Below are 56,085 nucleotides of genomic sequence, written 5' to 3'. Positions count from 1 at the left end.
CGCCAGAGTAGATAACAATTCTGGTGCAGCAATTTGTAACGCTGTCCCTAACTGCAACAACGTACTTATTTTCAGATCTTCTATCTTACCTTGACGGATGCACCGCAATTGTTTCATCGACACTCCTGAAGCCTGACTCAAGGCAGTCCAAGAGTTTAAGCCCACCTTTTCCATCAAAGGTTGGAGAATAGAATTTAACGGAAATTTTGCATCTAATTGGGTCATTTTTTAAAAGTTTACAGCCCTTTTTCCTGTAACAGAGTAGACTATTATTACTATCATTCATTGCCTTATCGGGAGAGAGAGGAGTTATTCAAACTCGGTTGAATTCAAAATTGCCCCTCGTAAATAGGCATCCTCGAACCGAGCGCCCATTAAATTAGCTCGGCTTAAATTTGTCCATCTCAAATCCGCTTGATACAAATCAGCATCCCTCAAATTTGCGCCCCATAAATAGGCTCCTGCTAAATGGGCTTGACTTAAATTCGCTGCTCTTAAATCCACTCGATAGAGATGGGCATTAATCAACTCCGTGTGATGCAAAACCGCATTCATGAGAACCGCTCCACTCAGGTTAGCTTGTAGACAATTGGCATAACTTAAATTACAGCGCCTTAAATTAGTATCGCTTAAATCCGCATCCTTAAGATTCGCCCTCATCAGATTTGCGCCACTCAAAGAAGCCCCTCGTAGATTTGCCCCCTCTAAATTAGCTTCGGTTAAATCTGCACCCATCAAATTCGCCCCACTTAAATCAGCTCTGCTTAAATCCGCTTGCTTAAACTCTGTGCCGATCGCTTGACTTTCCCTTAAGCAAGCAGTAGTCAATAGGGTATGAGAGGCGATCGCCCCACTCAAATTCACTTGATAGAGATTCGCCCCTTCCAATTCCATGCGCGATAGATTCGCCCGTCTTAAATCTACCCCTGCTAAATCCACTCCTGGGAGTCGATAACCCCCCAAATCCGTCTCGCTCAAATCCGGGGTAATGTCTGGATAAGCCATTTTCCACTTATGCCAGATAGGAATACCTCGATAAAACAATGCTAAATGTTCAGAATTCGCCATAACACCTTATAGAGTAGCATCAGGAGCAGGATTTTCTCGTCCAGAGATATTTTCGATCGCCGCCAAAGCTGCTTGAGAAGCTGCAATAATATCCCGTTCTTCACCTCCCAAATAGAGGCGACCAAAAATCCCCACCGCTTGGATTTGCAAAATATTAATCAGCGCCGCCTTTTCCGACTCATTCGCCGCCAAAGCTGCATAAGCTGCCGGTTGAACCTCCAACACATAGAGGGTTTGCCCCGCTAAAATCATCTGTCCCCGACGGTTACGGTTAATCAATTGGGTTTGATGGGGGTCAATATTGCGGATAACTTGGCTAGAAACCACACGCGGTTTCAGGCGATCGCGCTCCGTTACCCCCAAAGCATCTAAAATGGCTTGCCCTGCTGCCCGCGTTTCCCCCTGGCTACTCGAATGAATCTCTAACAGTCCATAGAGCCTCTCCACAAACTGAACCGCTGGGCGCACCCGCGTCGCCTTCAGCGCCACATCCGTAATCCGATTAATTTCAACACCTGGGGCAACCTCAACCCACAGCGATGTATCTCCCGGTAGGGGAAGAAAGCCTAAAGCCACCGTACCAATATAGGCAGCGTGCTGCGGTTGAAGGTTATCAATAAAAACATAGCTTCGTAATTCCGTAGCCAAAATCCAGAATACTCCCAATCTGTCTCCCTAGACATTCAATCATATCTTGGTAGAGGCCCCTATTTGGGGATAGGGGGATGGGGAGACGCGAAAACACTGAGATGGGTAAGATGTCCCTATTCCCTCTTCTCTACTACCCATCTATGAAAAAGCCAACCAATAAATACAGCCATCTCACGGCTATTGACCGCACATTCTTATCCTTTCCCGCCCGGTTTTTATTAGAAAGAAACCTATTACAAGGCCAGATCCTAGACTTTGGTTGTGGGTTAGGTAATGATGTTAAACACCTCTCTGAACAAGGACTTCAAATTCAAGGCTACGATCCTCACTATTTTCCTCACTATCCCCAACAGAAATTTGATACCATTGTTTGCTTTTATGTTCTCAATGTGTTATTCCCTGAAGAACAGGCAACTGTAATGATGGAAGTTTCTCATCTCTTGAAACCCGGTGGAAAAGCCTATTATGCTGTTAGGCGAGATATTAAAAGAGAGGGCTTTAGACAACATTATGTCCATCAAAAGCAGACCTATCAATGTATGGTTAAGCTGCCCTTTCAGTCCATTCACTTAGATGACTCTTGCCAAATCTATGAGTATATTCACTACAATCATCAAAAACATTCAGACAAACGCTGCATTTTTTGCAATCCCCGCAAAAGTTTAAGATTACTCACAGAATCAGCAACAGCCTATGCTATGTTTGACGGTTACCCAGTGAGTAAGGGTCATGTTTTAATTGTTCCCAAACGCCATATTGCCAACTATTTTGAATTGCCCTTTAAAGAACAATCCGCTTGCTGGTTTATGGCGAATAAAGTGCAAGAGCTGTTAACTCAAGAATTTCATCCGGATGGCTTTAATGTAGGCATTAATGTTAATCATGCCGCCGGTCAAAAAATGGATCATGTGACTATTCACATTATTCCTCGCTACAGAAATGATGCGGGAGGAAATCGAGGCGGAATCCGCCATGTATTGCCTAAATCCATTAAAAATTAATACTTCATCGCAGTTGAAACTCAATCTGGTCTTGGCGAATAATCAGGTCATAATCACCCTACAGCGAAGCCATCATATTGCCGCATAAACGGCGCATGATATGCTAAGACAATCTCTTCCTTGGGTATCCCTAACTCAACCAACTGATTGGCAATACCGATTTCTGTACCATCATATTGAATCCAAATTTTATGATTGAGAATATCAATATGAATTAGGGGGCCAAAAATACGCATATGGCGATTCCATCCAGCATGAAATACTTGATAATGATCCTGTTGTCGATCGAAAAAGGTATACACCTCAATATCACCGTTGGCCGGTTTTGCTGCACCATAGTGATTGAGAATTTTCTCGATCATCTGGCGATAATAGTTTAATTTTTTCTCTATTTCTTCCATTGTACAATCACCTCTTGATTCGGATCGAACACCAAAATATTTAATTTTGCTTCTTCAGCCTGATTATAACTTAATCTTTTTATCGCGGTTGAAACTCAATCTGGTCTTGGCGAATAATCAGGTCATAATCTCCAAAGAAATCATGGCCGAGTAAGCCAATTTCCAATTGGGAACCAGCAATAATGACGGGTAAATTCTGCACCACTAAACCTTGAACGGCAATAGATTCAACTAAACCAATGGGGACAGTTATACCTTTGGCGCTGGCAGTATCCATTTGGGCCGATCCAATGATGGGAAGATCTAGGGATTGGGCCATGCTTTGGGTAATGACAACTCCTGTGGCTCCGGTATCGACGATCATTTCAAAGGTTCGGGCTTGATTAAAGACAACATCGATGACTGGAGTTCCGGCTTCTCGGCGCTTAATGGGGGTTTGAATGACTCCTGGTTGGACAGTAGAGGAGCGCGGTTGCATGGGGGTAATGGGTTTGACCGCAATGATTTTGGGAGTAGGGGAAGGGGCTGGGGAAGCGATTTGAGTTTGGGTTTGGGCGTATGTCAGGTTTTGCTGATATTCCTTGATTTTTTGTTGGGCTAGGGTGTGGTGAGGACTTTGGGGGGGAATTTGTTGCAGAAGTCCAATCGCCTGTTGCCATTGCCGAACGACTAATTGCCAATCCCCCGAAGATTGGGCAGACTGGGCAATACTGGCTGCACCATAGGCTTTATCGAGGGCCCGTTGGAGGGTTTGTTGATGGGATACCCCTGGGGAAGGTTGAGCCGAAGGAGAAGGGGATGGGGAGGCGATCGCCGGTGACACTTCTGGAGTCGGCCGAACTACCGGATCTCCTGGCGATCGCTCACAAGCCACCATCAAGAGACCTACCCCAAATAAAATCAACCCTTTCACCCCTTTTTTCCCGATCTGAGAATTCATTGGCAAAAACAATCTAAAAATACCATTGCTTCCTTTTCCCCTGTGCGATAATAACCAACGTTCTTAATCCTGCTTGATGCCTATGCCACTCAAAGATGCTAAACCCGCCCTTCTCGTCCTTGGTGATGGCACAGCCTATCGCGGTTGGTCTTTCGGTGCGACGGGAACCACCCTCGGAGAAGTTGTGTTCAATACGGGAATGACAGGCTATCAAGAAGTTCTCACCGATCCCAGTTACTGCGGTCAAATTGTAACATTTACTTATCCTGAACTGGGTAATACAGGGGTTAACTTAGATGACGAAGAATCCGATCACCCTTATGTAAAAGGAGCGATCGCCCGCAATATTTGCACCATTCCCAGCAATTGGCGCTCCACCGAATCCCTCCCCGACTATCTCAAACGCCATAATATTATCGGCATTTACGGCATCGATACCCGTGCCCTAACCCGTAAGATCCGGGGTGTGGGAGCCATGAATGGAGGCATTTCTACCGAAATCCTCGATGAAAATCAACTGCTCGAACAAGTCAAACAAGCCCCGGACATGAACGGCTTGAACCTGGTAGGGGAAGTGACCACAGCCTCTACTTACGAATGGTCAGACACCACCCCAGAAATCTGGGAATTCAACCCCGAAGGCGTTAAACCCCATACTCCCATCTATACCGTAGTAGCGATCGATTTTGGAGTCAAACGCAATATCTTACGGCGGTTAGCCAGCTACGGTTGCCGAGTCATTGTCGTTCCTGCCAACACTCCCGCCGAAGAAATCCTCAGCTATAACCCCGATGGTATTTTCCTCTCCAATGGGCCAGGAGATCCCTCTGCCGTCACCGAAGGCGTTGAAACCGTGAAAAAGCTAGTGAATGCCGGAAAACCCATGTTTGGCATCTGTATGGGTCACCAAATTCTGGGACTCTCCCTCGGAGCCGAAACCTATAAACTCAAATTCGGGCATCGAGGTCTCAATCAACCGGCTGGCTTGTCCCAAAAAGTAGAGATTACCAGTCAAAACCATGGATTTGCCATTAGTGGAGATTCCCTGAATTCCCAAGTGGAGGTCACTCACCTGAACTTAAACGACAAAACCATTGCCGGACTGCGCCATAAAGAGCTACCCATCTTCTCCGTTCAGTATCACCCAGAAGCCAGTCCCGGCCCCCATGATGCCGATTATCTCTTTGAAAACTTTATTAAAGCCATGGAAAGGGCTAGTGCCGCCTAACATCTAGGCAAATTGAGTCCGTGGGGGATCTGGTACAAAACCAGCCAAAAATGTTAATCTAGATCTCCAGCCATCGAATCCTGATGGTCTTTTGATGGGGTTTAACCCAGAAATGTTCAATGTCGATTTGATCTGAAATCAAAGGAGGGTAGAATTAATCCTGAAACACTCACCCTGACCGTTAGTTTAAGAGGCACGCGGGAGGTCAGGGATAATGCACAAATTTTTCGCCTCACGGGTTTATTAGATGCATTTTCTGAACCCACGTTTCGTAAGACGGTTAGTTCTTACATCGACCAAGGGCCGAAACACATTATTCTAGACCTATCTAAGATTGATTTTGTGGATAGTTCTGGGCTAGGAGCTTTAGTTCAATTGGTGAAAAAAGCTACCGAAGATCAGGAGAAAAAAGGAAGTCTACAAGTGGTTGCTAATGCTCGTGTATTGCAAACTGTGAAACTGGTGCGCCTAGAAAGTTTCCTATCGGTGTGTGAGACCCTAGAGGTAGCTCTCGAAAATCTGAAACCGTCATGACCAAGATAGGTCTTCACCGAGCTATCCAGTCCTTCCACTGGATAGCTTCCTATTTGAGTGATAAGGGGGGTTAGTGGTACTCGATCCAAGAGAGCTGATTCCTAATGGGGTGGATCGGGAGCGATTATCGCCAACGGCCTTAGCCTATGTGGGGGATGCTGTATATGAGTTGTACATGCGAGTGTATTACCTGATGCCTCCTAAGCGATCGCAACTCTATCATCAAGCGGTCGTCCAACAGGTTCGTGCAGAACGCCAAGCTCAACATCTAAAAACCCTAATCCCCCATTTAAATGCCCAAGAGTTAGAAATAGTTAGACGCGGGCGCAATAGTGTCCATCGTTCCCCTCGACGCTTAGATCCCCAAACTTATCAAGAAGCCACGAGCCTAGAAACCCTCATTGGCTATCTCTATATAAGCGATCCCTCTCGACTGCATGAGTTGTTAGGGACGCTTAATCTCGATGAATAATTAGAAATGTGTCTTGTTCGACAGACTTGGCTCAAACCTATCCGGCAAACTACACCTTAAGATCCGATTAATCCTATGGCAGCTTTTCAGAAACCCCGTCCTCAACAAAAGTCTGAGGCGAAAAGGTTTTCACATCCCCAACTGAAAGGGAAATCTAAACCCATTCTCAAGTCCCGTCCCTCATCGGCCAAAATAGAGTCTCTAAAAGAAGACTCCCAAGAGCAACCTACCGAAATAGTCCAGGACTCCAATCCCGACTTAATCTATGGTCTCCATCCGGTGCTGGCCGTCCTTAAAGGCGAACGGCATATTAATCGCGTCTGGATTACTGCGAAAATGAGATATGATTCTCGCTTTCATACCCTCCTCAACCAGGCAAAGGCTAACGGAACTGTGATTGATGAGGTGGACTATCGACGACTTGATCAAATTACCGATCGCGGTAATCATCAAGGGGTTGCCGTTCAGGTGGCTCCTTATCAATATATAGAGTTGTCGGAGCTGATTACCAGAGCAAAGGAAAAAAACCCTAATCCGGTCTTAGTTATTGCTGATGGGATTACCGATCCCCATAACCTAGGGGCAATGATTCGCACGGCTGAAGCGGTGGGATCTCAGGGACTCGTGATCCCCCAACGACGAGCAGTGGGGATCACCTCGACTGTGGTTAAGGTGGCAGCCGGTTCTTTAGAATCTTTTCCGGTTTCTAGGGTTGTCAATTTGGCTAGGGCCTTGGAAGAATTGAAAGCATCAGGGTTTTGGATTTATGGTACGGTGGCCGAATCGGGAGAACTTCTCCATAAGGTCAAGTTTTCGGGAGCAATCGCCCTGGTCATTGGTTCAGAAGGCAGTGGTTTGAACTTACTCACCCAACGCCATTGTGATTTTCTCGTTTCGATTCCTCTGCAAGGCAATACCCCTAGTCTTAATGCTTCCGTCGCTGCGGGTATGAGCCTTTATGAAATCTACCGGCAACGGTGGACTGCCCCTTTAGATATTTCTGGTCATTAGAGGAATTGCCAAAATAAATTTCACCATGTATAACAAAATGTAAAGAAATCCGATCATAGCTTAATAGCGTCCGTTTAACCTTATCGTCCATCGGCAGAGTCAATAGGCAGGCTAGTCATGAATAACTTCAAAGATTTGTTAGTGAATACCCAGAACTTCTTCGGTTTCGCCTACTGGATTGAAATCAAAACTCAAGCTCCGGCTTGTACTTACTACTTCGGGCCCTTTCAGAGCCAAGAAGAAGCTCAACAAGCCCAACAAGGCTATGAAGAGGATCTCAAAGCTGAAGCGGCTGAGGGGATCAGTAGCACAATCAAACAATGTAAGCCGGAGGCTCTGACAATCTCCGAAGACTTGGGGGAGATTAATGGTCAGCAGACTCCTGCCTATAGTGGTTAACCAGATAACCCAGAGAAATAGGGGTGGCTCCTGTTTCTCTTCAGATGCTGACCTTAATTTTTTGCTAGAGCTACGGGGTTGAGCCGACCTGGGTTAATCCCTGAGAGGCCAACCAATCATCAATATCGGCTAAAACGAGGTTAGGGACTTCCCAAGGGAATAAATGGGCGGTTCCCGGATAGCAGTGCCATTGGCTTTTGGGTAGAGCTTGCGCGGTTTCCCAACTGGCATCGGCGGTAATATGACAATCTTGGGCCCCGGCTAAGACTAAGGTGGGGCATTGGATCTGAGGGAGGGCTTCTCGGCGATCGTAGCGCTCTCTCAGGGCCCGATTTAGGGCGCGGTTAGCCGCCCCAGAGGTGGTCAGATAGGCTCTTGTGCCTGCTTGCGCTAAATAGCGGTAGGCTTGGGGAGTATGTTGGTGGATCAAATAGCGAAAGAGCGATCGCCTGCCAAATTGCTCGATATTCCATTGCCATCCCGGTTTGATCCCATTCAACAGGGCCGCTATCCCCGTATACAGGTAATCCAGCCAACCCACAGGCGGATGGTTTCCACGGGGTCTAGCTGCCGTCGCAACCAGAATTAACCCCTTCACCCGTTGCGGATGCCTCAGAGCCAATTCTAGGGCGAGAATGCCTCCTAAAGACCATCCCAAGAGCAAAAAGGGGCCAATCTCGAACCGCTCCAATAGGGCCTCTAGATCGGTTAAATGATCGACTAATTCAAATTCTTCTCGCACCTGAGAGCGACCATACCCGCGCAAATCTGGGGCCAACGTCCAAAACTGTCTAGAGAGGCGATCGGTAAACACGGACATGGAGCTACCCGTACCCGGATGGCCATGTAAACACAGCACCGGGAACCCTTCCCCCTTCAACTCCACAAACAAATCCTTGCTCATGGTACAATCTCAAACTCCCTCAATGCGGGGAGAAAATTATGATTTTCATGGCTGGGACGACTGAGTTTAATTAAGGCAAAACGCTGGGCTGGACTCAATCTAGCCCATTGTTGTAGGGTCAAATCAACCTCTACACTCTCAGCCTTCTGTGCGACCAGGGTGGGGATCGTGGTTGCATCCATCCAGGGGCGATCGGGATCGATGTCGAGATCCTGGGGAAAGTTTCCCGTTTTGGCCAATACCAACTCTCGCAACCGTTGCCGATAGGCCTGCTGTTCCTCCAGGGTCTCACAAGATAAAGCCATCAGTCCTTCTCTCTCCTCTACCGTGAACTGATGCCAATGGGTTAATTTCAGTTTCACTCCACAATTATCGAGTTTCATCCGCACCTGCATGGGAATACAGCGCAGGTCTTGTACAAAATCCGTTTCAAACTGAAAGAAAGATCGGTTGTCGCCCTGATTATTGCTCATGAAGGATCTGTTGATGAGGGATTTTACAGAGTGTAGCAACTCATGAGGTTGTGCGATCGAATGTCATCACAGAAGTTGCATAAAAGTTGGTGTCATTTTTTAGGGTTAGAAGGAGATGAATATGAACTCATGCTCAATCGAGAGTTGATCTTAGCCATCGCAAAAAATAAAGTTATGTCTCGATCGCAAGAAGCATTATAGAACTTTTTTTGATTTTCATGCATTTACACTTAGATTCACACCATTTTCAACCAGCTAAAGACTTGATTTACCGTTAGAGTCAGGTTGATATCCCTGAGAACCGGAAGAACGACATCGCCTTGACAGATAACAGGCTGTTGCTGAGGCATTAAACATAAGATACTGAGATCGTCTGGATCGATAAACCAGCCCAGATTGCTGCCCTGATTTAAACAATACAGAATATTGCTTAATACCTTATTGGGACGCTGTTCAGGGGAAAGAATCTCAACGATCCAATCTGGGGGGATATTAAAGTTATCGGGAACTTCACCCTCGGAGGTAAAGGGTATACGATCCCAGCGAAAAACCGATACATCAGGCACAATAGATCGCGTGCCAAAACTACATCTTAATTCTGGGAAAGCGTAAGCAATTTTTCCCTCTTCTGAAACTTGATTAATCGTAGCGCAGAGTTTTCCCTGCAAACGGCTGTGTCTACCTTTAGGCATCGGCTTCTGAACAATTTCCCCATTAATATACTCATTCGCTGGTTTGGTTTCTGGTTGCTGCAAAAATTGTGGCAGTGTCAGGGTTGGGGTAAGGAGTTCTGCCATATTGACGACTGGAACAAGTGAGTTTTCAGCTTCTATTGTAGCAAAGTTGAGAGCCGCGATCGCCTGCTTCACTGGATTTAGTCGCTTGTATAGGTTCTTCGAGTCATTCTACATTCATGGCGTTCGCTTTCCAGGTGAGATCGAATAAATCGCCTAAAATGGGGACAATTCCGGGTTGAAGCACCCAGAGATGATTTAACATAAAAACATAAACCCAATTCACCCACTATTCCATGACCAAAACAGCAATCATTACAGGAGTTACAGGTCAAGACGGTTATTACTTGAGTCAGCTACTCTTAGGAAAAGGATATCATGTGGTCGGATTAGTCTCTCCTCAACGACAAAAAAATGTTTCTAAACTGGGAGAGTTAGGGGAACAGATCGAGATTTATCCTGTGGAGTTAACGGATAGTCAAGCTCTGATTGAGATGGTTGAAGCCAAGCATCCCGATGAAATTTATAATCTCGCTGCCCCTAGTTTTGTTCCGGCTTCTTGGGATGACCCGTTAGGGACATTAGACTTGGTGACGGGAACAGCAACACGCCTGTTAGATGCAGTACGTCAAGCGAATTTAAACACCCGATTTTATCAGGCCAGCAGTTCGGAAATGTTTGGGGATGTGCGCTGTTCTCCCCAGGATGAAGAAACCGCATTTCGACCAAAAAATCCCTATGCAGCCGCTAAACTTCATGCCCATTGGACAATGGTTCATCACCGAGAAAGGTATGGGTTGTTTGCTTGTAGTGGAATTTTATATAATCATGAATCTCCGCGACGACCGCAAAATTTTGTTACTCGTAAAGTGTCTTTAGCGGCCGCTTCAATTAAGTTGGGTGTGAGAGAAAGTTTAGAGATGGGAAGTTTAGAAGCGAAACGAGATTGGGGCTATGCAGGGGATCATGTGGAGGCGATGTGGCGAATGCTGCAAGCTGATGAGCCGGAAGAGTATGTGATTGGCACAGGAAAACTCCACAGTGTGCAAGATTTAGTGGCTACAGCGTTTGCTTGTGTGGATTTAAATTGGGAAGATTATGTAACGATTAATCCGAAGTTTTTACGGCAAGATGAGCATTTTCAATTGGTGGCGAATCCGACTAAGGCGAAGACGAAATTGGGGTGGAATCCCCAGGTGAGTTTTGAGCAATTAATTGAGAAAATGGTACAGCATGATTTAGAGTTGTTAGAACGTGGGGAGATAGGGGGATAGGGAGATGGGGGTATGGGGAGATCGTCTATTACCTATTACTTATTAACTATTACTATGGATATATTTGTGTTTTTGGAGATCTTTAGCTTGGAAGGGGGTATCCAATCCTATGTTAAAGATATTCTTAGGAGTTATGTTGAATTGTCTAGTGAACACCCGGATCGACGGGCTGAAGTGTATCTGTTGCGGGATGAAGCGGGATGTGATAATCCGTTTGAGGGTAAACCGGGTCTGAAGTTTTATTACTTCAAAAAAGATCAAGCTTGGTTGGGTCGCACCTATTTAGCGAGTACCTTATTTTTACGTTTGCTGCAAGAAAGGCCTCGTCGGGTGTTTTGCGGCCATGTGTACTTAGCGCCCTTGATCCAAATTTTATGTCAGCCTTTGGGCATTCCTTATACGGTTTTGACCTATGGTAAGGAAGCGTGGGAACCTTTAGCGCCTAAATATCGCGATGCATTGGCTAAGGCGGAATGGATTTGGACAATTAGCCGCTATAGTCGGGATCGGACGAGTGCGAATAATAACCTCGATCGCCAAAAATTTGAATTGCTTCCCTGTGCGATCGATGGGAAGGTGTTTACTCCAGGGCCGAAAAATCAGGAGTTGGTACAAGCTTACCAGTTGGAGAATGCTAAGGTGCTGATGACGGTGGCCCGGTTGTGGAGTGGGGATATTTATAAGGGGGTGGATGTGACGATCAGAGCGCTGCCAAAAATTGCCCATGCGATCCCGAATGTGAAGTATTTGGCGATCGGTCGGGGAGACGATCGCCCCCGGTTGGAGAAGTTGGCCGCGGATCTGGGCGTGAGCGATCGCGTTATATTTGCTGGTTTTGTCCCCAATGAGGCCTTGGTGGATCATTATCGTCTGGCGGATGCTTATATTATGCCGTCCCAAGAAGGGTTTGGGATTGTATATCTTGAAGCCATGGCCTGTGGTGTTCCCGTATTATCGGGCGATAATGATGGTTCTGCCGATCCCTTGCAAGATGGGCGTTTGGGGTGGCAAGTGCCCTACCGAGACCCGGAAGCGGTAGCAATTGCCTGTATTGAAATTCTGCAAGGGGGCGATCGCCGTTGTCAGGGTTCTTGGTTACGGGAACAAGCTCTCTCTGGGTTTGGAAAACCGGCCTTTACCCAACGGTTAGCTCAACTGCTTTATGACTGACAATTGGGCAACTGAGCCATTATTCTAGAAGAAGACAGACCCCAGAAGGAGGCGATCGTGAACTTAGACGGCTGGAAAAAACTTCAGATTAACCTATCCGGTATTGGCTTTTGGTTGGCTATTTTCGGGGGAGTTTGGCTGTTAGGATCGGTAGGTTTGGGTTGGATCGTCCATTCGATCGTCATCTTGATTCTCTTGTTGGCGATCGCCCCTGTAATTCTTCTGATTGGTTTACGCTGGTGGTTGCAACGAAACCTGATTGAGTCATCCTGTCCCGTCTGTCAGACCTCATTTCCCGCCTTGAATAAGACTCAAGTGCGCTGTCCCGGTTGTGGGGAACCCCTACAAGTGGCTTCTGGCAAGTTTACCCGACTGACTCCCGATGGCACTATTGACGTAGAGGCGATCGATGTCTCTGTGCAGCAAATCGAAGACCGAGGAAGTTAGTCGGGGCGAAAAATTTTTCGCCCCTACATATACCGTCATTGTAGATATCTCATGGTGTCTCATTCGTATTCAAATCGACTATATCTTTCTCGATCTCCAGATTTTAGCTGAAAGGGCCAACGGATGTTCACTTATAACCCATAGATAAAGGTAATCAACAAGGGAACCGTAAACATCATTAGTAAACTCAAGGGTGCGCCCACTTTAGTAAAGTCAAAAAACTTATACCCTCCCGGACTATAGACCATAGCATTGGTTTGATATCCAATCGGAGTCATAAAACTATTAGAGGCGGCAAATGTGACGGCATACATGAAGGCATAGGGGTTTAAGCCTAGGGTTTTAGCCACTTCTACTGCGATGGGTAACATCAGAATGACGGAGGCATTATTGGAAAGAATTTCGGTAAGGAGAGAAGTAATGACAAAGAAGAATAAAAGTATCCAATAACCGGATAAATGCCCTCCTAAACTGATTAAATTTTCAGCTAACCATTGAGTTGCCCCCGATTTAGTCATGGCTATACCGAGGGGAATTAAACCGGCTAAGAGGAAAATAACATCCCAGCGCACCGCTCCATAAATTTCTCCTGGTTTTAAGCATCCCGTTATAATCATTAATACTACGCCGATTAAAGAACTCAGTAAGATCGGCATAATATCAAAAGCGGATAGCAAGATGACTCCCATGGTAATGCCCAGAGCTATTTTCGCTTTTTTACGCCTTAAACTATCTGCTGGTTTTTCTTCTAGAACCAGCAGTTCGCGAGTTGTTTGTAAACCTACAAAGCTCTGTTTTGGCCCTTGAACCAAGAGCAAGTCACCAAATTTAAGAGAAATTTTTCCCAGCCGTCCTTGGACTAATTCGGAACCTCTTCTAATGGCTAAAACTGTAGCATTGTAGCGTTGTCTAAATCTCAGGTCTTTTAAGGTAGTTCCAATTAATCTAGAATTGGATAAAATCAGAACTTCAGCAATTTTTTCTTCTCCGGAAGCGAGGACTTTTTCTAGGGGTTGTTCTTGAAATTTGACATCGGCTAAAATTTCGAGTCCCTTAGATTCACGAATTTTGAGTAATTCCTCGCGGCTGCTGCGAATTACGAGAATATCGCCAGCATTCAAGACTTTATCAGCTAGAGGTTGGGAAAAGCGCTGTTTATCACGAATAATTTCCAGAACATCTAAGTCAAATTTACGCTGAATTTTGGTTTGTTGTAAAGTCTTACCAATTAAGCTTGAACGAGGACTAATAACGACTTCACTTACATAGTCATTGAGGTTATAGTCTTCTCCTGCAAGGTTGTTTTCATGATTGGGAAGTAATTTAGGAGCGACTAAGGACAGATAGGTTAACCCGATAATAAAGACCATTAAGCCCAATTGGGTAAACTGAAAGACTGAAAACTCACCATAGCCGAGTTGGGCAGATACACCACTGGCGAGAATATTGGTTGATGTGCCAATTAGGGTGATTAATCCGCCTAAAATAGTCGAATAGGATAGGGGAATAAGAAGTTTACTGGGGGATATTTTTTTGCGTTTGCTCCACTCTTCGATAATGGGGAGAAAAATAGCGACAATGGCCGTATTGTTGATGAAGGCTGAGATGGGGCCGACAATTGAACCCATGACAAAAATTTGCTGTGAGGGATGATTTCCGCCCCAACGGAGCATCCAGTTCCGGACGACTTGAATTACGCCAGTTTTGGTGATTCCTGCACTGAGGATAAACATGGCCATGACGGTGATGGTGGCAGAGTTACTAAAGCCAGAAACTCCTTCTTCGGGGGTGACTAAACCCAGTAACATTAAGGTGATGGCAATGGAGAGGGCAGTAATATCGGCAGGAAGCCATTCTGTAATGAAAGAAATTAAACCAAGAATAACAACGGTCAGGGTGAGAATGATGGGCATAGTTGGGGATGGCTAGTTGAGAACAGAATACAGAATAATAATGTAGATGCTGTTCCCTGACGATTGTTGATTATGGGGTGGGGAGTTGTAGCTGTTGTAGTTGGGTGGTATGTTGGGGGCAAAGGGTGGCAACGGCGGCCACAATTACTTTACTACTGAATAATCCGATCGCCTGTGCTTGTGCTGTGGTGATGCCGCCAGCAGCGAGTTGTTGTGCGACAGTATTAATCTGCTCTTCTAGGGTTTGTCCGGAGTTGAGGGCGCTGCATGTTTGTTGGGCTAAGGCGATCGCCTGTTTTTCGCCTATCGCCTGGTAAACTTGGGCTTCCAGGGGAGTTAAGAGGGTGGGAAGGAAGTCTTCAAAACGGACAGATTCGGGAATGGGAAGTTGGGCGCTGACAGGGGAGATGAGGCTGAGGAACAGGGGGGTTAAGCTCATCCAGGAAAGCTTGGAGATTAAGGACATAAGAAGAGATACCAGGTTGCAGTTTAGAGTCTTTCCTAGTTTAGCAAGAGGATCTGGAATTGCCCTAGTCGAGTTCCTCAAAGGTGACTTCGGGTAAGTTGGGGGGAATGATGAGGCGGCGGAAACTGGTTTTATGGCTTTCCCGTTGGGTGAGGAGTTCGACGGCGATCGCCTCAAATTGGATTTCCATGGCTCCTTTGGGCACGGTAAAGTTAAAGATGATACTGCGAGAGCCATGGCTGTCAGGAACCAGATCGACGATCCAGTGGGGTTCATCTAAGAGGGTGCGGGTTTGGGCATCGACTAACCAGTATTTAATATGGAGATGGGGCGATCGCGTGGCTAAAGAGACTTTGATGGGAATCATTTCTTCGGCGATCCAGTCTCGCTCTGGCGCTTCCAGGATGGGAATAGGCAAGGGGGTTAGAAATGAGGGGGGTTCTGACTCAGATGGTGCTTCTGGAGTCTTAGGGAGATCCAACTGGCGATCGCCGCGATCTAAGACAATTTCTTGGGACTCGGCTGCTGGTGCGAGGAGCAAGGGAAAACTGGCCGTTCCTTCTAAGCTATAGGTAGAGTCATCGTCTACGAGTTCTCCCTCAATCACCCGATCATTCTCCTGATCGTCAAATTCTTCCTCAATTACCCGATCCTCTTCTTCGGTATTATCTTCAACCCAATCTTCTGCATCTTTGGCTAGATCGTTGAGTCGCTCGTTAAATTTATCTTGTAGGTGCAGGGAGTGGAAGGCTTCATCCACGGGGGAAGGAGGAGATGGTGCAGGAGGGGGGGAAGTCCCTTCCTGGGGTTGGCGGTTGAGATTTAGGGGCGGTAAGCTAAGGTTGAGCTTGGGTTTGGGGGGTTCAGAGGAGGGCGGAAGTTGGGGTAAATCTTGCTCAGGTGGGGGTTGGGTTCCGTTGAGTGAGGGTAATTGCAGATATTTGACTTTGGAAGAGTCAGAAGGAGGAAAAAGTTGGGGTGGCAGGGAGGAGGAAGGGGTACTTTCCCAGGATGCTTCTATCTCTGCTGGAGATGCTTTAGCGATGTTAAATAGATCGAGGTTGACGGAGGGGGGTTTGACGGGGGGAGGCTGGGGGATGGGATCGCCGGTGAGGGGGAAGGGAAGAATGGGAGGGTGAGGCGTTTCTTCGGTATCGCGGCGATCGGTGATGGCTGCCATGAGTTGTTGCAAACCGATGGTAATACTAAATTGGGTTTCTGTGAGGGCAGTTGGGGGGGTAGGTGTTCCTTGAGCGGGAAGAGCGGGAGTTGCCCAGGAGTCAAAGAGTTGAGCTTGTCCGAGGATAAAGCATAGGGAGGTTAAGGGGGGGAGGTTAAAGCTGTATTCAAAGGGAACGGGAAGGCTTTGGAGAATAAGCTGGTGTTTGAGTTCTTGTAGGGTTTCGAGGTTTTGGGGGTTTTTGAGGGCGATCGCCAGTTGTAAACCGATGGGTTGGGGGAAGGTTTGGGGGCGATTTCCCCGTAGTTGTCCGGTGAGGGTAATGGGGGTGTTGCTGGTTTGCACATACATGGTGCGATCGAGGATCAGTTCTAGGGAGGACAGATCGACGTTTTCCCAGGATGATGAAGTTTCTAAGACTGGGCTAGGTTTGGGTTTAGGTCGCTCTGGGGGGGGAGGAACATCAAAGAAGCTACTATCATACTCTTCTGGCTTTTGTAGCACATCCGCTTCTGTTTCTGCCTCTATTGCGTCGGGTTCTGGATCTAAATATAAGGATTCGAGGGACACCTGATAGGTTTGGGGGGGTTGCTGATCGGGATGGGCAATACAGGCAATTTCCCACACTCCCGGTTTGAGGTAAGTGTAGGGAAAGACGACCATGAGGCCTTCTTTGTTGGTTTGGTGCTGACGGGTTTGAATTTGGGGAGGGGATGAGGGTTGGAGTTGGTAGCTGAGGTGAATGGCGATCGCTGTTTGTGGATAGGGAGAGCGAAGCACCAAGCGATATTGTCCCTCTAAGACTTCTGAGCTAGGGGGTTCTAGGGGTAACCAGGCGCGATCGCCCTCTTTTTGAATCAGAAATTCCCAGGCTTTCATGGTTGCTGGCTTGGAGGAGTACCCATCACGGTTTGCAAATTACGTCCGATCCTAACTTAATTAGGGTCTTCTTGGGCTAGGGAGTTGGTAGATCGGGTTTCTGGATTAGGAAGAGCGCCTTAAGTCTTGAGAAATTTCACATGATTAATCGTACCATCTTCCTTGAGCGATTTAATTTCTACGGTTACTTTGCCACTGTCAGGAATATCATTAAAGTTTTTCGGTTCTTTTTCTTCATAAAAAAATTCGGCAATTTCGTACTTGACTTTGTTGCCCTTTTTCTTTTCAACAACACGAGCCTCTATTGGCTTACCCACCTCTGGTTTAATCCGATCTCGGAACTGTTCTAACTTTTCTTGACGTACCTGTTGTTTATCAGAAGGAATATCATGGGGACTGGGATCTTTTTCGCCAATTGGAGTTGCTTTGTAATACGGCATCAATCGAGCCGCCCAGCCTAAAATATTCAGCATGACGGCTACATCATCCTGATAATCTTTGAGAGACTTTTGGCAAGTTTGAGCAATACTTTTAAGATATTGTTGGGTTTTTCCACTACGGGCAATCGTATTGCCATGACGATCCAATGTCTTCAAATAGTCGAAGAATTTTTTACCAGCATCTGCGCGATCGCTGTAGGCGCGAAGATAGGAGAGGGTTTTACGAAATTCATTATGATCAGTACCATCACGTACCAGTTGAGCGGCGATCGCCTCAGCCACTTGCCATTGAGTCGGGGTTAAATCTGTTGTTTCCATCAGTACATCCCCTCTGGTGCATGGTAATCTGTTGGCCATTTCAGGATCTGAGCCAGTTTTTCAAGTTGTGGTTTTTCAATCAAGCTCTCATGAGCCGCTTTTAATGCCTGATTCACTAAATCCTGTCGCGCTTGATCGGTGAGGCGATCGCTGTCCGAAATAGTATACTGATGGTATCGCTGTTGCCAATCAGGCCGTTCTAGCGCCTCAATTTCAACCCTCATTGTACCCATGCCAACGGGTTTACCGCCACCGACTTTAAGGGCGATCGCATAGTTGGGATCTTGACCAAGAGAAATCAGTAGCGTCCCCAATTGAGCCAGGGATAAATTCTTAAATTGGAGAGTTGTTTTAAACTGATACTCAGTTCCTGCCTGCTGGACTGAAACACCGCCTTTACTCACAGCCTCCACTGCATTATAGTAAAATTTTCGTCCAATAGCTTTCCCATTTTTCAAGTAAGCTTGTCGCTTATTAGAAGGAGGATAAAGCGACCGCATAGAACCCGTAACTGGCTTCAGTTGTTCGCAGATAGCATCAGTAAAGTGAATTAAGCCTTGCCAATTCAATGCACCAAAAACAAGACTAGCTGGACAAAGTTGATCTTTGTTTTGGCAAGGTAGCCGATCTAGAGGCATCTTATCTTTATTGCTAACTACTGCAAGGGTACTGTTAGTAATTGCTTCATAAATAGAGCGCATAACCCCTTTAAAAGAACTGCCAGGAATAATCAGTTTTTGTTGCTGTCCTTGAGTCATGGTTTGAATCAGTGGCGCACGCTCGCCGATATCTGTTCCCATCACTAAAATTCCAGTGGATACATGCACAGGAGTTTTCACGGCCAGCCTTAAAGTGAGCTTACCATGCAGAAGATCTTTGCGGTAGCGATCGTGTCCCACAGGAGGCTTAAGATCCGGTTTTTTTGCGGGAAATGGCACTAGATCGTAAGGTTTTGATCCAGAATTTTGAGGATCTGTTTTTTTAGGTGGGATGGGTCGATTAGGTGGGTTAGGCATAACTTCTTAAAGAACAGTAAGGGAGACAAAGTGAACCGTAGAAGTTTCTACATCAATAAAGTAACGCTGACCTAAATTAATGGGTTGATGGTGATTTTTTTTAGGAAAGCGGGTTTCATTTTTGCGGTAGAGATGGGCAGGTTTAATCTTGGTTAACCAAGTTTTACCGAGAGGATGAAAATCTTCATGTATCCCTTCTTCATTTAATAATAGTAGGCTAAAATTATCTCCTTTTTTTTGCCAGCGAAGTTCTTTTTGGTCATCAAATATTTGACCCTCTGGGCTAGGAAAATCTATAGGTAAACTCTGGGAAAAGCCACTGACTTGGTGAGGCCACCTGAGAAAAAAATAAGACTTTTCTATTTTGAGCGATTCTAGGAGCGATCGCAATTTCTCTGCTGAATCAACAGTACAAGTTCCCACAAATGCGCTCATGCTGTCACCCCCAAAACCTTACTCCATGCCTTCACTGACCGTATAAATAAATCTTTGACCTGTTCTGCTCCTGACCAGGTAAGTTTTACGCCAAACCCAAACTCCATCAGCGATCCAGCTACAGGCGTTTGCTGGCAATCGGGCTGAGAAAATCCGTATTGATTGGCTTCATCAGCGTCTAAAAACTCTCCAGCCCCCAATAACATCGTTTTATGCCATTGCCGATTTGAACCCATCGCTTTAATTTGGTCATTGTCTAAAATACAGCCAGGATATTGAACAACTGCCTGATTAAAAGCCACTTTAACTAATCCCATCCCGCGAGACTTAGCATAACCCAAACCAAACCACCCATCATCGAGATCTCGCAATACCAAAGCGATCAATCCTAATTGTGCCAAAGTGAAGTTTTTGAGGTGAATTTTCGTGCGAAATTCCCCAGCAGTACAGACTTCATAATTAAATGGCCCAACAGCCACAGAGCCAAATACTCGGTCAATTGCAACCCCATTCCGTTCTTCAATTTTGAGTTGCTGGCAATCGACGGGATAAGCATCTTCAATCCGAACTCGACTGGCAATTTCTGTGCTGCCAAACATTTGATCGGTAAAACAGGATAACTTGTAAATTTCTGGTGCTGATTTTTTACTGAGATATTCATGGTTATCTTTAATCGGATCGTTCGCCCAGATTCCCTGACCATTACTTTTATGACCTCCCACTGTCCGCACAATCCGCTCTGCGTGGGCACGAATGGCCCCTTTAAGCGAACTACCCGGCAGATAAATGGATCGTCTTCCCTGATAATAAGTATCCACAAATTCCATATCTGGTTTTGTGGGATCGGCTCCCTGTTTTCCTGACTTAATCAGGAGCGGGCCACAGGGAGAAATATTCAGGTCAAGAATGCAGTGATTGACATAGCGCTGGTGCATCATTTTCTCCTTATGAATTGACTGGAGTGGAGGAAGATATTTTACTTTTTAAGTGATTGATAAGCGCTTCAGTCCAAGTATTTTTGTACTCTTGAAAGCGTTCGGGACTCAGCTTGTAGTCATTATCTTTTTCATCATTGATCAATCGTTGGAGATAGGTTAGCAATTCCTGTGGATTATCTTGAGGATCGATCCAGCAAACCTCTGAAATTTCTAATCGTACAACGCCTAACCCTCGCGATCGCCCGCCCCCCAGGGGAATTTGCTCCGTTTCCAACTGATGTAAGCCAATGATGAGTAAGCCTAATTCCAAATCTTCAGCATTTTCAACCACAGCTTTAAATTCAAAAGGCGTTCCGGCAGGGACAACTTGAAAATCATAAAGTTTGCCCTCAGCCGCAGTTTCTGTATCCCGATCTAGGCAAACACCATCCCGTTCTTGATATTGCCCGAACCAGGCATCAGGAATGACTGTTAAATCGCGAACTTGTAGTTTTCCTGCTATCCAAGGCGCACCAAATAGACGAGAAACTAGATCGGTTTGATCGAGTAATGCTGCTGTTAAATCGGCATCATTAGCCGCCGTTTGCTTTTGATCTTTTATCCACCGTGTCCAAGTCGATCCGGTAAGTTCGCTAGGCTCAATGGCTAGTTGAGGATCAATGGCACGTAAAAAGCTTTCTAGGCGCGATCGCAATGCTCCTTTAAAGCTTGAACCCGGAATAAAAGGTCTTCCGAGGGCATCTTTAATCACGGGCAAATCAGAACCGATGGGTTCACTCGATCTCCCTTTAGAAATTCGCAAAGCGGTGACAGTTGTCAGAGTTCCGGTAATTTCTAGCCGGTTTTTGAAGACATCAAACATAATGGGTTACCTCAGTCATTTTTTTGCTTGCTTATTAAGGTATACTAAGCGGCGAGAACCATAGCCAAGATAGCGCCGAATGAGTTCAATATGGATCACTTTTTCATAGCTACTTCCTGCTTTTTTCTTGATGTCTTCTGCTTTAGATTTCAACTGACCATCAATATCAGTAATAATGCGTTCAGCCAATGAACCTGCTCCGCGCCCCCATTTTTTGTCTCTACCTACCTGATAGCGGAGAAAATTCTTAATCACTTCTGAACTGGTCGTTGTTTCTGATACTCGGAGCAAGTTACGAAATTGAGCCTCTTCTAGTTGACCCTCTCTCGTTCCTTTATCTAAAGCATCTTCAATCCAACGAACCAATTCATCCTCAGCTTCACGGATACCTTTTTGTACTTGTAGTTCAATCTTTTGTTCTGGGTCAACATTCATACTGCATTCTCCCGAAAGATATGATGAAATGTGTTACAAACTTGTACTTGACCAAAGCCTTCTAGAGTGCGATCGCCCACACCCTGATATTCTAATTCCTTTAAAGCATCGATCCATACCTCTATTTTAGGCGTACTGAACAAAAAAACCGATCCTTTTTTAGTAATAAGCTCAACATCTTTCATCAGTCCCCATGCAGAATTCCAGCCTGACCAATAATCATAACTGCTGTAGGTTCCATGAAGCCGTAAATCAGGATCTTCAACTCTCGTCATAGCACAGAGCATCGCTGGTGAAATTACCATTGTCCGCCGCCATTGCTCAGTGAGAATGGCATCAGACTGTAAATCAAGAGTAAAAAACTGATGGTCTTGAATCAATGAATCTTGAGACTTCTCAAAAACCTCATTCCAAACTTCCCAGCGCTGTTTGAAAACCGTATTAAATTGATTAACTCTGGCTTCAGTTTCAGATTCATAATCTGTAACTTCTGCTTGAATTTCCACCTTACCCAATCCCCGCGATGTCGATCCCCCCAATCGCAAGTGACTTGAAATAAGATAATTCCTTAAATCTTCAGAAAGCTCTCTATCTTTCAAATAAACATGACTCTCAAAATATTTATCTTTTTGATTTTCGCTAATCACTTCAATGCTGTAGAGTATCTCCTCTTCTGCCGTAGATCTGCGACGATTAATTCCGACTCTAGTTAATAATCGCTTTTCAGCATTATGGGATGTATACTGACCATTTTTAACACTATAAAAACCACTAAACGGTTCTACTCTCCCCCTATTTTTTGGACAATTTGGATCGTACAATTGACCATGAAAGTCTGCACAAACTCGGTCAATTAATGTATCAAAAACACCAGCATTTTTCGATTTTTCTGATTGGAAACCAGGGTCAGATTTAGAACTGACTGCCGTTGCTGGTAAAACATAAACTTCTTCTCCTTCTACAGTTGGGTAGGCATTAGTAAAAATTGCTGCTTCTTGATCGACAAAAAGCGTCTGAAAATCGCCACCAGGACGATCTGGATCAACACCAGGTTGGCGGAGGATATGAGCAGCAACTGCACCGCGAATCACCGATCCAGGGATATAGTCTTGAGCTTCACTGATTGAACCTCCCGGTTTTTGGCGGCTAATTGCCAATGGTGAAAGAGCTTTAATTTTAAGTTTAATTTCTTTCATTAGGGACTCTCTTGCGCTAAAAAACTCCAAGCTGTTTGATCGATATTTTCCTTTTTACCAACCTCCCATGTCAGCCAACCCAATCCGGCTGACTTACTTCCCCCTAATGCATGAATATGCTTAATGGCTGATAAGAGGAGAATACTGGCATAACTGGGACAATTTGGCTCTAGATAAATACAGCCTTTGAAGGGTAGTTTTAAATTCATTGCTGAAGTTTCCAGAAAAAATAATTTTTTCTCTTCTGCGGTTTGGCGGCGACGATTAATTGTGACACCAGGACGTAGGGCTTCAGGTAAATTTTGGGGATCTTCTTGACAAATTAAATCATCCACAAGAATCCGCGATCGCAGAGTTGGATTACCAAAAATTTGGCAAACTAAACAGTGGTAAGATTCATCATCATAAACTTTAACCTTATATTCTTCTCGATGAAAATCATCTTCATCACCAAAATTTGCTCTTTGTGGACACATGGTTTGCGGATTAGGGGATTCACAAATGGGCCATTTTAGTCCACGTAATAACTTTTCACATTCGTGGCGCAAGCGACCTTTTAAATGAGATCCAGGAATCAACAATTTACCCTCAGCAGTGCGAACAATTGGCTTATCTGCTAAAGAACCCGATGAACCACCTGCGCCAACACATAGAGCGGTATCAATGGAAGCAGTTAGCTCAATGGTATGGTAAGAATTTGGCATTAATGTACTTAATTGAACCATTAGGAAACCTCCGCTTCACTTTCGATAGATTGTTCAGATGTTTTGTCTGGCTCTTCTACAAATGGATAGAGATCAACCAGTTCACGCCAAATTGTTTCATAGGTGGTGCTAGAATCTTCTTTTAATGACATCCAAGGGGCTAAATTACCCCCATTATTCGGATCTTTAGGTGGACACCAAGCTTTTTCAAATTTTTCGAGTAGAGGCTGTTGTTTTTCTTCCTTTAACCGCACTCGAAAATAGCGGTAGTTCAAGATAGCAGTATTCTTGCCTTGTTCTAGTAAACTCCGAACCTGGTAAAGTTGCGATCGCGGAAATTCAGAATCTTTCAGGGCCTTAACTGTTTCGAGTAATCCACCTATTTCATGCAAAGTATAGGGTGCAGCATAAAGCTTGAGCTTAGGCTTACCTTCAATCACTAATCCCTTTTCACGAAATTTTACAATACTAGAAGATAGCATCGTGACCGATTTCATTACTAAAAAGTCAATCGTCCCCCCATAATAACTCAAATCTTTCTTAGCTTCTTTTGCTTTTTTCTTAGCAGACTTGAGGAGTTGATTGGCCAAGTTTTCCGCATAGTAAATGGGAGTATCGAGCGCTGTAATTAATACGCCAATAGACATGCTTAGTTGACATTGAAAACTGGGAGGTTCACCAAGTTTACAGCGATGAATTGTGCTTTCTGGTTTCTGTACTTTTTCAGGAGATACCGCTAAAGAAGGATCGAGAGTTAGTAAAATCTTTTCAAACTCTTCACCAATAGTTTTAGCGATTTCCAAGGCTTTTTCTGCCGGGACAATTAGCATTACATCATCGCCGCCAATCGTCAAAATCTCAAAAGGATGAATCCATTTTCCATTCCGGTTTTCATTGTCCGAATCATTCAAACCTTCGAGCTTGCGTGGCTTGAGATGCCGTTCTAATGCTTTGTAAACCGATTTTTCTGTAGCTCTAGATACATTTTCACTAAATTTCTGATATTCTTGTGGTGTTTTGATTTTCTGAATATAACCTCCCATGTTATTACCATCAGCATAAAGATAAGCAACAAAACCTTGAGGCTCACTTATATTACCCAATTCACGGAGCGATCGCGCTTCTTTGTGAGAGTCTTCTAAATGTTGATACTCAGGACAATTACGGTATGGTGAATTAGGTGAATCAGAGGTTAGATAACCTTCAAATTTGCTCACCCAACTGTTAAATTCACCTGGCTCCCAATTAAGCCATTCTGATGACTTATACCAGCCTATATTTTGACTATCACGCTTGGATTTTTGACCCGCAATTCGTTTACGGGCTAGGGAATCAGATAACCAAGGCTTACTAGGTAAACGTTGAGCTTGACGCACAGCAGAACGGTGTTCAGTTTCGTCTCGTCGCACATAGGGATGGGTTTCAAACATAGGTGGATAACGACGACTTGGGCGGTTTTCTTGAGGCTGTTCATAGCCACTGCGACGCTGATTAAAGCAAGTAGCTAATTGGCCGACCAGTTCATTAAAACTCTTACGATCTTTAAAGTTTTTAGAAGGATCGGAATCCGATTGGCCATAATAGGCTTCAACTAAAGGATGTGAGCTATTGCGTTGATACCATTCTAGCCAATTAGTCTCTTCAATAGGTTTTTTGAGTAGACCAAAACGGAGTTCTAGAAATCGAAATGTATCACCTACAGCACAAGAATTAGCCGTTAAAGTTTCTTCAGTGTATCGCTTTTCAATGGCATTAGCCAGTTGATCAATATATGCGGCTGGACAAAAGGCAAGAATATTACCCCCTGTGGAATAAATAATTAACTCAGGAATGAGAGCCTGATGTAATCCTGGGAAATTTTCTGGTTGCTCTAACCACTGTTTAATTAACGTCGATTCACCTTGACCAAAGAAAGCAGGAATATCTATAAGATTAATGCGGTCTAGAAGCGCAGAAGCGCCCCGAATATCTTGTAGATTTGAGGCTTCAAAAACATACTGTTTAATTTTTGTTGCTCCTCCATAAACCAACCCAATCTTGGTATTCCATAAATTGGGGTTTTCCTCACTCAGTTTTTGCAATTGCTCCACAGTCTCAGGATAAGGCAATTCTGCCAACTTTTGAGCCTGCTCAACAAAAGGCTTGACTTCTGCTGGTAAATCTCCTTGAGCTAGAAGAACATTTCTCATCTGCTGTAGATGTTCAATACCGATCTGGGGCTGCTGCTCTTCACCCCAAGCGAGACACCAAGCAATGCCAATTAAAAGAAGATTTATTGGTTTCCGCATAGGTTTTTGGTGCATTGGATTTTCAGGATGTTTGCTGGCTGATTTTGTTTTTGGCATTTGCATAAGTTGTGATAGGCAAAGTTGGGATTTGATTGGTTTTAATGTCATGAATTTTTATTCCCAAGGTATTTCAATAATTAAAAAATACGTCCGAGACGCTCCCGTAGTTCAGCCGCAGCCGCTTGTAAATGTTCTGGTGTATAACCTGTGGTTTCAATGGCAACTGCAATGCGTTTTTGCTCATTTTCGTAAAGGTGTAACCAAAGAACTTTACGCCCATCCTCTAAATCATGCGGTGAACCTTTTACACCATTTTGAGCCGCAGAAAAAGCCTTATAATCAAACCGTACTAAATCAACCCAAGGTAAATCTTGAAGAATTTTTTCGACTTTTTTCCAATTTTTAGGGCGATGATGTCCTTGTTTTTCGGCTTGGATTTGCAGGACAGTATTTCGGTCTCTTCCTGATTTTGGTAAATTGGCTGGAATCGGTTTGTTTTCCGGTTGACCACTGGTGTTAATATAGGGTAAATAAACTAATGTTTTGTAGGCTTCATGGATGTAACAAACTGGGATACCTAATGCATTTCCCACTAATCCCATGACCATTGTTTGCGCTTTAAACCCTCCTGTCGCTGCCAGGGTGACCGATCCATTAGTCTGAGCTTTCTGAATATGTTGCCGCAATAGATTAGCCATTTGGTCTAAAGCAGAACCGGATTCATCTAAGTCGTAGTTAATGTCGGGTATTGACTCAATATCAACATGATTTTGACTTAGGTATGTTTTAAGGTAGGTTTGTAGGACTTCAGCACATTCTTGGCCGGAGTCGGTAGCGGAATGGAGGAGAAGGATGCGATCGCTTGGAGTAGGATCGAGTCGCCAGAAGGTATTGGTTTCTGCGCTGATCAATTCTAATTCTGCCGTCTTCATCCACTGTAAAGGTTCATCAAAATTCTGAAAAATTCGTCCATCTTCAAACCGATTTTTGTTGTTTGCCCAAGGGCGTTTTTTATCATTGGGTAAATCGCGATCGGTATTAGTGCGTAGAGATGTACCAACGGTCATAATGATAGTGTGCATGATCTTAGTTCCTTTTTTGGGCAATTTTTTATGAAAAAGTTTGGACGATCACCTCTAACAGAACATCTGGAACACTGGGCATAGTATCCCGATGCCAGGGGCCAGCGATGAGTTCTAGATAGGGTTGGGTATGCAATACTTCGACTTTCTCCTCTAAAACACTGTGAATGACGGCGACTGGGGTTAAACCGTGGCAGAGCTTGTGCCAAATCGGGATTTGATCCGGTTGACTGCTGATGATGATGTAGTGGGTACATTGCTCAATGGTGGGTCGCTTTACTGGATCGGGTTTGCCTCCTACATCCACAAGGGCTAAATCGACTACGTTGCGAATATGGCGAGTATTCTTAGCTTGATCCTCAAAATACTGTATTAAAAGTTTTTCTGCATCAGGATGTTTACAAATTGGAACTTTATTTTTTTGCTTCAAACGCTTGGATAGCTCTCTGTCTGGGGTTTCGTAGGTGTGATTGCCTTCACCGTCCCAGTTGGCTCGATGTAAGTAACTGCTCACATAAGGTAAAGTTTGGGACAAGTGTACCCGAAGTGTATTAGATAGGACACTTTTGCCGCTATTGGGCGGGCCGACAATTAGGAGTGCAGGAGATAAATTGTTACTAAACTCAAGAGGAATGGTATCTCCTATGGTGATGTCAGAAGAGTGACTGATGACGACGATCGCCGCTTGTTCTTGAATGTTAAAAAAAGCTACCCAAGGAAAGGAGGAAAATTTTTCTCCCAAATAGGTATATAACCAGACAGGAGCGCGACCAAATAGAAGTAGGGGTTGATGGGGGTCTAAATCTGAAGGAAATTGGAGGTTGAGTAAGGCTTGAGTGGAGATGAGTTCTGAGGGTTTGAGCAGGTTGATGGCTAAAGTTTGAATTAAGCCATTAACGGGTGCTTTTGCCTTCAGAAAAATGCGCTGTAATTCGACTTCCATGATGATTAGGAGAAGGTGGGTAAGTCTAAAGGCAATACTTGACTGACGTTGATGGTTGGGGAATGGGTGGCGACGACAACACCGCCTAAACGAGTGTCGTAGCAAGCAACCCAGGCTGCCGGATGGCATTCATGAACGAGATAGCCATAGAGCCAAATGGGAGCTTTGCCTTCAAGAATTACGCCTTGGGAATAGTCGAGTTTGGGTAGTTTTAATTCTTTGAGATCTTGGGGGATAATGACACCGTTTTCGGTGAGAATTTCGATGTGAAGATGTTGATAGTTAAGTCCCGATCGCGTTTGATGGGGAATGACGGTTAGTTCTACTGAACTCATAACTGGCTCCTCAAGGTTGATTTACAGGTATTATAGTCCTAGCTGGAAATAGATGCTTCCAATACTCCGGTAACCTTATGGATATTGACTTCAGTTCCCTTCCCACCGTGATCTTGCTCAAATATTTAGCTAGGGCTGCTTTGCGGCAAAAATCAGCATTCCTACAGGCGATTCGTCTCTGGGTGATCTTGCGGGTTTTATATGAAGAGTCTTCTATCAAAGATCCCTTTACCTTTCCCGAATGGCGAGAGTTTTGGTTTACTGCTTCTCACCCGAAAAACGATCGCCTCCCAGATAACCACGATCCCACCTGTCCTTGTAGCAAAACGACCCAATACTGGTTATTACAAGCCTTGAGACCATCGGAAATTACCCCATGGTGCGAGCAATTCGTCCAACAGGAACAATGCTCTTTAAGCCAGATCCAAGACTATTTACAACAGCGTCCTTTTCAGGTCACCCGCCGATCCTTGCAAAGTGACTTTTATCGCCTCCGGGATCTGGGGTGGCTCACTGGTCGCGTTCGCGCAGCGACTCCGCAGGAATATCGCCACTACTCCCGCGTTAGCCAACCTCCCCCCGGCTATCCCATCGGCAAAAACTCCCCTTTTCACACCCTCCCCCTGCTCAATCCTGACCTAGAACTCACCGTGCAAACCCTCTTACAACCCTTGGGAGGTCATCAACGATTTTTCCTCTATCTCGATTATGTCGTCCATCAGAGTCAGCAAGACCGCGTAGAAGACTGGCAAGATTTACTCAAAGAAGCCTGGGCACAAACCCCCATCCCTCCCCTAGAACTGAGCTATAACAGCGCCAAATTGGGAAAAATTTGCACGGTCATCATTTACCCCGTCAGTATCTACTATGTGCGTCGCGCTCTCTACTTGTGCGGTTTTGGAGCAACCCCCCAGGGGACTGGAGAATGGTATAATTATCGCCTAGAACGGATAGAAAAGATGACCGTGCGATCTTGGGAAGATGCAGATATTCCGACTCTATTGGGCGATCGCCATCAGCAGCAAACCTTACCCACACCAGAATATATTGAAACCGAACTCGATCGCGTTTGGGGCTTTGACTTCTGGGAGCCTCAGCAACTCCTTTTATACCGATTTGACCGCCCGTTTCATGACCGCTACATTCAAGGAACCCATCGTCATGCCACCTTTAAACCCATCCCTTATGAAACCGTGCGATCGCATCTTCAAAAACACCATTACTTATCCATCCTCAACCACAAATCCCCCCAAGATGCCTATTATCAAGCCGACTATCGAGACAACGATATTAACGTCATTCAAAGACTCAGAGCTTGGCGACCCTTTGGCGAAGTCCTCTGGCCTTTATCCTTGCGAGAGCGCATGAGAGCAGAAGTGAATCAAGAACAACACCTGTATCAATCCCTGGAAGAGTCAGTATAATAACCAAAAAAATTCATTAAGATGACTGCCGAAACCGATTCTAAAACCCCATTTGTACCCTTTACTGCACGAGTCATGGCCGCCATTCGTGCCGCAGAAAGCGATCGCCGAGATCGCCTCTTTTATGACCCCTGGGCGCAACAATTCGTCACTCCAGAGGCGATCGCATTTAAAAACGAACAACTGCAACCCACAGATCATGAATATGTAGCCGTCCGCGCTCGATTTCTCGACGATCTGATCGCCTCCTCTGTCCCTCCCCTGTATCAAATCGTGATATTAGGTGCAGGAATGGATGCGCGGGCTTTTCGTCTGTCTTGGCCCAAAGAGGCTACTCTTTATGAACTCGATCAACCTGAAGTCATTGAAGCCAAACAGAGTTATTTTCAGGATATTGAACCTCAGATTAACCGTAAGGCAATCGGCGCAGACCTCACCCAACCCTGGAAACCCCTATTATTAGAACAAGGATATCAACCCGAAACGCCTACCCTCCCACCCTAGGTCGTCCCCCCCTCTATCCTCCAGTGGATATGCCTTTTGAAGGTCGAGCCAGATTTTTTACTGCTACCCAACTTCCTTAAACCCATGGATAATCGTCAGCGAATTCAAGAGATGGCTTATCAGGCCATTGATAATAATACCCCCTATGCCTGGTTTGAAACCCTGTATCAATCTGCCAATCAGGAAGAAGACAAGATTCCCTGGGCGAAATTAAAACCCCATCCCCTGCTGGCAAGCTGGTTACAAAAACATCATAGGGTAGAATCGGGAAAAACCGCTCTGGTGGTCGGTTGTGGTTTAGGTGATGATGCCGAAGCCTTAGCTCATCAGGGATTTAAGGTCACAGCCTTTGATGTAGCTGAGACGGCGATCGCCTGGTGCAAACAGCGATTTCCCCAATCTCAGGTCACCTATCAAGTCGCCGATATATTCGCTCCCCCCGAAGATTGGCATCAGGGTTTTGATGGGGTCTTTGAATGTTATACCATTCAATCTCTACCCTTAAAGGTGCGATCGCAAACTATGGAGGCGATCGCCAATTTAGTCGCTCCAGGCGGTACATTGCTCGTCATTACCCGGCTTCGAGCCACCGAAACCGAACCCGATGGCCCCCCTTGGCCCCTCTCCCTGTCAGAATTAGCACACTTTCAAAACATTGGCCTGCAAGAAATCCAGCGAGAATCCCTAGAACAGGAACCCAACAGTTTGCTGGCGATCGAGTATCGTCGCCGATCTCATTAAAATGTAGGGAGCAAGATGCTCCCACTCTAGTAATATCAATCGATTGAGGGAGTGCGGGCATCTTGCCCGCTAGTTTAACCCATTTTCATGTCCGCTTGCGGAAACCGGATTTGATATTAATTACTCATTACTTATGCCTCAACCCTACCTAATTATTAACAACAAAACCCTCTTTCTCAAAGATACTTCTCCCAACTGCACCCTATTGGAATATCTGCGCCAAAATAGATGGGTGGGAACCAAAGAAGGCTGTGGGGATGGGGACTGCGGCGCTTGTACGGTTGCCATTATTGCCAAAAATCAGGAGGGAAAACCCTGCTACCAAGCCATTAATAGTTGTATTGTGCCCTTGGGTGCAGTCCTTGGGCGAGAAATCATCACCGTAGAAGGTGTTGCTGGGGATACTCTGCATCCGGTGCAACAAGCCATGGTTGAAACCGGTGGCTCTCAATGTGGCTATTGCACCCCAGGCTTTATTATGAGTATGTTTTGTGCCTATTACCAGGGAACCGTCAATGATGTCTGCATTGAAGGTAATCTTTGTCGCTGTACCGGTTATCTACCCATCCGTCGCGCCGCTCAACAAGTGACGGGAGCTACCGGTATTCAGGATCGATTTACCCAAAAACTAGAGACTGCCTCTACGGTAATGATAGGGTGCGAATATGGGGAAGAGGGCGATCGCTTCCATCGTCCCAGCAGCCTACCCCAACTCCTCCACCTCCTCCAACAACACCCTAACGCCACCCTCATCGCTGGCGCAACCGACATCGGACTCCATCTTAGTCACCATACCCAACACTTTCCCCTCCTCATCTCCCTCGAAGCCATCCCCGAACTCCAAAATCTGCACATCACCCCCGAAAACGTCCAAATAGGTGCAGCCCTTCCCCTGAGCCACATCCAAACCCAACTTCAAGGCATCTTTCCCAGCCTCGACACCATGCTCTCCTGGTTCGCCGCTCGCCAAATTCGCAACCGCGCTACCATCGGTGGCAACCTTGCAACCGCCTCACCCATTGGAGATATTGCCCCTGTTCTCCTCTCCCTCGATGCCACCCTCACCCTCACCAGTGCAGCAGGAGAAAGAATTCTGCCGATATGCAACTTTTTCCAAAACTATCGCCAAAGTGCCCTCAAACCCACAGAAATCATCCGCTCCATCTCTATTCCCAGAACCATACCACCTAAAGCCATTCGCCGTCTCAGTCAATCCTATAAAATCGGCAAACGGGGAACGGATGATATTAGCATTGTTGCGGCTGCCTTCACCATCGACTTAGACGAAAACCAGAACATTATTCAAGCCAGACTCGCCTATGGAGGAGTCGCCCCCATCCCTATCCGCGCCACCCCAGTCGAGGAAATGCTCATCGGCAAACCCTGGCATTTAGACACTATTCTGGACATTAAACCCATCTTAAAACAAACCTTTACCCCCCTAACTGACCTCCGCGCCAGCGCCGAATATCGTCAACTCCTAGTTGCTAATTTATGCGAGAAATTTTTCCATGAGATGAGTGTAGATAACTCTTAAATTATTCAATATCTAATTCACTGCTATCAACTATGAAATTCAACAAACACAAAACCCATGAAAGCGCTCTCCACCACGTTACCGGAAACGCCACCTATACTGACGATATTCTCCCTCCCAGAGACCTTCTTCACCTATATCCCGTTCTCTCCTCCCATGCTAGGGCAAAAATTAATCACATTGACGATTCTAGTGCCCAACAAGTCCCCGGAGTCGTCACCGTAATCACCGCCAAAGATATTCCCGGTATCAACAATACAGGGATTATCAGTTTAGATGAAGTTCTCCTCCCCACCGATGAAATTTATTATCATAGCCAACCTATTTTATGGATAGTGGCAGAAACAGAAGCAGCCGCACGAGAAGGAGCGAAACAAGTTAAAATTGACTACAGTCCCCTAGAGTCGATTTTAACTATTCAGCAGGCGATTGAAGCGAATAGTTTTCATGGAGAACCCCAAGTTATTCAGCGCGGCAATCCCCATTTAGCTCTAGAAAAAGCAGAACATCTTTTAGAAGGAGAACTTGAAATTGGCGGACAAGATCACTTTTATCTCGAAACTCAAGTCAGTTGGGTAACGCCTGACACTGAAGGCAATTATCAGGTTTATGCCTCTACCCAACATCCGACGGAAACTCAAATTATGGTAGCACGAGTTTTAGGGATTCCTAGCTCTCAAGTGGTGGTCACTTGTTTACGCATGGGAGGAGCATTTGGAGGGAAAGAAACTCAAGCTAATCCGATTGCTGCCCTTGCTGCCCTTGCTGCTCATAAAACCGGTCAATCTGTGCGTCTTCGTCTTAAGCGCAGTCAGGATATGATGATGACGGGGAAACGTCATGGTTTCTTGGGAAAATATCGGGTTGGATTTAACTCGGAAGGCAAAATTTCTGCCCTAGATGTTGATTTATATTCCCATGGGGGATGGAGTTTAGATTTATCGCCTCCGATTATGGGACGCGCTCTGTTTCATGTGGATAATTGCTATTATATTCCCCATTTACAAGTACGGGGACAAATCGCTAAAACTCATACGGTTTCTAATACGGCATTTCGTGGTTTTGGCGGCCCGCAAGGGATGGTTATTATTGAAGAAATTATTGATAGAATGGCTCGCTTCCTGCAAGTCAGTCCTCTGGAGATTCGCGAGAAAAACTTCTATTATGGAACTGGGGAAACCAATACGACTCACTATGGACAAGAGTTATTTGATAATCGGCTGCATCAAATTTGGAGTCAATTAAAACAAGAAGCCAAGCTTGATGCAAGAATGGCTCAAGTGAGGGATTTTAACCAATATCATGCTTATGAAAAAAGAGGATTAGCGATTACTCCGGTTAAGTTTGGTATTTCGTTTACTAAAAGTGAATATAATCAGGCGGGAGCGTTGATTTTAATCTACCTTGATGGCAGTATTCAACTGAACCATGGGGGCACGGAAATGGGACAGGGATTACAGAGTAAAATGCTGCAAGTTGCGGCAAGATCTTTGGGGGTGAAGATTGACCGATTTCGAGTGATGCCGACGAGTACGGATAAAGTGCCAAATACTTCGGCAACGGCGGCTTCGAGTGGTTCTGATTTAAATGGACAGGCGATAAAAAATGCTTGCGAAACGCTCAAGGAACGATTGGCTCCAGTTGCAGCTAAGTTGCTCAATTTGTATGCTCCTGAAGATTTGGTGTTTGCTGAGGATTGGATTTATTCTAGCACTAATCCTAACTTAAAAGTGAGCTTTGATGATGTGATTGATCAAGCTTATTTGGAGCGAATAAGTTTGTCGGCAACGGGCTATTATCGCACGCCTAATATTTCTTGGAATCCACAAACGGGAAGAGGTCGCCCGTTCCATTATTATGCCTATGGTGCTGCTGTGAGTGAGGTGGAAGTGGATCGCTTTACGGGGGTGTTTAAATTAAGGCAAGTGGATATTGTTCATGATGTGGGAAATTCTCTCCATTCTTTGGTCGATCGCGGACAAATTGAGGGCGGTTTTGTTCAAGGAATGGGATGGTTGACAATGGAGGAATTGGTGTGGGATAATGAAGGTAGACTCTGCACTTATTCCCCCAGTACCTATAAAATTCCCACGGTGGCTGATATTCCGGAACACTTCCACATCAGCTTACTGGAAAAAGCGTCACAACCGGGGGTAATTTACGGCTCAAAAGCGGTGGGAGAACCGCCTTTTATGTTAGCGATTTCGGTGCGGGAAGCGATTCGGGAAGCTGTGGCTGCTTTCGGCAATTGCCAGCAGGTTCGGTTAGCTTCTCCAGCAACTCCAGAGGCAATTTTAAGGGCGATCGCGGTTCAATTAAAAATTAAAAATTAAAAATTAAAAATGATTGGGCGATCGCCTCACCCCATCGAAGAACCCCAGTTTCTGCGATAATAGAGTCATGCCGAAATCTCCATAACCGGATGAAAACCGATACCCTCTTTTACAAAGTCTTCCAAGATTTTCCCCAATTCTTCTTTGAACTCTGTGGACTTCCCTCAACCAGAGCAAATCTCTACACCTTTACCTCCGTAGAAGTGAAGCAACTGGCTTTCCGTCTTGATGGACTGTTCCTTCCCAGTAGCAATAACCCCGATCTTCCCTTCTATATCACCGAGGTGCAATTTCAACCGGATGAAGATCTCTATTACCGCTTATTTAGCGAAGTCTTCCTCTATCTGAGACAATATAAGCCTCCTCACCCTTGGCAAGTTGTCGTCATTTACCCCAATCGGAACACGGAGAGGATAAATCCCCTACACTTTACTGAACCTCTCCAACTTCCCCAAGTGCGACGCATTTATCTGAATGAACTGCCTCAACAGTCGTTAGGGTTAGGGGTAGTTAAACTGATTATCGAAGATGAAAGTAGCGCTCCGGAAAAAGCCAAAACCCTGATTGCACAAGCGAAATCTCAGTTAACCCAACAACAGGTACAACAGAATCTGATTGATTTGATCGAGACTATAATAGTCTATAAGCTACCCACCAAAAGCCGGGAGGAGATTGAAGCGATGTTAGGACTAAGCGAAATTCGACAAACCAAAGTTTACCAAGAAGCCTTAAGTGAAGGACGTGAAGAAGGGCGTGAAGAAGGACGTGAAGAGACACGACAAGAGGTAATTTCCCAGATGGCTCGTTATGGTTTATCTCCTGAAGCGATCGCCGAAATCTTGAATCTGCCAATGGAAACAGTGACCGAAATCTTAGAGAATGTGGATCGTGACAATGAATAATGGCGATCGCCTTTACTGTAGTTTAAAATCCTCAACACAAGATCCGATCGCCAAGTTATCAACAGCTCGAAAATGGCGATCGTAGCTAAACAAAGCGAGGTTATATTGTAAAGCTGTCGCTGCAATCCACATATCATTAGTGGGAATTGGATTACTTTTTTTCTCAAACCCTGGTAAACTCTAGCATAAACTTCAGCCGTGTCTGTATCAATTACCAAACAGTTGACTTTCTCCATCTCTAAAAAATAATTTAATCGAGAGCGGTTTTGTTCTGCTTTAGATCCAACAGCAAATCCTGCCAACAATTCACCTAAAATCACAGCATTTAAACCAACCCATGGCGTATATTGAATGATTTCAACAGCATCAGAGAGATTTTGGGTTAAAGCAGTATAAGCATTGGTATCTAATAAAATCGGCTTTAATTCCACAAGCTTTCATCAACCTCCCGAAAAGCCTTGGTATTTTCTAAAAATTCAGCCTCATCGGTTTCTGTCCAAGTTCCCATCACCTGAGCCAACAAAAAGCGATCGCGCTCTGATAACAAAACCGCATCATTCTCCCTGCTCCCACCTTCATGCAAATCCTGAAGCAAAAACTTAATAATCCTTAATTTATCCTCCCTCGATAAATTATGTAATTGGGGCAACAAGTTGGTAATCGTCATTCCTAACCTCTAAGCTAAGATCAATTGACATCGTAGCATCGTAGAGCGCGATCGCCCCCCCACTCAAAGAAACCGGGTTTCTTCCTCATTTCAGGTGCTTGTCCTAATCTCTGGCAGAAACCCGGTTTCTGACTACGACGCAGACATCTCTTCGTTGTTAATTGTTAATTGTTAATTGTTAATTGTTAATTGTTAATTGTTAATTGTTAATTGTTAATTGTTAATTGTTACAGCGCTTCGCGCTGTAATTCTCGGAAAGTGACAGAAGAGGGGTAACGGCGATCGCTCATAGAATACAATTATAGTCAGAGATGACCTGCATCAGGAGGAACCATGGCCAGAGAGCGTTGGACAGATGAAAGAATTGATGGGTTAGCCGATACTGTAGATAACCTCACAGGTAGCATTAGGGAACTCAGAGAAGGTATCAGCGAAATCAAAGATAGTGTAGATGGGTTGAGAGTAACCAGTCAAGCTCTATTGCAGGTTGCTGCTCAACATCAACAAGAGATGGAATTAATTAAGGAGCGACAAGCCGAAAGCGATCGCCGCATGGAATTATTAACACAACGACAAGCCGAAAGCGATGCCCGGTTTAATGTTTTACTCGAAGAAGTTCGCTATTTAATTAGACGAGATCGAGAAGATTAACAGCAATAATGCGACCCATCGCTGGTGCGATCGCTTTCTCTATGTCATCCCCTCCATTATCAATTATCCACCAGTAACCTAGACGAAGCATTGCGGCCAAACTCCTCTGGAGCATATTGTAAGTGCGCCTCTGCACCCGGCCAGAGATAGGAACCCGGTGTAACAGATCGCGCTAAATAATGCACCTCATAGATCCCAGGCGCGAGGCGATCGCCGTAAGCCACCACTCGGTCTTTATACACCTGTTGGTAGTCGATTTGCCAGCTATCACTCTCCGCTTGCACCGCTTGATTGGCGGTCTGAAACTCTGTATTGACCGCCTCAAAACCAGCCGGGAGCGGGTCAGTAATCACCACATGATCCACGGGATGATCCGTAATAATCTCTAAACCAACGTCAAACACTTGACCGGCTTTGACTTCAAAGGGTTGATCTAAATCGTACAGTCCCGTGGTTCGCAACACCTCCTCCTCATTCGCTCGGCGCACCTGACGCACCACCCGCAAACCATTTAAGCGCCCCGGTTGATTGCCCGTTAAGCGATAGCCATAGGAAACGAGGTAATGCAGGTTTCCTGAGCCAGATTTCTGTAACACCAGCTCGCTATTTCCCTTGGGTAACTGAGCCATGGGGACGCTTAAACTCCAAGTCGAATTCTCATAACCCTGAAACTGGGTATTGCCCAAACTTTGACCCGCAAACGTCACCCCGACACCAAAATTAGGCGGCGTGCTTTCCGTTTGTGCATAGGCAACCAAAGCATCAAGCGCTTGGGCATTATTATAGGTACTGCCCCAAGTGCCATTACGCCGCAAGGAGAGCAAACTGGTTAACAACCGCCCCGTTTCTGCGGGGGAAGCATCTTGGGCAATGAACAAGCGCAAGGCTTCCGCTTGTGCCGTGGTTGCAGAGGACAACCATTGATATTGTTCCGGTAAATTAATCGTTGCCCTGCGTCCCGTCTGATAAATAGACTCGCGAATTTCATTCAACAGGCTTTGGCTTTCCTGTTTCCATTCTGGGAAATTGGCCAAATAGCGAGCTAACTTAATTTGAGTTACGGGATCGAATTCACTACGGACGCTGTAGATATCCGAGAGAAACTCATTTCGCACATCGCCCCACGCAGCTAAGGCTATCAGGGTTTCTAGGCGCAGGGTACTCTTACAAAGGGCAGAGGTACAGAAATCCTCATTTTCCGGGTCGGCTAAGAGGTCTTGTAGATAAGATTTTAGCCGGTCAACTTGGATACCATCGGGAGAAAATCCGGCATTGGCAGCTTTGGCGATCGCCTCTGCCACATAGGGCGTAAGATAAGGATTAGACTCGCTGACTCCTGGATAGCCCCTAAATCCGCCATCTTCGAGTTGCAGACTAGAGAGTTGATTTAGCGCTTCACTGGTTTTTTGCGGCAGATTAAAGACGTTGGCGACGCTCCCTTCGACTCCGCTCAGGGAGCTTCTGTATTGGCTTTCCAGGGTTTGCAAACTTGCCGCAATCAGCAGTTGACTCGCCATCGGTTCGGCAAAAGGTAGGGGATTATCGGCAAACACCTGTTGAGCGGGGGCAAGAATTTGGGGTATCAGGGTGCTGGCGAGATTAATCTCTAATCCACCGATATCGGTGGCGGTATCGGGGGCAACATTCACCGGTAGGGTGACGGTGTTGGTGCTGGTTCCCGACTCAACCACCCGCTCCGTCACCTCTAGGGGTTTAATCTCTAAGGGCACTTCAAAAGCATCCACGGGCTGGCCGTTGAAATTGGTAGCAAAGGTTACGGTAGCTGTGCCCGGTTCCGTAGGGGCGGGTTTCAAACCCGCCCCTACCGCTAGGGGGAAGCGCTCGCCCATGGTTCCCTGACTGGCTTTCACCTGCCTGGAGTCCATACTGTTGTTCGTGGACTCGAAGGTTAACCCACCGCTCACGGTTCCAGTGATGTCTAAGTTACCGGTGGCTTCCGTGGTATTGGTGATGGAGAGACCCGCATTGAGGCGATCGCCCGGTCGCACAAATTGCGGTAAAATCGGATTCGTGAGGATCGGCTGACTGGTAATAAACGTAGCTTCCCCATTGCCAAAGCGCAGATTACCATCTTTGGCAACCACCATCACCCGCCAGGTCGTCAGGTCATCGGGTAGAGTAAAGGTGACACTGCCTTGTCCCTGGCTATTGGTGAGAACAGAACCATTGTAATAGGCGAGGGGTTGGAAGTCGCGACGGGTGCGGGTGTTGGCTGCTCCGGCAGAAAATCCGCCGCCATACCCCCAACCTTTGGCAAGGGGAGAGGCTTGGGGTTGCAAGACAACATCGGGACGGTTATCGCTAAACCGGGTAGAAATGGGTTGCTCGGCGTATACCGTGTCTAGGAGGTTGGGGGCGCGATAGCCACTCAGTTGTAAGATGGCTTCATTGACCACCATCACCGTCAGTTCTCCTGCTACCGGCGAGCCAGTGTTATCCCTCAGTTGCAGTTGCAGGGTTTGGGATTCTCCCGGTTGCAGTTGGGCGTTGGATGGGGTAGCTTCGACAGATAAGAGGCGATCGCTCAAATCAATCTTAAAGGGCGCAAACCCAATTTTGACCAAGTTCTCTAAGTCCCCTTCGACTTCGCTCCCTTCGACTTCGCTCAGGGAGCGTCCCTGACGCACCAGAACCGCCTCGAATGCCGCATTCGGTAGCATCTCTGGCGTGACTTGGAATTGCACTTGAGGGGCCCCGCCTTGCACCGGTTGCAAGGCTTGGAACAGGGGTTTATCGCGGATAATGGCAAAGTAGAGTTGCCCCTGTTCGTAGGGAGACTGAATCAGCGCAGTTGCCGTATCTCCGGGTTTGTAGGTCTCTTTGTCCAGTTTAATTTCTAGCTTATCCTCATCTCCTCGACCCCAACGCACCCCACTGCCTCCGGTTGCCCAGATTTGCAAGTCGGTAGCGGTGGCACTATTTTGACTGCCTGCAAAGTTAGCACGAATGCGATAGGAACCAGAGTCCGGGGGCGTAAGTTGGGCAGTGGTAGCGCTTTGGCCGGATCTGACAGTGGTTTCGCCTACCGTTTCATACTCCACTTGGGTGCGATCGCTCCGTCCCCCTTCCACCACACGAGTTACGCTAGAATAGGTCATTTTCTGCAATTCCAGTCTCACCCGCTCTCCCGCTTTCGCATTCCCCTGTGCATCGGTAACCACCACTTCCACGGGGAATGGTTGCCCGGCATCAGCCACAAAGCTACTCTTTAAACCGATGATATTGGCACTCGGCAACACCGTCAGGGTTTGCGAGTCACTCACGGACAAATTCGACACATCCGAGACCGACACATCCACCTGATAGGTCATCGGATAGGGCAAATCGGCATCCAGCTTAAAGCTTTGCTCTCCCGCGCCCCCATCATCCAGGGTTTGCCGAGTTTGCAACACTTCTGTTTCTACCACGGGTGCTTCTTCCGGCCAAAACCATTGGGGGCCAAAAGTATACTCCTGCCATTGTTGGGGCGTAAACTGGGTTTGCCGACGAGTGACATAATATTCGGCTCTACCTCCAATAACAGGAGCGCCAAACAGATAATTACTGCTCGTTGTCGCTGTGATAGAGTCTCCCGGTTGCGCCACCTCTTGATTGAGAGCCACTTCCACCTTAAAGTTAGGCGGATTAAATTCAGCGACTTGGAAGTTACCGGTTAAGGTGATTTCCTGACTCCCTTCTGCACGAATGACATATTCTCCGACTTCCTGGTTTTTTTCTAACGGAAACTCAACGGAAAATGTGCCAAAACCATTGGTTGTATAGGTTCCTAAATCCGTTTCCTTGCCTTTGGGATCTTGGATTTTCACTCGATAATTGGCTCGCGCGTCGGTTTTCAGGTCTCCTTGTTCCAGATAATAAGCCACACCCGTAAAGACCGCTTTTTCTCCCGGTTGATAGAGCTGGCGATCAGAAAAAATTGTCCCCCTAGAAACCGGTTTTGTGTCTTCCCAATCGGCATAAATCCCATAACCATAAGCGCCACTATAGGACTCAGTGCGAGTAAAAGCCCAATCATTACCTTCTCTGGCAATAACTAACAGTTCTGGTGCTTCCGAAAACCGACTTCCCCCCATACAATTTTGCAAGTCTTGGCTGGTTAATTGCAGTAATCCGAGATCGTCCGTTTTTCCAATGGCACAAGCTCTGGGTTTCGGTCTCGATTTTTCCCCCAATTTCGATGGATAAATCTCCACAGTAGCACCGGCAACGGCTTGCCCATTATCCAGATGATTGACTCGCACTAAACCCGACTCTGGGAACCATTGGGCAAATACCCCCAGATTGGTCAATTCTACTAATCCGTAATAGGTGGGGGTATTCCATTGCTGCTCCCCATTTTCTTCATAGGAGTTGGTTCTGGCTTTTACTCCATAGGCGAGTAGTCCTGATTCGCCCCCTAATTGGGATTTTAAGTTGACTGAATTAATAACGGTTTGGTTTTGTTGCCCGGAAACTTTATAGGTTTGCCATTGATTTTCCGAGGGTAAAATATCATTTCCTTCTCCCTGGGGATAGGCGGAATCGACATAGACTAAATCGGTGGGTTCTAGGCGACGAAATGCGGCTTGATATTCTCCATCGGGGAGGTTAACACTGGAAATATCAAGCTGTAGATTTTCTGTGTTGGGTAATATATTTAATTCACTCTGTACCCAGATATCTGCTGCTACGTTGCCCGTATTATATTGTAGAGTGACTGGATTCTCTAGCTTCTGTCCAAATTTATCCTCTAGTTCTGCACCAAGAGTAATCGTATAATTCGTATCCGGCTCTAAGGCCCAGGGGTTAAGCTGAATCAGGTTGGGTTCATAGGTGAATCGCACCAGGGGAGGGGCATTCGGTACAGGAGGGGGATCGATTGTAATGCTATTAACGGCAGATTCGGCGACAATGGGATTATTAAATCTTAACTGGGGGCTACCTTTAACAAAGCGCCCATAGGTTCCCCCAGAGCCAGGTTCGCCGGTGGTTTCGAGTTCGTCAAAGTTGAGAGCATTGTAGGTTTTAAATTGACTAGAAAAGGGAATTTCGCTGGCTAAGTTGCCGTTAGCGGGTTTTAATCCGGCGGAGATTTCTAGGCTGTAGGGGGTGTTTTTTTCGAGGGTTCTTTCGGGGGTAATAATATAGTCGTATTGTTGCTGGGAGGGATCAAAAGCGGTTTGCGGATCGCTACTGCTGCTATTTTCATCAAGGGCAATTTTTAGGGGAATATCGCGATCGCTCCCCGCAGACACTAACCGGGTATGCTCGACTAAGGAATTCAGGTCTAACTCCACGTTAGAGGTAAACTTCAATTCGGGATTAATATCTACCGGTTCTGGGTTGCCATTGCTGTCTAGATTCGTCCCTGGAAGATTGGACAGTTGAATGGGAAGGGTGTTAAATGTCCAAGCAAAATCCCGGTCTAATTGATGGTTATTCAGGTCTTGTAAGCCTTGTTTGAGCGTCACTTGTACCCTGGTGGCTAAGGGAAGGGCGCGATCCGCTTGAAATCCCACCATTCGCGGAGTTAAAAAGCGAAAGGTTCCCGGTATTCTGGGGGTAATTTCAAATTTGTTGAGCAAATCACCTTGTTGGGGAGAGTCGAGACTTTCTAGGGGAATGAGAGGATCGGTAAAGATAACATTAATTTGATTAAGCGGTTTTGCCTCTTCTGTGGGGTTAATGCTCTCAATCCAAGCAGGGGGAGTGGCTAAGGGAAGGGGAGAGACGCTAGGAAGGGGTTGATTTCCCGATCGCACTCCAGCCAGTCTACACCCCGTCAACGTCAGCATAAAGAGCAAAATCAACATTAATGCTCGATGTTTGCGGTAATAGTGGCTAATAGTACGCCGCAGTTGGCGCAGTTGTCTCATTCCGAGTATGGAGCGACGACGGGGCATTACTGATCTTCCCTTACTGAATCTGATCTTGTCTTACCTGATGGGGGCAGGGTTTGGGAAGAGTTTGTAGATATACTTTACAATCTGTCACTTAATGTTAAGTTGGAGGATGGGGGGCCAAAGAAACCCGGTTTCTTCGAGAACCTCGGACAAGAGCGAAAAACTTGGGCAGTATTTCAAGCCGCGATTAGCGCTTTAACCACTTCATCTGACATTAATCGACGAAAGTCGAGAATTTCAATCAAAACAAGCTGGTTATCTTCAGAGTAGTGCAGGATGATGTCTCCTTCATCTTCTGCATAGGCGATCGCGCCATCAGAAAACGAAATCATGAGGACATCAACCTCTTTACTATAGCTAATTTTTTTCATATCTAGACCTCTTACCCGGATAAATGGTGATGATGAGAATAAAGGCATTAAATTCTCGATAGACCACGCGAAGCACCAGATTTTCATTCAGACCTTTTTGAGCAATTCGTTTGTCTTCTTCTGCGAATTCTAAACGATCTGGCGATCGCTGACCCAACTTACCTATCCGTTATTTTAGTTGAGACAGACTACAAAGCGCTGTAAAACCGATCCGGCTCCATTCAGACCTTAAAAAGACGGGTATAAACCCGCCTTAATTTTAAAGTCTGAACGGGGTCAATTCAGAGCCTAAGACCCCAGTTTTTGGGGAACTTTCAAACCAGCTAAGGCTTGATTATATTCTTCCAGTTCAACTTTTACGGGTTTAACGCCCCAAATTTGTTCGCAATATTCGCGAATGGTGCGATCGCTAGAAAATTTACCCATGCGGATTGAATTCACAATCGACATCTTGATCCAATTTTCTTGATCGGCATACGCCAGATCCACCTTATCTTGACAATCAATATAATCCTGATAATCAGCAAACAGCATATAGGGGTCACTGTACATCAAGGAATCTACCAAAGGCTTGAACAGGTTGCGATCGCCATGGGAGAACAATCCAGAAGAAATGCGATCGATCGTTTGCTTGAGTTCCGCATTTTGTTCATAATACTCCCAAGGCTTATATCCCTGTTGTTTCAGCTCTGCTACCTCTTGAGCCGTCAAACCAAACAGAAAGAAATTCTCTGCACCGGCTTCTTCCCGGATTTCAATATTGGCCCCATCTAATGTACCAATGGTAAGAGCGCCATTCATCGAAAACTTCATATTCCCAGTGCCTGATGCTTCCTTCCCTGCTGTGGAAATTTGCTCAGACAAATCGGCACAGGGATAAATTTTCTGCCCCAAGGAAGCATTAAAGTTCGCCAAAAAGACGACCTTAATCCGACCGCGTACATCGGGATCTTTATTGACAACTTCAGCCACAGAATTAATCAACTTAATGATTAATTTAGCCATGAAATATCCCGGTGCAGCCTTACCCCCAAAGATAAAAGTCCTCGGTTGAATATTCAGACCTGGATTCTGCTTAATCCGGTTATACAGCGTGATGATATTCAAGACATTCAGGTGTTGGCGCTTGTATTCATGAATCCGCTTCACTTGAATATCAAATAAGGACTTGGGATCGATTTCTAATCCGTTGTGAGTGCGGATATATTCCGCCATCAAGTTTTTATTGTGCTGTTTAATCTGGCTCCACTCGGCTCGAAATTCTGGATCTTCAACCGAACTTTCCAGTTGACGCAACTGATCCACATCCTTTAACCAACCTTCACCTAGCTTGCGGCTAAAGAGTTCTGACAATTTGGGATTACTTAATAGGAGCCAACGACGAGGGGTCACTCCATTGGTCTTATTGTAGAATTTCTCCGGCCAAAGCTTGTAAAAATCTTTCAGAGTATCCTGTTTGAGTAATTCGGTATGTAAGGCAGCCACCCCATTAATAGCATGGGAACCGACACAGGCTAAATTAGCCATGCGGACTTTCTTTTCTGGGCCTTCTTCAATCAGGGACAGACGACTGAGGAGTTCTAAATCATCAGGATACCAATGCTTCACATCTTCGAGGAAACGATGGTTGATTTCGTAAATGATTTCCAGATGACGGGGAAGAACCGATTCAAACAGGCTGACTGACCACCGTTCTAAGGCTTCTGGCATTAGGGTATGGTTGGTGTAGGCAAAGGTTTTTTGGGTAATGCGCCAAGCAATATTCCAATCAAAGCCATGTTCATCGAGTAATAAACGCATCATTTCGGCGATCGCCACGGTTGGGTGGGTATCATTGAGTTGAATGGCGGTCGTCTCTGGTAAATTATCCAAGGTCTTATGGCGCATCAAGTGAACCCGGATAATATCTTGCAGGGAACAGGAGACAAAGAAGAATTGTTGCTCGAGTCGCAGTTGTTTCCCTTGGGGAGTATTGTCATTGGGATAGAGAACTTTGGAGATAGTTTCAGAGCGCATTTTCTCTGAAACCGCGCCATCATAATTCCCCGCGTTAAATTCGCTGAAATCAAAATCATCACTCGATTCTGCTTTCCATAACCGTAGAGGGTTAACGGTATTGGTATCATAGCCAGGAACCGGCGTATCATAGGGAATTCCCATAACGGTTATACCGGGAATCCAACGAATTCTGGGCCGTCCTTTTTCGTCGTGGTAGGTTTCCGTATGACCGCCAAATTTGACTTCTACGGCTTGATCGGGACGAGCAATTTCCCAAGGATTACCCAGACGTAACCATTTATCGGGGATTTCCGCTTGCCATCCCCCCTGAATGATTTGATGGAAAATACCAAATTCATAGCGAATCCCGTAGCCAACAGCCGGAATTTCTAGGGTAGCGAGGGAGTCGAGGAAGCAAGCGGCTAATCGACCTAAACCGCCATTACCCAAACCGGGATCGGGTTCGTGTTCGAGGATTTCTTCGAGATCGAGACCTGATTCTTCTACGGCTTGACGCACCCGGTCATACAGGTGTAAGTTGATCAGGCTATTGCCTAAGTGCCGACCCATGAGGAATTCGGCGGATAGATAATAGACCGTTTTTACGTCATTTTCCAGGTAGGTTTTCAGGGTTTTCAGCCAACGACTGAGGAGGCGATCGCGCAGAGTATAGGCGAGAGCCATGTAGAAGTCATCCTGCGTGGCTAGAGATTCATACTTTCCTTGTAAGTAAAATAGGTTATCTGCAAAGGCACGTTTGAGCGTCTCTACACTCATTCCTGTCCGGTCATCTTCAATCTGAATCGGACATTGTTCTTCAGGGATCATGCGTTCGTTCATACAGTTCTTGCCGTTCTCGCCATAATGGTGATGTGCCATTTTACAGCGTATTTAAAAACTGAGAACGAACTTTTGATGCATTTTTAAGATTTGCTTGATTCCTGAAACTGAGTTTACCCGCTCTCACCCCCCCTAACCTCTCCCATTGAGCGTTGAGTTACCATCCCAACAGAGAAACAGCAGATTCTTTTTCCCAAGAGGATTTGAGCGCTTCTGGCAGAGCTATAGCGTTGGTGTCTGCGGCTGAACCGATGCGGGTTTCAATGCAGAAGGAGGCCGTATTAAATCCGCCGAAACGCTTGACGGTACTGGTTCGCATCCGAATATCTTCCGAATCGCTGGCGAAGGAAAATCGCTCGATCGCACTCATGGTTTCATATTCGGTAATTAAGTTCAGCCCATCCTCTTCATCCATTTCATACTGTCCAGCCACAGGGACAATTTCTGCATAGCCTTTTTCTCGTAAGAGTTTACCTTTGCGCGGGTTATCCACATCGGGAACGATCACCATCACGGTAGAATCTTCATGACCTTCTCCTTCTCGATCCCAACCCATCGTGCCGTGCCATTGTACCAGTGCCCCACCGGCGGCTAATTGGCCATCTACTTCATGCATGGTGCAAATTTCTTGCACTCTAGGATCGTCTGGAGTTAAGGCGCTAACCGTGATTTCTAGCTCTCCGAGTTCTGCTCGCCGAAAGGCCAGGTGATGGGTTGAACGCCGCGATCTCCATCTCCCTGCACTGCGCTGAAAAAACTCCATTGCATCCATCTTCATTAACCTCCTCGATTACTTGGTAACGATTTTGACGTTTTTATTTTACTCTCCCTTTAAGTTTACATTAGGCAAAAGACTTTGAGATAAGCATCATATAGAAGTCAGTAGGTTTTAGTTGCGGCAATTACTAAGTACAGTAGCAGCACTTGACAAACCAGTTATTTAAGCAGGGTTCTCGTTTTTTTGCCCCTGTTTTTATGCCACTCGCAACAATTCTTTACATCACCTCTGGGATGAATGAGGATCAAGAGGTTTCTTTGACGAGAATATAGGGTTGGACAATGAGAGCCTCAAACTGCTGATCTTCGATATGCTCCCAATGGTTTAATTGTTCAAGGGTGGGTTTGGCGATCAGTTGTTCGCCGATCCAGCGTTGGACAGAAGTGACTTCATCCGTGGCGATCGCCACTCCCACATCGACTAAATCTAATCCTGGATTGACCACAACCACATTATCCCTGGCAATATGGGGCTTAAGCCACTGCCATTGTGCCCGATCTACTTCTTGCGTAAGGCGTTCCCTAATGTCTTCCATGTTTGAGATTATGATCTGTAATTCTGCACCGGCCCATTTTACCGCCCTAAGTCATGCAGTGCATGGATCGCATCCCGGCAGACTTCGGTTACTTGCTGCAATTCCTCTCTTTTAGTCGTTTTCGGTGGATCGATTAAGGAACCAATCCGAACCGTGACCGGGACAGCACGGGGGATCGGAGTCTCTTTAACGAGGATTTTTTCCGTACCCCATAAACTGACCGGCAAAAGGGGAGCTTGAGCTTTAGCCGCAATCATGGCTGCACCTAATTTGGGCGAAGTAATGCGGCCATCTTTGGTGCGAGTCCCTTGTAAAAATAAGCCGGTTGCCCAGCCTTGTTCTAGAGCGGATAGAGCATTGCGAATGGCGCTGCGATCGGCAGATGTCCGTTCGACAGGGTAGGCTCCATATAAGCGGATGGCTTGTTTTAAGACTGGAACTTCAAAGAGTTCTTCTTTGGCCATAAAAGCTACCGGTCGCCGCACGCAGTTAGAGACAATAGGCGGATCGAAATGACTGGCATGGTTACTCACCACAACTAAGGGCCCCTCTTGGGGAACATTTTCAGCGCCGTGAATCCGACCTTGGAAATACACATGCAGCATGGGACTGACCACAGACCACTTGAAGAGGTGGTAAAGAACAAGGCTTTCCAAGGGTTCGCGGTTTTGAGTCATGGCTTTCATGGGTAATGGGTAGATTTAGGGTTTGATTTGGGTTAATTTATTAAGCCTGAGCTGATGGGAGGGACTGAGCAGAGCTTGCCAAGCTAGTAATACCACACCGAGGGTTCCTAGGGCAGTTCCAGAGGCGATCGCAAACACAATGATAATCTGATAGCGCACGGCATCTAAAGGGCTGGCTCCGGCCAAAATTTGACCCGTCATCATCCCTGGTAAACTGACCAGTCCCATTACCATCATCGAGTTAATCATAGGAATCATCCCTCGACGAACAGCTTGTTTCACTTCCCCATGGGTAGCTTCCCATCGAGTTGCCCCTAAGCTCAGGAGGGTTTCAATTTTACCCTGATTGCTCACTAAACTCTCCATAAACTGCTCTAACCCTAATGAAACCCCATTTAAAGCATTTCCTAGAATCATACCCAATAGGGGGATGAAATACTGGGGATCGTACCAGGGATCGACTCGAATCACAGCCAGGATGGAGAATTGGGTGATGAAGAATGCAGCGACTAAAACGGAGAGGAAAGAGCGCCAATAGATGCCCGAAAACCGCCTGGATGTGCGGTTAACGCCCGATATTCCAGCGATACTGGTCATCAGGAAAGCCAGGATTAAAATGGCGATCGGATTGGATAAGGAAAATAGCCAGTTGAGAACATATCCAATTAATAATAACTGCACAACCATTCGAGTCGTGGCAATCACCAAGGTTTTCTCTAGTCCTAAGCGCAAATAAACAGATAATCCTATATTGATTAGAATCAATAGGGATGAACTGATAAGTTGATCTAAATTAATAGGAATATAGCTTGTAGACATCCATTTCTACCATTTCATCATGGGCAAAGGATTAAGGGGATTTCTTTTGAATTCTTCTTGGGTTAAGCGCAGTAGGTTAGCATGAAATCCCAAATTAGGGAATGTTTTTAAGACCATTTTTATATAAAGTCGGGGCAATCCAAAAGACCGCCAACCGTGAGACAGATCCACCCAATCCCCTTTCCTAAATACTTCTACTAAGGGATAATTACAGTTGCGAACGGGTGTAAATTTGTGGTGCATCTCAATCATTCTGGTGATTTCTGTCGTCCACTCTTCTTTACCGTCATTTTTCAAGTAAGTTTGGGCTAATTCAATTGATGGCGGTAAATAATCTACCGTATCATTGGGCCAAATTCCTAAATCGTGAAAACAGCCAGCGATGATTAACTTTTCTCGATCGTCATCCTGGCATTGATGAAAAATAAAGCAGAAGTTCAGCACTCGATAGACATGATTTTTATACGGCTCATATTGACTGCCAATGACAGATTTCCATTCTCCGAGAATCGATTCTAATAGGGGAATATGGGTTTCAAGGGTCATAGATGTACTAAAAATTTTTCATGGCTCGTTCAATTTGCCGTTGATCGTCCCGGCGTTTAATATCTTCCCGCTTATCATGGAGTTTTTTGCCTCGGCCTAAACCAATGGCGACTTTCACCCATCCGTTTTTTAAATAGAGTTTGAGGGGAATTAGGGTTAAGCCTTTTTGTTCTACTTTGCCAATGAGTTTGCGGATTTCTTCTTTGTGCAATAATAATCGGCGCGTGCGTAAGGGGTCATGGTTAAAGTAATTTCCTGTGGTTTTATGAGGGGAAATATGTACATTCAATAGGACTGCTTCTTGATTGCGGATTAACACATAACCATCCCGCAGATTCGCCCGTCCTTCGCGAATGGATTTGACTTCGGTTCCTAGCAGTTCAACTCCTGCTTCATAGGTTTCTAGAATTTCATATAAATATCGGGCTTGCCGGTTATCGCTTAATATTTTATGTCCACTGCTGGTTTTAGTCATGTTTTTTCCTCAATATAATATTAGTATTTTTCAACCAATCGATCCCCCTAAATCCCCCTTAGAAAGGGGGACTTTCTCTAGTGCCCCCCTTTCTAAGGGTTTGGGGGGATCGGGATTGAAATTGCTATGCTGTTTCTTTATTCGACAACAATACACCATTCATAGAGATCGTAGGTTACACAATGGTTAAGAATCAAGGGATCTTGTTGGACGATCACCTCGGCTTCTTCCCTGGATTCAGCTTCAAAGATTAACATACCACCGCCTCGTTTGCGCCAATATCCACTCCGGGCTTTATGGCCTTTGTCTATTAGCTCTTGAACAAAGGCTTTATGGGCAGGAACATATTGATCGAAGGTGGCTTTATCGACAATTCCGGATTCGATTTTGGCAAACCAAGGCATGATCGAAGAAGGGTTATGATTTGGGTGATTTTTTCTTTATTGTAGCGATCAATAGTATCAAGAGTAGGATAGAGCGTTTTTTTGTGGCTCTGGTGGTTCCTTCTCCGCTTCAGGAAGAGATCGAGTAGATCGAGTAGGAGTTTGGCGATCGCTTCCTTATCCCCATCCCACGTTTGCCTTAGCTGGGGAAATGTAAAGTTTTGTTAAAATACTGGACATTCTTCAAAACCGTATCGTAGACTACAGAAAGATAAGGATAAATCGTTCATCTTATTTCGTTTTTCGAGTAAGACGGAAGTAAGGAGAAATCCTGAAGGAACGCGCCTCTGTTAACGATGAAACAAAGCGAGTTTGATTATCTTAGGAGGCGAAAGCTATGGAACTTCGTTATCGCGGACTGACCTACGACTACAATCCCCCGGTAGTTGAAATGGGAGAAGCAAAGATTGGTGGAACCTATCGCGGTTTAGAATGGCGGTTTCGCAATATGAAGAAAGCGCCTGTCATGCAAACCAATCTGGATCTGAAATATCGTGGACTGAGCTATCATGTCGGCAGTGAAGCGAAAGCTCCCCAAGCTGTTCCAGAGGTTGCACCGGTTACCCCAATGGTGGCTGCTGTAGCATCGGTGGCTGAATCTGTAACGGAAAAAGCAAGAGCATTGATGATTTCTCGCGATCGCAGCATCAAAACCCGTCAACAAGCCATGCTCGGCCGTTTAGCCACAGAAGTGGGTTTAACTGCTGATGCGGGCAAATATTGGAGCCGCATTCAAGGCAAAATTCAACCCACCTTCCGGGTAAACTATGAGCATCATGTAGGTTCCTACAGCTAAAAGGAATCTGTCGATGAGTTAACTCCTAGTTGGTATACAATCAGTCTTAATATCCCTCCATCGCTTGGGGGGATATTTTTATGCCTCAAATCCAAGTTAGATATAAGAGCCGATATCTTCGCCACAGTGGTCAGCGAGAAAACAGAGGCAACGGAAGCGTAAACTCATGAGTTCATCATATAGGGGATTGAGTTTGCATAGGGGGGGGATATGGGCAATGGTGCGTCCAAAGAGCTTGATATCTCGTGCAAAGGGGCATTGAGCGGGAATGAGTTTGACTATTAATCGAGCTAGGTCTGGGCGATTGATATCTAGAGTATTTAACCATTGACGAATGGGATAGAGTAGATCCCAGTGTATGGGAGAGCTGAAGGTAATCTGACTAATTTTGATTAACATAAATCCTCACTCTTTGTAGCGAGATACATTAGGACATGGTGCATGAGAATGCGGTTGTTTTAGTCTTTTGTTGGCCATAGATATAGCCATTTAGAGTCGGTTCTAAGGTTGTGGATCAATTCAAGTTGGGGATAGTTCCTTCCGGATCAAAAAAAAGTTTAAGGGGGAACTATTGATGAGTTTAATCGCAGGTTAAGGGTATGGGTTTTTGATGGGGACAATGGTTAACCTGTCACAGGGGGAGCTGGCTGCTGGGTCATGTTGTTTCAACAAAAAAAATATCTTCTCTAAGCTTTAATCGTAAATTGGGGCAAAAAGACGATATTGTTACAATTATTTAATTATTGCAATATTAACTGATATTTTTTGACATTTCTTTGATCAAACTTCAGATTGTCTCTGAATGGATGATAGGGTTAAGAATTCAGGCTTTCAGAATTGATTTTGCTGAAAAAAAACTGGGGATCGAGATTATTTTGTAGATGAAGCAGCCTTAGAGAAAAGTTAAAGGTTCATCAGGGACTGAAGGAGGAGGGTAACTGCGCCAGTATTAGAACCGGGTATCAAAATAGAATAGAGCTATTACAATTAGGTAAGATACCCTACGATCGCCTGCGCTCATGAATCCGATTTACTGGCTTACCCAAATCCAAGATCGACACCGCTTGTCAGTGGGCGATCGCGTTTGGAATTTAAGCCAACTGCTACAACAAGGCTATCCAGTCTTGCCGGGTTTGGCGATCCCCAATGAGATCCGACAACAATTTTTAAACACTCTTGAGTGGTCTTATCCCATTTTGGGCCAAAAGTTCGATAGTAGACTTTCAGAGGTTTCCCAGGAAAACCTAACGGATCGGGTGGATGAAGAGCGGGATCTTCAGCTACGCCAAATGACTCAAAGGATTCGAGAGCAAATTCTGAGTAGCCCCCTCAATTGGCCAGGGTATAACACAGTCGTGGAGGAGATCGCCACCTGGGAAGGAGATTTTGTTCTCTGTCGTCCCTCCTTGAGCTTACCTAAACCATCTAACCCCCAGGGTTATAGGGGGTTAGACGGCTTGTGGACGGCTTGGGGATCGCCGAAAAGTCCTGATGTTTTAGCCCAAACGATTAAACAAATTTGGGCGGAAACCTTCCGCAATAAATACTTGCTCTACTGGCAATATCAAGGGATCTCGTTACATCAGATTAGGGTGGGTATTCTGATTCAACCTTTGCACAATGAAGTGATGAGTGGGGCGATCGCCACTCAAGATCGTGAAATTGAAATAGAAGCCACCTGGGGATTAGGATATCTGTTCAATAAACCTCAAGTGACTGGCGATCGCTATCAGATTGAGATTGAACCTTACCAGATCAAGGAGAAACATCTAGGAAATAAGCGCATAGCTTATCAGCTCTGTGGTGAATCCTCAAGCTTGTCCTTGAATACGCCCCTATTCCAGGCTAAAAAAGAATCTCTTTGTGCTTATATTCTCGATGCCTCTCTGGTGGATCGACCCTGTTTAAACGAAGCGCAAATCCAATGTTTAGGCGATCGCACCCTTTCTCTCAAAAATCAGTGGTACGGTAACTTTCGCCTGGAGTGGATCGGCATACCTGACTTAAATTGGTGGATTACAGACGTTGTTCCTTTAAATGACAAAAAAACCTCTTTACTGCCCCATAAGGGTATAGGCGCTTCCCCAGGGGTGGCTATGGCTCCGGTTTTGGTCTTACCGGATCGGCTTCAACCGATGTCCTTAAATCCAGGGCAAATTATGGTTAAAGGGGCGATTGCCCCCCAAGAAACCTGGATCTTAAAAGAAGCGGCTGGTTTAATTACGGAAGAGGGTGGAATCACGAGCCATGGAGCTATTGTAGCCAGAGAATTAGGCATTCCGGCGATCGTGGGAGTCGAACAAGCAACCCACCACTTCATCACCGGAGAGATGATCCGAATGAATGGTGAAACGGGAGAGATTAATTTAGGGGCTAACGATGATTCATCTGACCCAATTCAAGTTACGGTAGGGGTGAAAAATTTTTCGCCCCTACATGCAACGCAGCTCTGGATTAATCTCTCTCAACCCCACTCCATCTACCCTTCAGACAAGGAGGTAGATGGAGTGGGTTTAATCCGCTCTGAATTATGGGCTGCAAGACTCTTTCCAGGAATTCAATGGTGGAGAGATGTGGATCGGTTTAGCTCCGAATGGTTGAAGCATCTACGAGAGTTGGCCGAGAGTTTTTATCCCTGTCCGATCTATTATCGTTCTTTTGACTCCTTTGATCCTTCTCCTGTACGGGGAATTTTGGCCTGTGAGGTTAATGAGCAAAGATCAGCCTTATTTGATTTAGAGTTAACGGTGCTGGAAAAATTACATCACCAGGGCTATCATAATCTTCATTTAATGTTACCCTTTGTGCGAACGGTGGAGGATGTGGTAGCCATTCGCAAGCGGGTTGATCGACGGCAGTTATCCCAGATGGAATTGTGGATCATGGTGGAGGTTCCTGGAGTATTATTCCAAATTTCAGAATATATTCAGGTGGGGATTGATGGCTTGAGTGTGGGAACCAATGATTTAATTCCCTTGTTGTTTGGTCTAGAGCGCCAGCAGTGGGAAACACATCAACGGGGCTTGAATGCTTGCCATCCGGTGGTTTTAAAGGCTTTGGAGCAGTGTATTACCCAAGCGCGAGCTGGGGGAATTCAGTGCAGTATTTGTGGTCAAGCGGTGGTGAGTCATCCAGGGTTAATTCAGCATTTGGTGCGCTGGGGAATTACGTCTATTTCCGTGGAGATGCCTGCGGTAGATCGGGTGCGAAGGGCGATCGCCCGTGGAGAGCAGCAGTTGATTTTAGAAGCTGCCCGGAGTCAATTAAAAATTAAAAATTAAAAATTAAAAATTAGGGGGGGTTTTCCCTTTTAATAGTGAGGAAGACTGGGGAACCCTTGTTATGAAATTTGTCGATGAATATCGGGATGCTGAATTAGCGCAAAGGATGGCAGAGGCGATCGCCGAAATTACCACCCAACCTTGGAGAATTATGGAGATTTGCGGCGGTCAAACCCACTCCATTATTAAGTATGGCATCGATCAACTGTTGCCAGAAGAGATTACCCTGATTCATGGGCCCGGATGTCCGGTTTGTGTGACTCCCATAGCGCTGATCGATCGGGCGATCGCGATCGCCTCCCATCCCCAAGTCATCCTCTGTTCCTTTGGCGACATGCTCCGAGTTCCCGGAACCGACAAAGACCTACTCAGCGTAAAAGCCGCAGGTGCAGATGTACGGATCGTTTATTCTCCCCTCGATTGTCTCAAAATTGCCCAAGCCAATCCAGAATCGGAAGTCGTCTTCTTTGCCGTTGGCTTTGAAACCACTGCCCCCGCTACCGCCATGGCCGTGTATCAAGCCAAACAACAACAGATTCACAACTTCTCCCTCCTCGCCTCCCATGTCCGCGTTCCCCCAGCCATGGAAGCCATTCTCTCCTCTCCCCAAAGTCGGGTACAGGGGTTTCTCGCAGCCGGTCATGTTTGCACTGTGATGGGATATACCGAATATGAACCCCTAGTAGACAAATACCAAATTCCCATCGTCATCACCGGGTTTGAACCCATTGATATCCTTCAGGGACTCTATTGCTGCATCGAACAGTTAGAAGGGAAAACAGAAAAGATTGCCCTTGATAATCAATATAGCCGTTCTGTCCGTCGCGAAGGCAATCAACCCGCCCAACATCTGATTCATCAAGTGTTTGAAATCATTCCTCGCACCTGGCGCGGCATTGGGGAAATCCCTGACAGTGGGTTGGGTTTGAGGGCAGAATATTCTCCTTGGGATGCCCAAAAGCGCTTCGCCCACTGGCTCGATCCTAATCCCCCTGTACTGACAACTGAATGTATCAGTGGTGAAATCATGCAAGGGGTGAAAAAGCCTCATGATTGCCCTGCCTTTGGCACGCGCTGCACTCCAGAACATCCCCTCGGTGCGCCCATGGTTTCCTCAGAAGGCGCTTGTTCTGCCTACTATCGCTATCGAGGAAAGGAGTGACAGGGGGATACGGCGATCATAAGTAAAAACCTTGTGTTTTAGATCTGAAGTTGCTATATTTAGGCACAATAAGTACAAGCCAATAGACTTCCTATGCTGATTTTCTTTATCCATGGTGTTGCTATACGGGATGTTGAATACGCCGATCCCCTCAAAAAAGCCCTCAAACAAGCCAGTCAAAAATTAAACCAACCAGCCCCCATCTTTTATGCTAGTTTTTGGGGAAACGCCCTCAGCGACATGCAACAAGTTTGGCATTATATCGATCAAGATTTACAAACCCTGAAACGAGATAATCCTCAAATTAAAATTAATGACTACCTGCGCTATCGCAGTTTTAGAGAAGACTATCTCTCCCAATTCGCTGGCGACTTATTTACCTATCTCAATACCAAACGAGGGCTACAAATTCGTCAAACCTTAGCCCAGCAACTGATTGATTTTCTCAAAGAGAATCCCACAGAAGATGAACTACATATCATTTCCCATTCTCTAGGCACAGTTATTTTATGGGATATTTTATTTTCTGACCGATTTGCCAATAACGATCCCGCCC

The 56,085-nt window shown here is 45.7% G+C and carries 58 protein-coding genes, 1 pseudogene and 1 riboswitch (2 of these 60 only partly in view); of the genes and pseudogenes, 21 read left to right on the top strand and 38 right to left on the bottom strand.

Translation table 11 applies throughout. From position 1 onward, the window contains the following. From AC3FZD_RS06000 to ccmP, 3 genes are all read right to left on the bottom strand, one after another. Positions 1 to 225, bottom strand: the 5' portion of a protein-coding gene (locus AC3FZD_RS06000; RefSeq protein WP_488739255.1) for a hypothetical protein. Its footprint begins 399 nt before the window's first position; 225 of the gene's 624 nt are visible here — the first part of the coding sequence; its start codon is at positions 223 to 225; its stop codon lies beyond the left edge, outside the window. 84 nt (positions 226 to 309) lie between these two features. Beyond that, positions 310 to 1,068, bottom strand: coding sequence for a pentapeptide repeat-containing protein (locus AC3FZD_RS05995; RefSeq protein ID WP_488739254.1), 759 nt, complete (start codon positions 1,066 to 1,068; stop codon positions 310 to 312). A gap of 6 nt (positions 1,069 to 1,074) precedes the next feature. After that, positions 1,075 to 1,716, bottom strand: coding sequence for a beta-carboxysome protein CcmP (ccmP, locus tag AC3FZD_RS05990; protein ID WP_488739253.1), 642 nt, complete (start codon positions 1,714 to 1,716; stop codon positions 1,075 to 1,077). Positions 1,717 to 1,859: 143 nt separating this feature from the next. Here ccmP and AC3FZD_RS05985 point away from each other — a divergent pair, with 143 nt between their 5' ends. Then, a complete protein-coding gene (locus AC3FZD_RS05985; protein WP_488739252.1) occupies positions 1,860 to 2,720 on the top strand; it encodes an HIT domain-containing protein in 861 nt (286 codons plus the stop codon). Between the two features lie 53 nt (positions 2,721 to 2,773). On the opposite strand, the gene AC3FZD_RS05980 is transcribed toward AC3FZD_RS05985, so the two are convergent. Both AC3FZD_RS05980 and AC3FZD_RS05975 read right to left on the bottom strand, forming a co-directional pair. Further along, the gene (locus AC3FZD_RS05980) at positions 2,774 to 3,121 is read right to left on the bottom strand and encodes a XisI protein (RefSeq protein WP_488739251.1); all 348 of its coding nucleotides are present in this window, start codon (positions 3,119 to 3,121) and stop codon (positions 2,774 to 2,776) included. A gap of 79 nt (positions 3,122 to 3,200) precedes the next feature. Continuing rightward, positions 3,201 to 4,061, bottom strand: a complete 861-nt coding sequence (locus tag AC3FZD_RS05975; RefSeq protein WP_488739250.1) for a retropepsin-like aspartic protease family protein — start codon at positions 4,059 to 4,061, stop codon at positions 3,201 to 3,203. A gap of 82 nt (positions 4,062 to 4,143) precedes the next feature. Between AC3FZD_RS05975 and carA the strand changes: the two genes are divergently transcribed. From carA to AC3FZD_RS05950, 5 genes are all read left to right on the top strand, one after another. Next, on the top strand, positions 4,144 to 5,289 hold the full coding sequence (gene carA, locus AC3FZD_RS05970; protein WP_488739249.1) for a glutamine-hydrolyzing carbamoyl-phosphate synthase small subunit: 1,146 nt from the start codon (positions 4,144 to 4,146) through the stop codon (positions 5,287 to 5,289). A gap of 132 nt (positions 5,290 to 5,421) precedes the next feature. After that, a complete protein-coding gene (locus AC3FZD_RS05965) occupies positions 5,422 to 5,823 on the top strand; it encodes an STAS domain-containing protein (protein ID WP_488740278.1) in 402 nt (133 codons plus the stop codon). A 73-nt stretch (positions 5,824 to 5,896) separates the two neighbouring features. After that, positions 5,897 to 6,295: a Mini-ribonuclease 3 gene (locus AC3FZD_RS05960; RefSeq protein ID WP_488739248.1), complete on the top strand. Its 399-nt coding sequence runs from the start codon at positions 5,897 to 5,899 to the stop codon at positions 6,293 to 6,295. Positions 6,296 to 6,370: 75 nt separating this feature from the next. Continuing rightward, positions 6,371 to 7,306, top strand: coding sequence for a 23S rRNA (guanosine(2251)-2'-O)-methyltransferase RlmB (gene rlmB / locus AC3FZD_RS05955; RefSeq protein ID WP_488739247.1), 936 nt, complete (start codon positions 6,371 to 6,373; stop codon positions 7,304 to 7,306). Positions 7,307 to 7,423: 117 nt separating this feature from the next. Next, positions 7,424 to 7,705, top strand: coding sequence for a DUF1816 domain-containing protein (locus tag AC3FZD_RS05950; RefSeq protein ID WP_488739246.1), 282 nt, complete (start codon positions 7,424 to 7,426; stop codon positions 7,703 to 7,705). Between the two features lie 70 nt (positions 7,706 to 7,775). On the opposite strand, the gene AC3FZD_RS05945 is transcribed toward AC3FZD_RS05950, so the two are convergent. Together AC3FZD_RS05945 and AC3FZD_RS05940 are read right to left on the bottom strand one after the other, a co-directional pair. Further along, a complete protein-coding gene (locus AC3FZD_RS05945) occupies positions 7,776 to 8,609 on the bottom strand; it encodes an alpha/beta fold hydrolase (protein WP_488739245.1) in 834 nt (277 codons plus the stop codon). Then, entirely contained in the window at positions 8,606 to 9,082 is a 477-nt protein-coding gene (locus AC3FZD_RS05940; RefSeq protein WP_488739244.1) for a nitrate reductase associated protein, read from the bottom strand. The genes AC3FZD_RS05945 and AC3FZD_RS05940 overlap by 4 nt, the downstream gene beginning before the upstream one ends. Before the next feature lie 60 nt (positions 9,083 to 9,142). On the opposite strand from AC3FZD_RS05940, the gene AC3FZD_RS05935 reads away from it, so the two are divergent. Beyond that, on the top strand, positions 9,143 to 9,283 hold the full coding sequence (locus AC3FZD_RS05935; RefSeq protein ID WP_488739243.1) for a hypothetical protein: 141 nt from the start codon (positions 9,143 to 9,145) through the stop codon (positions 9,281 to 9,283). A gap of 35 nt (positions 9,284 to 9,318) precedes the next feature. On the opposite strand, the gene AC3FZD_RS05930 is transcribed toward AC3FZD_RS05935, so the two are convergent. After that, entirely contained in the window at positions 9,319 to 9,879 is a 561-nt protein-coding gene (locus AC3FZD_RS05930; protein ID WP_347179579.1) for a Uma2 family endonuclease, read from the bottom strand. Positions 9,880 to 9,982: 103 nt separating this feature from the next. After that, positions 9,983 to 10,081 carry a DUF4112 domain-containing protein gene (locus tag AC3FZD_RS05925; protein ID WP_488739242.1) on the bottom strand — a complete coding sequence of 33 codons (99 nt, stop codon included), beginning with the start codon at positions 10,079 to 10,081 and terminating at the stop codon, positions 9,983 to 9,985. A 31-nt stretch (positions 10,082 to 10,112) separates the two neighbouring features. On the opposite strand from AC3FZD_RS05925, the gene AC3FZD_RS05920 reads away from it, so the two are divergent. Genes AC3FZD_RS05920 through AC3FZD_RS05910 form a run of 3 tightly spaced genes read left to right on the top strand, consistent with a single transcriptional unit; the run spans position 10,113 to position 12,707 of the window. Beyond that, positions 10,113 to 11,090, top strand: a complete 978-nt coding sequence (locus tag AC3FZD_RS05920; RefSeq protein WP_488739241.1) for a GDP-mannose 4,6-dehydratase — start codon at positions 10,113 to 10,115, stop codon at positions 11,088 to 11,090. 54 nt (positions 11,091 to 11,144) lie between these two features. Beyond that, entirely contained in the window at positions 11,145 to 12,260 is a 1,116-nt protein-coding gene (locus AC3FZD_RS05915) for a glycosyltransferase (protein WP_488739240.1), read from the top strand. A gap of 57 nt (positions 12,261 to 12,317) precedes the next feature. Further along, the gene (locus AC3FZD_RS05910; RefSeq protein WP_488739239.1) at positions 12,318 to 12,707 is read left to right on the top strand and encodes a hypothetical protein; all 390 of its coding nucleotides are present in this window, start codon (positions 12,318 to 12,320) and stop codon (positions 12,705 to 12,707) included. Between the two features lie 131 nt (positions 12,708 to 12,838). Here AC3FZD_RS05910 and AC3FZD_RS05905 read toward each other — a convergent pair whose 3' ends face one another. From AC3FZD_RS05905 to crn3, 15 genes are all read right to left on the bottom strand, one after another. Beyond that, positions 12,839 to 14,620 (bottom strand): SLC13 family permease, encoded by a 1,782-nt coding sequence (locus AC3FZD_RS05905; protein WP_488739238.1) that lies wholly within the window; start codon positions 14,618 to 14,620, stop codon positions 12,839 to 12,841. A 70-nt stretch (positions 14,621 to 14,690) separates the two neighbouring features. Continuing rightward, the gene (locus AC3FZD_RS05900) at positions 14,691 to 15,086 is read right to left on the bottom strand and encodes a DUF732 domain-containing protein (protein ID WP_488739237.1); all 396 of its coding nucleotides are present in this window, start codon (positions 15,084 to 15,086) and stop codon (positions 14,691 to 14,693) included. A 64-nt stretch (positions 15,087 to 15,150) separates the two neighbouring features. Then, on the bottom strand, positions 15,151 to 17,145 hold the full coding sequence (locus AC3FZD_RS05895; protein ID WP_488739236.1) for a hypothetical protein: 1,995 nt from the start codon (positions 17,143 to 17,145) through the stop codon (positions 15,151 to 15,153). A gap of 119 nt (positions 17,146 to 17,264) precedes the next feature. Beyond that, positions 17,265 to 17,903, bottom strand: a complete 639-nt coding sequence (locus AC3FZD_RS05890; protein WP_488739235.1) for a hypothetical protein — start codon at positions 17,901 to 17,903, stop codon at positions 17,265 to 17,267. Next, positions 17,903 to 18,919, bottom strand: coding sequence for an RAMP superfamily CRISPR-associated protein (locus tag AC3FZD_RS05885; RefSeq protein ID WP_488739234.1), 1,017 nt, complete (start codon positions 18,917 to 18,919; stop codon positions 17,903 to 17,905). Before AC3FZD_RS05885 ends, AC3FZD_RS05890 begins: the two co-directional genes overlap by 1 nt. Before the next feature lie 6 nt (positions 18,920 to 18,925). After that, positions 18,926 to 19,354 carry a hypothetical protein gene (locus AC3FZD_RS05880; protein WP_488739233.1) on the bottom strand — a complete coding sequence of 143 codons (429 nt, stop codon included), beginning with the start codon at positions 19,352 to 19,354 and terminating at the stop codon, positions 18,926 to 18,928. Then, positions 19,351 to 20,289, bottom strand: coding sequence for an RAMP superfamily CRISPR-associated protein (locus AC3FZD_RS05875; RefSeq protein WP_488740277.1), 939 nt, complete (start codon positions 20,287 to 20,289; stop codon positions 19,351 to 19,353). The genes AC3FZD_RS05880 and AC3FZD_RS05875 overlap by 4 nt, the downstream gene beginning before the upstream one ends. A 10-nt stretch (positions 20,290 to 20,299) precedes the next feature. Continuing rightward, on the bottom strand, positions 20,300 to 21,154 hold the full coding sequence (gene csx7, locus AC3FZD_RS05870) for a type III CRISPR-associated RAMP protein Csx7 (protein WP_488739232.1): 855 nt from the start codon (positions 21,152 to 21,154) through the stop codon (positions 20,300 to 20,302). Positions 21,155 to 21,169: 15 nt separating this feature from the next. Next, positions 21,170 to 21,589: a hypothetical protein gene (locus tag AC3FZD_RS05865; RefSeq protein ID WP_488739231.1), complete on the bottom strand. Its 420-nt coding sequence runs from the start codon at positions 21,587 to 21,589 to the stop codon at positions 21,170 to 21,172. Further along, positions 21,586 to 22,785 carry a type III-D CRISPR-associated RAMP protein Csx10 gene (csx10, locus tag AC3FZD_RS05860; protein ID WP_488739230.1) on the bottom strand — a complete coding sequence of 400 codons (1,200 nt, stop codon included), beginning with the start codon at positions 22,783 to 22,785 and terminating at the stop codon, positions 21,586 to 21,588. Before csx10 ends, AC3FZD_RS05865 begins: the two co-directional genes overlap by 4 nt. Continuing rightward, a complete protein-coding gene (locus AC3FZD_RS05855) occupies positions 22,785 to 23,510 on the bottom strand; it encodes an RAMP superfamily CRISPR-associated protein (RefSeq protein WP_488739229.1) in 726 nt (241 codons plus the stop codon). Before AC3FZD_RS05855 ends, csx10 begins: the two co-directional genes overlap by 1 nt. After that, positions 23,510 to 25,777 carry a type III-B CRISPR-associated protein Cas10/Cmr2 gene (gene cas10, locus AC3FZD_RS05850; protein ID WP_488740276.1) on the bottom strand — a complete coding sequence of 756 codons (2,268 nt, stop codon included), beginning with the start codon at positions 25,775 to 25,777 and terminating at the stop codon, positions 23,510 to 23,512. Before cas10 ends, AC3FZD_RS05855 begins: the two co-directional genes overlap by 1 nt. Positions 25,778 to 25,914: 137 nt before the next feature. Next, positions 25,915 to 26,859, bottom strand: coding sequence for a putative CRISPR-associated protein (locus tag AC3FZD_RS05845; RefSeq protein ID WP_488739228.1), 945 nt, complete (start codon positions 26,857 to 26,859; stop codon positions 25,915 to 25,917). Between the two features lie 28 nt (positions 26,860 to 26,887). Then, positions 26,888 to 27,802 (bottom strand): CRISPR-associated protein Csx3, encoded by a 915-nt coding sequence (locus tag AC3FZD_RS05840; RefSeq protein ID WP_488739227.1) that lies wholly within the window; start codon positions 27,800 to 27,802, stop codon positions 26,888 to 26,890. A gap of 5 nt (positions 27,803 to 27,807) precedes the next feature. After that, positions 27,808 to 28,137, bottom strand: a complete 330-nt coding sequence (gene crn3 / locus AC3FZD_RS05835) for a CRISPR-associated ring nuclease Crn3/Csx3 (protein WP_488739226.1) — start codon at positions 28,135 to 28,137, stop codon at positions 27,808 to 27,810. Positions 28,138 to 28,214: 77 nt separating this feature from the next. On the opposite strand from crn3, the gene AC3FZD_RS05830 reads away from it, so the two are divergent. The 6 genes from AC3FZD_RS05830 to AC3FZD_RS05805 all read left to right on the top strand — a co-directional run bounded on the left by AC3FZD_RS05830 (position 28,215) and on the right by AC3FZD_RS05805 (position 35,578). Next, complete coding sequence (locus AC3FZD_RS05830) at positions 28,215 to 29,561, top strand: TIGR03985 family CRISPR-associated protein (protein ID WP_488739225.1); 1,347 nt, start codon at positions 28,215 to 28,217, stop codon at positions 29,559 to 29,561. A gap of 21 nt (positions 29,562 to 29,582) precedes the next feature. Continuing rightward, entirely contained in the window at positions 29,583 to 30,065 is a 483-nt protein-coding gene (locus AC3FZD_RS05825) for an SAM-dependent methyltransferase (RefSeq protein WP_488739224.1), read from the top strand. Positions 30,066 to 30,149: 84 nt separating this feature from the next. Further along, positions 30,150 to 30,806: a class I SAM-dependent methyltransferase gene (locus AC3FZD_RS05820; RefSeq protein WP_488739223.1), complete on the top strand. Its 657-nt coding sequence runs from the start codon at positions 30,150 to 30,152 to the stop codon at positions 30,804 to 30,806. Between the two features lie 133 nt (positions 30,807 to 30,939). After that, positions 30,940 to 32,343 carry a xanthine dehydrogenase small subunit gene (xdhA, locus tag AC3FZD_RS05815; RefSeq protein ID WP_488739222.1) on the top strand — a complete coding sequence of 468 codons (1,404 nt, stop codon included), beginning with the start codon at positions 30,940 to 30,942 and terminating at the stop codon, positions 32,341 to 32,343. 32 nt (positions 32,344 to 32,375) lie between these two features. Beyond that, complete coding sequence (xdhB, locus tag AC3FZD_RS05810; RefSeq protein WP_488739221.1) at positions 32,376 to 34,676, top strand: xanthine dehydrogenase molybdopterin binding subunit; 2,301 nt, start codon at positions 32,376 to 32,378, stop codon at positions 34,674 to 34,676. A gap of 89 nt (positions 34,677 to 34,765) precedes the next feature. Beyond that, positions 34,766 to 35,578 carry an Rpn family recombination-promoting nuclease/putative transposase gene (locus AC3FZD_RS05805; RefSeq protein ID WP_488739220.1) on the top strand — a complete coding sequence of 271 codons (813 nt, stop codon included), beginning with the start codon at positions 34,766 to 34,768 and terminating at the stop codon, positions 35,576 to 35,578. A 12-nt stretch (positions 35,579 to 35,590) separates the two neighbouring features. Here AC3FZD_RS05805 and AC3FZD_RS05800 read toward each other — a convergent pair whose 3' ends face one another. Beyond that, entirely contained in the window at positions 35,591 to 35,710 is a 120-nt protein-coding gene (locus tag AC3FZD_RS05800) for a hypothetical protein (RefSeq protein WP_488739219.1), read from the bottom strand. A gap of 289 nt (positions 35,711 to 35,999) precedes the next feature. Beyond that, a complete protein-coding gene (locus AC3FZD_RS05795; RefSeq protein ID WP_488739218.1) occupies positions 36,000 to 36,245 on the bottom strand; it encodes a hypothetical protein in 246 nt (81 codons plus the stop codon). Between the two features lie 333 nt (positions 36,246 to 36,578). Between AC3FZD_RS05795 and AC3FZD_RS05790 the strand changes: the two genes are divergently transcribed. After that, on the top strand, positions 36,579 to 36,896 hold the full coding sequence (locus AC3FZD_RS05790) for a hypothetical protein (protein WP_488739217.1): 318 nt from the start codon (positions 36,579 to 36,581) through the stop codon (positions 36,894 to 36,896). A gap of 59 nt (positions 36,897 to 36,955) precedes the next feature. Here the strand turns inward: AC3FZD_RS05790 and AC3FZD_RS05785 are convergent, their stop codons facing one another. The 11 genes and pseudogenes from AC3FZD_RS05785 to AC3FZD_RS05735 form a co-directional block, all read right to left on the bottom strand. Next, on the bottom strand, positions 36,956 to 42,709 hold the full coding sequence (locus AC3FZD_RS05785; protein ID WP_488740275.1) for an alpha-2-macroglobulin family protein: 5,754 nt from the start codon (positions 42,707 to 42,709) through the stop codon (positions 36,956 to 36,958). 266 nt (positions 42,710 to 42,975) lie between these two features. Then, the gene (locus tag AC3FZD_RS05780; RefSeq protein ID WP_488739216.1) at positions 42,976 to 43,170 is read right to left on the bottom strand and encodes a DUF2283 domain-containing protein; all 195 of its coding nucleotides are present in this window, start codon (positions 43,168 to 43,170) and stop codon (positions 42,976 to 42,978) included. Continuing rightward, positions 43,157 to 43,291: pseudogene (locus tag AC3FZD_RS05775) on the bottom strand (DUF4258 domain-containing protein); the annotation flags it as partial. The gene AC3FZD_RS05780 and the pseudogene AC3FZD_RS05775, both read right to left, overlap by 14 nt. Before the next feature lie 167 nt (positions 43,292 to 43,458). Next, positions 43,459 to 46,008: a glycogen/starch/alpha-glucan phosphorylase gene (locus AC3FZD_RS05770; protein WP_488739215.1), complete on the bottom strand. Its 2,550-nt coding sequence runs from the start codon at positions 46,006 to 46,008 to the stop codon at positions 43,459 to 43,461. Positions 46,009 to 46,165: 157 nt separating this feature from the next. Then, positions 46,166 to 46,780 carry a phycobiliprotein lyase gene (locus tag AC3FZD_RS05765; RefSeq protein WP_488739214.1) on the bottom strand — a complete coding sequence of 205 codons (615 nt, stop codon included), beginning with the start codon at positions 46,778 to 46,780 and terminating at the stop codon, positions 46,166 to 46,168. Between the two features lie 250 nt (positions 46,781 to 47,030). Then, the gene (locus tag AC3FZD_RS05760; protein WP_488739213.1) at positions 47,031 to 47,321 is read right to left on the bottom strand and encodes a DUF2288 domain-containing protein; all 291 of its coding nucleotides are present in this window, start codon (positions 47,319 to 47,321) and stop codon (positions 47,031 to 47,033) included. 38 nt (positions 47,322 to 47,359) lie between these two features. Continuing rightward, positions 47,360 to 47,998, bottom strand: coding sequence for a lysophospholipid acyltransferase family protein (locus tag AC3FZD_RS05755; protein WP_488740274.1), 639 nt, complete (start codon positions 47,996 to 47,998; stop codon positions 47,360 to 47,362). Positions 47,999 to 48,022: 24 nt separating this feature from the next. Further along, positions 48,023 to 48,826 (bottom strand): ABC transporter permease, encoded by an 804-nt coding sequence (locus AC3FZD_RS05750; protein ID WP_488739212.1) that lies wholly within the window; start codon positions 48,824 to 48,826, stop codon positions 48,023 to 48,025. Between the two features lie 6 nt (positions 48,827 to 48,832). Continuing rightward, positions 48,833 to 49,372, bottom strand: a complete 540-nt coding sequence (locus tag AC3FZD_RS05745; protein ID WP_488739211.1) for an HD domain-containing protein — start codon at positions 49,370 to 49,372, stop codon at positions 48,833 to 48,835. Positions 49,373 to 49,379: 7 nt separating this feature from the next. Beyond that, a complete protein-coding gene (gene smpB, locus AC3FZD_RS05740; protein ID WP_488739210.1) occupies positions 49,380 to 49,847 on the bottom strand; it encodes an SsrA-binding protein SmpB in 468 nt (155 codons plus the stop codon). A gap of 137 nt (positions 49,848 to 49,984) precedes the next feature. After that, positions 49,985 to 50,251, bottom strand: coding sequence for a YciI family protein (locus AC3FZD_RS05735; protein WP_488739209.1), 267 nt, complete (start codon positions 50,249 to 50,251; stop codon positions 49,985 to 49,987). 260 nt (positions 50,252 to 50,511) lie between these two features. After that, positions 50,512 to 50,576, top strand: a riboswitch (Glutamine riboswitch). Positions 50,577 to 50,627: 51 nt separating this feature from the next. On the opposite strand from AC3FZD_RS05735, the gene gifA reads away from it, so the two are divergent. Then, complete coding sequence (gifA, locus tag AC3FZD_RS05730) at positions 50,628 to 51,086, top strand: glutamine synthetase inactivation factor IF7A (protein ID WP_488739208.1); 459 nt, start codon at positions 50,628 to 50,630, stop codon at positions 51,084 to 51,086. A 96-nt stretch (positions 51,087 to 51,182) separates the two neighbouring features. On the opposite strand, the gene AC3FZD_RS05725 is transcribed toward gifA, so the two are convergent. Continuing rightward, a complete protein-coding gene (locus AC3FZD_RS05725; RefSeq protein WP_488739207.1) occupies positions 51,183 to 51,485 on the bottom strand; it encodes a Mo-dependent nitrogenase C-terminal domain-containing protein in 303 nt (100 codons plus the stop codon). Between the two features lie 620 nt (positions 51,486 to 52,105). Between AC3FZD_RS05725 and AC3FZD_RS05720 the strand changes: the two genes are divergently transcribed. The 3 genes from AC3FZD_RS05720 to AC3FZD_RS05710 form a co-directional block, all read left to right on the top strand. Then, on the top strand, positions 52,106 to 54,367 hold the full coding sequence (locus AC3FZD_RS05720; RefSeq protein ID WP_488739206.1) for a putative PEP-binding protein: 2,262 nt from the start codon (positions 52,106 to 52,108) through the stop codon (positions 54,365 to 54,367). A gap of 61 nt (positions 54,368 to 54,428) precedes the next feature. Beyond that, complete coding sequence (hypD, locus tag AC3FZD_RS05715; protein WP_488739205.1) at positions 54,429 to 55,529, top strand: hydrogenase formation protein HypD; 1,101 nt, start codon at positions 54,429 to 54,431, stop codon at positions 55,527 to 55,529. A 93-nt stretch (positions 55,530 to 55,622) separates the two neighbouring features. Beyond that, positions 55,623 to 56,085: the 5' portion of a hypothetical protein gene (locus tag AC3FZD_RS05710; RefSeq protein WP_488739204.1), read on the top strand. The gene runs 725 nt beyond the window's last position; 463 of the gene's 1,188 nt are visible here — the first part of the coding sequence; the start codon lies at positions 55,623 to 55,625; its stop codon lies off the right edge, out of view.

The sequence above is a fragment of the Roseofilum sp. KMC-1 genome (assembly GCF_057802075.1).
The sequence above is the reverse complement of the archived record's forward strand: the minus strand, read 5'-3'. Positions and strand labels throughout refer to the sequence as shown.

Excerpts from the sequence above, each read along its gene's own strand:
- AC3FZD_RS05995 (WP_488739254.1), bottom strand. The coding sequence starts at position 1,068 with ATGGCGAATTCTGAACATTTAGCATTGTTTTATCGAGGTATTCCTATC.
- AC3FZD_RS05985 (WP_488739252.1), top strand. The coding sequence starts at position 1,860 with ATGAAAAAGCCAACCAATAAATACAGCCATCTCACGGCTATTGACCGC.
- AC3FZD_RS05980 (WP_488739251.1), bottom strand. The coding sequence starts at position 3,121 with ATGGAAGAAATAGAGAAAAAATTAAACTATTATCGCCAGATGATCGAG.
- AC3FZD_RS05975 (WP_488739250.1), bottom strand. The coding sequence starts at position 4,061 with ATGAATTCTCAGATCGGGAAAAAAGGGGTGAAAGGGTTGATTTTATTT.
- carA (WP_488739249.1), top strand. The coding sequence starts at position 4,144 with ATGCCACTCAAAGATGCTAAACCCGCCCTTCTCGTCCTTGGTGATGGC.
- rlmB (WP_488739247.1), top strand. The coding sequence starts at position 6,371 with ATGGCAGCTTTTCAGAAACCCCGTCCTCAACAAAAGTCTGAGGCGAAA.
- AC3FZD_RS05950 (WP_488739246.1), top strand. The coding sequence starts at position 7,424 with ATGAATAACTTCAAAGATTTGTTAGTGAATACCCAGAACTTCTTCGGT.
- AC3FZD_RS05945 (WP_488739245.1), bottom strand. The coding sequence starts at position 8,609 with ATGAGCAAGGATTTGTTTGTGGAGTTGAAGGGGGAAGGGTTCCCGGTG.
- AC3FZD_RS05940 (WP_488739244.1), bottom strand. The coding sequence starts at position 9,082 with ATGAGCAATAATCAGGGCGACAACCGATCTTTCTTTCAGTTTGAAACG.
- AC3FZD_RS05935 (WP_488739243.1), top strand. The coding sequence starts at position 9,143 with ATGTCATCACAGAAGTTGCATAAAAGTTGGTGTCATTTTTTAGGGTTA.
- AC3FZD_RS05930 (WP_347179579.1), bottom strand. The coding sequence starts at position 9,879 with ATGGCAGAACTCCTTACCCCAACCCTGACACTGCCACAATTTTTGCAG.
- AC3FZD_RS05925 (WP_488739242.1), bottom strand. The coding sequence starts at position 10,081 with ATGTTAAATCATCTCTGGGTGCTTCAACCCGGAATTGTCCCCATTTTA.
- AC3FZD_RS05920 (WP_488739241.1), top strand. The coding sequence starts at position 10,113 with ATGACCAAAACAGCAATCATTACAGGAGTTACAGGTCAAGACGGTTAT.
- AC3FZD_RS05915 (WP_488739240.1), top strand. The coding sequence starts at position 11,145 with ATGGATATATTTGTGTTTTTGGAGATCTTTAGCTTGGAAGGGGGTATC.
- AC3FZD_RS05905 (WP_488739238.1), bottom strand. The coding sequence starts at position 14,620 with ATGCCCATCATTCTCACCCTGACCGTTGTTATTCTTGGTTTAATTTCT.
- AC3FZD_RS05900 (WP_488739237.1), bottom strand. The coding sequence starts at position 15,086 with ATGTCCTTAATCTCCAAGCTTTCCTGGATGAGCTTAACCCCCCTGTTC.
- AC3FZD_RS05895 (WP_488739236.1), bottom strand. The coding sequence starts at position 17,145 with ATGAAAGCCTGGGAATTTCTGATTCAAAAAGAGGGCGATCGCGCCTGG.
- AC3FZD_RS05890 (WP_488739235.1), bottom strand. The coding sequence starts at position 17,903 with ATGGAAACAACAGATTTAACCCCGACTCAATGGCAAGTGGCTGAGGCG.
- AC3FZD_RS05885 (WP_488739234.1), bottom strand. The coding sequence starts at position 18,919 with ATGCCTAACCCACCTAATCGACCCATCCCACCTAAAAAAACAGATCCT.
- AC3FZD_RS05880 (WP_488739233.1), bottom strand. The coding sequence starts at position 19,354 with ATGAGCGCATTTGTGGGAACTTGTACTGTTGATTCAGCAGAGAAATTG.
- AC3FZD_RS05875 (WP_488740277.1), bottom strand. The coding sequence starts at position 20,289 with ATGCACCAGCGCTATGTCAATCACTGCATTCTTGACCTGAATATTTCT.
- csx7 (WP_488739232.1), bottom strand. The coding sequence starts at position 21,154 with ATGTTTGATGTCTTCAAAAACCGGCTAGAAATTACCGGAACTCTGACA.
- AC3FZD_RS05865 (WP_488739231.1), bottom strand. The coding sequence starts at position 21,589 with ATGAATGTTGACCCAGAACAAAAGATTGAACTACAAGTACAAAAAGGT.
- csx10 (WP_488739230.1), bottom strand. The coding sequence starts at position 22,785 with ATGAAAGAAATTAAACTTAAAATTAAAGCTCTTTCACCATTGGCAATT.
- AC3FZD_RS05855 (WP_488739229.1), bottom strand. The coding sequence starts at position 23,510 with ATGGTTCAATTAAGTACATTAATGCCAAATTCTTACCATACCATTGAG.
- cas10 (WP_488740276.1), bottom strand. The coding sequence starts at position 25,777 with ATGCGGAAACCAATAAATCTTCTTTTAATTGGCATTGCTTGGTGTCTC.
- AC3FZD_RS05845 (WP_488739228.1), bottom strand. The coding sequence starts at position 26,859 with ATGCACACTATCATTATGACCGTTGGTACATCTCTACGCACTAATACC.
- AC3FZD_RS05840 (WP_488739227.1), bottom strand. The coding sequence starts at position 27,802 with ATGGAAGTCGAATTACAGCGCATTTTTCTGAAGGCAAAAGCACCCGTT.
- crn3 (WP_488739226.1), bottom strand. The coding sequence starts at position 28,137 with ATGAGTTCAGTAGAACTAACCGTCATTCCCCATCAAACGCGATCGGGA.
- AC3FZD_RS05830 (WP_488739225.1), top strand. The coding sequence starts at position 28,215 with ATGGATATTGACTTCAGTTCCCTTCCCACCGTGATCTTGCTCAAATAT.
- AC3FZD_RS05825 (WP_488739224.1), top strand. The coding sequence starts at position 29,583 with ATGACTGCCGAAACCGATTCTAAAACCCCATTTGTACCCTTTACTGCA.
- AC3FZD_RS05820 (WP_488739223.1), top strand. The coding sequence starts at position 30,150 with ATGGATAATCGTCAGCGAATTCAAGAGATGGCTTATCAGGCCATTGAT.
- xdhA (WP_488739222.1), top strand. The coding sequence starts at position 30,940 with ATGCCTCAACCCTACCTAATTATTAACAACAAAACCCTCTTTCTCAAA.
- xdhB (WP_488739221.1), top strand. The coding sequence starts at position 32,376 with ATGAAATTCAACAAACACAAAACCCATGAAAGCGCTCTCCACCACGTT.
- AC3FZD_RS05805 (WP_488739220.1), top strand. The coding sequence starts at position 34,766 with ATGAAAACCGATACCCTCTTTTACAAAGTCTTCCAAGATTTTCCCCAA.
- AC3FZD_RS05800 (WP_488739219.1), bottom strand. The coding sequence starts at position 35,710 with ATGTGGATTGCAGCGACAGCTTTACAATATAACCTCGCTTTGTTTAGC.
- AC3FZD_RS05795 (WP_488739218.1), bottom strand. The coding sequence starts at position 36,245 with ATGACGATTACCAACTTGTTGCCCCAATTACATAATTTATCGAGGGAG.
- AC3FZD_RS05790 (WP_488739217.1), top strand. The coding sequence starts at position 36,579 with ATGGCCAGAGAGCGTTGGACAGATGAAAGAATTGATGGGTTAGCCGAT.
- AC3FZD_RS05785 (WP_488740275.1), bottom strand. The coding sequence starts at position 42,709 with ATGTTGATTTTGCTCTTTATGCTGACGTTGACGGGGTGTAGACTGGCT.
- AC3FZD_RS05780 (WP_488739216.1), bottom strand. The coding sequence starts at position 43,170 with ATGAAAAAAATTAGCTATAGTAAAGAGGTTGATGTCCTCATGATTTCG.
- AC3FZD_RS05770 (WP_488739215.1), bottom strand. The coding sequence starts at position 46,008 with ATGAACGAACGCATGATCCCTGAAGAACAATGTCCGATTCAGATTGAA.
- AC3FZD_RS05765 (WP_488739214.1), bottom strand. The coding sequence starts at position 46,780 with ATGGATGCAATGGAGTTTTTTCAGCGCAGTGCAGGGAGATGGAGATCG.
- AC3FZD_RS05760 (WP_488739213.1), bottom strand. The coding sequence starts at position 47,321 with ATGGAAGACATTAGGGAACGCCTTACGCAAGAAGTAGATCGGGCACAA.
- AC3FZD_RS05755 (WP_488740274.1), bottom strand. The coding sequence starts at position 47,998 with ATGACTCAAAACCGCGAACCCTTGGAAAGCCTTGTTCTTTACCACCTC.
- AC3FZD_RS05750 (WP_488739212.1), bottom strand. The coding sequence starts at position 48,826 with ATGTCTACAAGCTATATTCCTATTAATTTAGATCAACTTATCAGTTCA.
- AC3FZD_RS05745 (WP_488739211.1), bottom strand. The coding sequence starts at position 49,372 with ATGACCCTTGAAACCCATATTCCCCTATTAGAATCGATTCTCGGAGAA.
- smpB (WP_488739210.1), bottom strand. The coding sequence starts at position 49,847 with ATGACTAAAACCAGCAGTGGACATAAAATATTAAGCGATAACCGGCAA.
- AC3FZD_RS05735 (WP_488739209.1), bottom strand. The coding sequence starts at position 50,251 with ATGCCTTGGTTTGCCAAAATCGAATCCGGAATTGTCGATAAAGCCACC.
- gifA (WP_488739208.1), top strand. The coding sequence starts at position 50,628 with ATGGAACTTCGTTATCGCGGACTGACCTACGACTACAATCCCCCGGTA.
- AC3FZD_RS05725 (WP_488739207.1), bottom strand. The coding sequence starts at position 51,485 with ATGTTAATCAAAATTAGTCAGATTACCTTCAGCTCTCCCATACACTGG.
- AC3FZD_RS05720 (WP_488739206.1), top strand. The coding sequence starts at position 52,106 with ATGAATCCGATTTACTGGCTTACCCAAATCCAAGATCGACACCGCTTG.
- hypD (WP_488739205.1), top strand. The coding sequence starts at position 54,429 with ATGAAATTTGTCGATGAATATCGGGATGCTGAATTAGCGCAAAGGATG.